The organism is Sulfitobacter sp. DSM 110093 (assembly GCF_022788715.1).
Classification (GTDB): domain Bacteria; phylum Pseudomonadota; class Alphaproteobacteria; order Rhodobacterales; family Rhodobacteraceae; genus Sulfitobacter.
In genome coordinates this window covers 230,687-273,772 of the sequence record NZ_CP085169.1, presented here as the reverse complement: position 1 = coordinate 273,772, position 43,086 = coordinate 230,687, and the positions used below count along the sequence as shown (strand labels likewise).

Below are 43,086 nucleotides of genomic sequence, written 5' to 3'. Positions count from 1 at the left end.
TCTTGTCTGCCCGTCACCTCGACCTTCAATTGATGTTTCTCGAGTGTTTAGGGGTCAAGAAACGGCTTTTGCGGTCGTTTTGTGTTTATCTTGTTACAAGCTATGGCCCGGGCAGTTCTGAATCTCAAGAAGAATTACGGTTTTTGTGCTTGAAAATCCGGAGAGATAAACAAAGAGCGCCAGCACCAGAAGTTAATGTAACGAACTAAGAACGGGCGCAAGAGCATTGAAATATATCACAAAACTACGCTGCCGTCTTATCCACAGGCATTTCATTTTTGGCTTGAGTTTGCCGACCCTTGATGTGGGCGTTCGTTTGCCTGGTTCGGCGATCTAGGCACTAATTGGCATCAAGCGGTTCTTGAAGCAGAGCTGGCATACCGTCTGAAAGTGGGATTCACGGACAGCTTGAACCTGTAAATTGGTAAAAAGCGTTACCAGGATCGATTTTTACCGAATCTATCTATCTGCCTGCATGGAGCCGTGCCGGGTGCTACGGCGACTTGTGAGCCATATTGTACATCATCACGGATAACGAACGTGCCAGATATGCAGGAAATGTACAGACATTGGGCTCTGTTGCAAAGTTTTTGCCCAATAGGCGTCATAGCCCTATTATGCTAGGTTTTTGATCCCATGGTTTGATGGTGCGATCCTTTCGCAGGAATGGAAGGAAGCATTATGGGACAAGTTCGTCACGGAAGCGCCACGACCACGCACGCTGTCAGAGCTGCAATACAGCGATCGCAATCTCCGCAACTGCTCAGCTCAGCAAGAAGCCCACAGCCATCTCCTGGCGCATGGACGAAACCTATATATATGCCAGCGCGCACCAGGAAGGCGGCCATGACGAAGCTGGATCAGCGCGACCGCTTCGCGCAGGTATTGATCCACCTGGGCTTCAATCATCTCCGTGAGCAGGATAATCCGTTGCGCAAGATGCTCGAGGAACCCGCGCGCATAGGCGCAATAGTTCCGGATGAACACCAGGCTGTATTGCTGGTTGGTCAGGAAGGCTTGGAGTTCGATGATTAATACATGATCGGGTTTTGACATTGACGGCTCCTCTGCTGGTCAAACCCCTGCACAGGTTCGGACGAAAATAATGCGGAGCAAAGTCACAGATTAACGGCAGAACTGCCGTGATTTTATGCGCCTATTCCGTGTTCCTCCGCATTATGGCCACTTGATGATTAGTGAAGTTATGTTGAGGTGCGCATTTTTTGACAAATGGCTTAACTTCGGAGGGCGGGATCAGCCGCACCTCGCGCCCCAACTTCCCAATGATGACGGAAGATGTGCGAGACTGTCCTGAATTTTGTGCTCTGGCGTGGTAACTGCTCTATAAGGAGACCCACGTATGAGCATCGACAAAGAACTATTAGACCAACTGATGGAAGGCCGGTCATCTGGCGACCTATTCGGCAAGGAGGGCATTCTTGCTGAGTTGACCAAAGCATTGGCAGAACGCGCTTTAACGGCTGAGATGGAGGAACATCTTGGGGAAGAACGCGCCGAAGGTGTCGCGGAGGGTCAGAACCATCCGCCCAATCGCTGTAATGGCAGCAGTCAGAAGACTGTGACCACCGACAGTGGGAAGGTCATCCCGGACATTCCGCGCGACCGCAACGGCACCTTTGATCCGCTGTTGATCGCCAAGTATCAGCGTCGTTTTCCCGAGTTCGACCGCAAGATTGTCAGCATGTATGCACGCGGAATGACGACCCGAGAGATCCAAGGGCACATCGAGGAGATTTACGGCTTTGAGGCATCACCCAGCTTGATATCGGCAATCACCGAGGCCGTAATGGACGAGGTAACCGCCTGGCAGAGCCGGCCATTGGAACCCTGCTATCCCGTGGTGTTCATGGACGCGATCCGCGTCAACATCCGCAGTGATGGAGCGGTCTCGAACAGGGCGGTCTTCGTGGCCTTGGCGATCCGTCCAGACGGCACCCGGGACGTTCTGGGGCTGTGGTTCCAGGCCAATGAGGGTGCCAAATTCGGGGCAAAGGTTCTGAATGATCTACGCCACAGGGGCGTTCAGGACATTCTGATTGCCGTGGTCGACGGCCTCAAAGGCTTCCCCCAGGCCATTGAGGCGGCTTTCCCGGAAGCCCAGGTCCAGACGTGCATCGTTCATTTGCTGCGCCACTCTATGAGCTTTGCCAGCTACAAGGACCGCAAGGCCGTGGCGACAGCCCTGAAGGCGGTCTACACCGCCTTGGACGTCGAAGCAGCAGAGGCTGCGCTGGCCGAGTTCGAGGAGAGTGATCTGGCCAAGCGCTATCCGGCTATTGCCCCGAGCTGGCGCCGAGCCTGGAACGAGGTGATCCCGTTTCTCGCCACCCGCCCGAAGTGCGCCGACTGATTTACACGACGAATGCCATAGAAGCCCTGAACTCGAAAATCCGGCGTGCGGTGCGAACCCGCGGCCACTTCCCGAGCGATGAGGCTGCGGCAAAGTTGATCTATTTGGCCCTCAATGCTACTTCCTTCGAGTGGAAGCGATCTGTGCGTGAATGGCACCGCGTTAAAAGCCAACTCGCCATAATGTTCGACGAACCCTTTCCCATGGCGTAACTAAAGGCGCCAGGGCACAAAATTACGCACACTCCCACCGTGGCCTTCGCGATGTCAAACTGATCATCGCGGATGAACACAAGGGCCTGAAGGCCGCAGCAGTCAAAGTGCTGGGTGCTACCATCCAGCGCTGCCGCGTCCACTTCATGCGCAATGCGCTGGCCTGCGTCGGCAAGAAAGACCGCCCCATTGTCACAGCTGCGCTCAGGACGGCCTTTGACCAAGACACGCTGGCAGATTCGAAAGAACACTGGGCCAAGCTGACAGAGGCCTTCCAGCCACGCTATTCCAAGCTCGCCGAACTGATGCTCCGTGCTGAAGACGACGTGCTGGCCTACAAGACTTTCCCGCAGGCTCACTGGCGGCAAATCCACTCTACCAATCCGCTTGAGCGCCTGAACAAAGAGATCAAGCGCCGCACCAATGTCGTCGGCATCTTTCCTAACGAGCCTGCGATCAGGCGTCTCGTTGGCGCGCTGATGCTGGAGCAAAACGATGAATGGGCGGTCACACGACGTTACATTACGCTGGAAACCGTCGCCGCCATCTGCGAGGATAACACCATGGACCCCGCGAAAATAGCCACCTTGTAAACCGGCTCAACATCCAGCCGGAGAACAAATTATACCACGTGCTGGGACACTACCGTCCGCACCCGCCATAAAACAGCCTCCAGAAACAACCGATTGTCTTTGCCCGTCGCTCCGCTGTCGCCCGGCTTGCCAGGCAAAAGCGGCTTCAACCGCACCCAGACGTCATCGGAAATCACAAACCTCTGCTCGTCCATTCAAAACTCCCTTTTGGAAGGTTGGATCAGACCTCAGGTGATTTGAAAATCCTCAATGTCCATAGGCCCTAGTCAAATTATGCTGAGGTGCGCATTATTTCACAAATGGCTGCACATAGGCTAGCGGGATCAACCGCACTTCATGGCCCAGCTTGTCGATCTCACGGCCCCAATAATGGACCCCGCCACAGGCTTCCATTGCAACCACGCAAGGCGATAACTTCCTCGAAGAACGCGAGCACTTGAGCGCGTCGCAGTTTCTTGCGCATAACCGCTCGACGTGCTCCGTCTGTTTTATGAACCTGAAACACCTTCTTCACCAGATCGATTCCAACTGTGATAATCTTTGACATGACCGGTCTCCATTGTGAGGCAATTCAGACCCACACTGGCACATCGATGCCGTCGGTGGGCGATTACAGCATCAGTCCCGATCTCCTCGACTCGCGTGCCGCGCTGAGGCCAACCTGGTCGAGATTCCCCATGCGGACGATAGCAAAATTTGGTCTCAAGGAGGAGGACGTCTATGAAGCAGGGCCGTACAAACGCCATCGGGCGATCCTGTACTTGAATTCGGTGTTACTGGGTGCTACCATTTGAGCGGAGGAGCCTTGGCATGACCGTAAAATGTTCGATTTCCTTGACAGACCCGCAATCGCGCTTTGCCCGCACCCTCGTAGAGTCGGGGCAGTATTCCAGCCTCAGTTCCGTGTTACAGCAGGGTCTTGAACTTCTACGACAGAAGAATGAGGCCGAAGAGTTAGAAGTCGCCGCGCTGCGACAACTCGTTGACCGACGTATGTCCGATTCGATGATCTCTGCCGGTGAAATGGATGCCCGCATAGAACGCATGATTGACCGCAAACAAAAGTCGGGCAATGTGGGAGCTTGAGTTTTCTGCTGAAGCAGAATGGGATTTTGAACTGATCTTCGACCATCTCGCGCGGTCATATGTCGACCTGGGCGACGACCCGGATGCGGCACTCAATCGGCCTGCCGATCGGATCCGGGGTATTCGGTCTTCAATAGATACATTGGCGAAGTCTCCCTTCATCGGAACGGAACGGCCTGACATCAGGGCGAACCTTCGTTTCGTTCGGCTGGAGAAGACGGCGATCTGGTTTCTGCCGGACGAAGACCGAGCCTGCGTTGTCGTGATCGCGCTCTTCTTCGGAGCGCAGGACCATATCCGCCATATGTTGGCGCGCTTGCTTTCGGGTCCGACAGATTAGGGCAGGGGGCCTACAGCCCCGCCGCCTTTGTCAAATCCACTCGGAACCTATCGCGGCAACGTTGTTAGCGGCCGGTCATTTCGGCTAAGGCGTGTCCCAGCTGTTTCTGCACATAGCGTTCGTCGCCTCCGTGAGCTAGCGAGACCGGCGCGCAGCGATTGACCAGAGAACAGCTCCAGACGGCTTGGTTGCAGGGATCGTGCCACGGCTGATATCGAGGCGTTCTGTTCTATTCAGGATGCTATCAATGCCGCACAAATTTAACGCCACTCGTCGTGACAAGTTCCCGAAGCAAAACTATTCGGTGACCAACTGGTCTGAGTACAACGAAGGCCTACGGCAGCGCGGTGATCTGACAATTTGGATGAGTGAGGATGTTATTGAGTGAGGATGTTATTAAAGCGTTTCTAACAAAACCTGAATCGCCGGGGATTCCCAAACTGGTCTGATTGTGATTCATCCTGTTTGGGAGGATGAACTATGTCAGCACCTTTGCCATCAGCGCTTCGGGCGCGGTTTCAGAGATTTATTGAGGAAGGGTTAAGCGGGCGAGCGGCGGCAGCGCGCTTGAAGCTGTCGCCAGCAACGGGCGCACGATGGCGGCATCAGATCCAAACGACGGGCCGGGCTGATCCGGGCGTGCAGGGGCGTCCAAAAGGGTCAGGGAAATTGGCACCCCATGTTGGTTTTTTCGAAGAGTTGATTGCTCAAGACCCTGATATCACATTGTTTGAGCTGCGTGATGCGCTTGCTGATGCAACCGGACTGCAGGTCCAGCACTCTGCTATCGGGCATCTGCTAAAGCGCCTCGGGTTCACGCACAAAAAAAGTCACTGGTCGCTACCGAACGTTACCGTGCCAAGGTGAGGCGACGACGTGAGGACTGGTTCACACACCGTTTGCCAGCCATTGCGCGGATGCCGGAACGCGTTGTCTTTATTGATGAAACAGCGGTCAAAACGAATCTCACCCGGCTGCGCGGTTGGGCTCCGCGTGGCGAACGCCTGACGATGGATGCGCCCTTCGGCAGTTGGGGAACCCAAACCCTGATTGCGGGGCTGACACATGAGGCTCTGATCGCACCTTGGGTAATCAAAGGCGCGATGGATGGCCCTGCTTTCGCGGCCTATGTGCAAAAGGTCCTGATCCCCGAGATCGCGCCAGGCACGGCAGTCGTTCTCGACAACCTCGCGACCCATCGCAACAAAGAAGCCGCTGCGGCGCTCAAGGCTCATGGGTGCTGGTTCCTCTATCTGCCGCCATATTCACCAGATCTGAACCCGATTGAGTTGGCTTTCTCCAAATTGAAGTCTCACCTCAGACGCATCAGTGCGCGATCATTCACCTCGGTGTTCGAAGCCCTTGGCGATATCTGCGCAATGTACTCCCCGCAGGAGTGTTCAAACTACTTTCAGGCTGCCGGATATGCCTCAGGTTAAATTAGAAATGCTTTAGGTCATGGGTTGCGCCGCGGCGTGTGAGCCGGGGTGGGCAGCACAAATATTCGGATCTGGCGATCGAGATGTGCCTGACCTTGGGCATGGTGTTCCGCCAGCCGCTGCGGCAAACGCAAGGTTTGATGCGTTCCATTGCGGGGCTCTTCGGCTTAGAAATCAAAGTCCCAGATTTCTCTACCTAGTCGCGGCGGTGCAGCGGCTTGAAATTGCCTACACAGCCAAGCATCAGCAGCCGAGCGCAAGTCCATTTGGCAGCGGACAGTACCGGCCTGAAGATTTTCGGCGAGGGCGAATGGCTTGAATAAAAAACACAAAACAAAGCGCAGACGGCGCTCTTGGCGGAAACTTCACCTCGGTCTTGAGCTTGCCAGTGGCGAAATCGTCTGCTAAGAACATTACCCAATGTGACGTTGGCGACCCGACGGCGCTTTCCGTTCTTTTGTATCAAGTCAACGGCACGGTCTCTTGGTTCTTCGCGCATGGAGCATATGACGGGGATCCAACGTCCGACCTGCTGGCCGCTCGGTTTGGATCGACAGTCGAATTCCACCACCGAAAGGCGTGGTCTTCAGTCCAAATGCGCTGTTATATCCAACCAGCCGGGAGCGTCATATTGCCGACATCTCAGCCCATGGGCGGATGGCTTGGCTGAAGAAATCAGACTACAATCAGCGCAGCTGAGTCGAGACTCTCATGGGTTGCTTGAATACCACCATCGGGCCGAAGTTAAAGGCTCGAAGCTTCGAAAGCCAGAAAGCTGGGGCTGAAACTGGAGTGGGCATTCTTAACAGAATGACCCGACTTGGCCACCCAAGTTTTGAACGCATCGCCTGAGACCTCTCTCGGGTTGGGCGCGTTTCGGGCTGTCGTTGATCTGTGCAACAAGGAGCCTCACTAGGAAGCTTCCTAGTGAGGCTTTGAAAAATTCAGTTTGTCCCGTTCGAGCTACCACCACCGCTGGCAGCGGCAGCGACTCCGATTACCCCCAACGCGATAAGACCTATACCGGGAGCTCCAAGCCCACCCAACGTATTTGGGGTCGTCGTGGTGGTGGAAACCCGGCGAACTCGAACGGTTACGTCTGCAGGCGGCTGCGGCATTTCAACCTGACTACAAACACCCGCACCTGATCGGATATCGGCGACGGAACATGTTACAGTTTGAACATCACCTTGAGCCATAGCGCTCAGGGGAAGGGCAAATGACACTGCGAAGGCAGCGAGCAAAGTCTTCATAACGAAATCTCCAATAGGTGCCCTTTTAGCGTGGGGCGGGGGGAAAAGCTTCTTCTATTTGAAACCCTAACAAGCAAAGAGGCTCTGCTTCAAGGGGTAAACTCAATTAGTGTAGTAACCTGAGTAATCGCTGTAGCTATTGCCATAGCCGTAGCGCTTCAACTTAGTATGATCGATCTGACTTAATACCAGCCCGCTAGGTCTAAGGTTGACATTCTCCAGTGATCTTAATCCGTCCAATACCTGACGGTGTGAGGTGCTATCCCACTTCACAGTATAGATAATGGCATCTACCAATTGGCCGAGCACACGTGCATCGGGCACTGCAAGAACCGGGGGTGTATCGATGATAATGTAGTCGTAGTGGTTTCGCAGTTCTTTGATGAAATCACTGAACGTCTTGGAGGAAAATAGATCAGCTGCATTCACAGGCGATTTTTCCCCGTACAAAATGTCTGCCTTGAGAGATTCGTCATATATAGTCGCTTCTTCGAGCGCGATCTCACCCGCCATAACAGAGAGGAAACCCTTCGGTTGATCATGCTTGAAATATTCGTCTAGAACCCGGCGTCTTAGGTCGCCTTCAATCAAGAGCACTTTTGCGCCTAGGCCCGCAAAGTTCTGTGCTAGCGATATTGAATGTGTGGTTTTGCCCTCACCGGGGAGGGATGAAGTCGACATGATCACCTTGGGCGGCGTATCCAGATTTGCTAGTAGGATGGAAGTACGTAAGTTTCTGATGGCCTCCGCTGCGGCGGAATTAGGCTTTTCGACTAAGTATTTCAGGATGTCACTCCGTCTCTTCGACGGCACTTTGGGAATTTGACCGATAACCGAGTATCCGGTTTTAGCCTCCAATGCCTCAGGCGTACGAAATGTGTTTTGAGACATTTCACGGAGCAGGACTATTCCCGCGCCGGCCATTAGGCCTAGAATGAGGCTCAGGGCGAGCACACGTGACTTGCGCGGCGCGGAGGGAGTTGAAGGCACCACTGCGCGACTGAGGATGCGGCTATCTGCTTGCTGTATGCCCTGTTGGATACTTGTTTCTTTGAGTCGGCTTAGAAATGCCTCGTAGAGAAGCCGGCTGGCTTCCACCTCTCGCTGAAGTTGTTCTAGCGTCACCAGCTCTTTTGACTGGGTGTCGATCCGTGTCGCAACTTCTGCAATGGTAGTCTCGATTGCACTGAGCTGTGAACGAGCGCGGTTGGCATCTAGCTCGGCTCGGGCAATCAAAGCATCTGCTCTAGCTTCGAAAGCACGCTGGCCTCCGGATTGTTCTTGTTGCCGTCGCTGAAAGGCCTGATCAAGCAAGGTATCATCTGCAAGTTGGGTGAATGTTTCAGGCCCTTCCGAGCGTGCGCCACGCAAAGCATCTAGCCGTTCGATAGAAGTTGATGCTTGAGCAGAAAGGGCGGTTCTACGATCGCGCAGATCTTTGACTTGGCGGTTTAGCGCAGCCAGATTTTCAGCGTTGACCAGCTCCGTATTCGTTGAAAAATCCTCCAACTCCGATTGCGCGGATTCAAGTTCTGCTTGAAGCCCAGTTACCCGTTCGCTGAGCCATACTGTGGCCGCTTCAGTTTTCTCAAATTTCACAGAAATTTGGCTCTGAATGTAAAGCTCTGCGAGACGGTTTGAGATCGCTGCAGATTTTGCAGGCTCCTGCGATGTCGCCGTAATCTCAAAAACAAAGCTTTGGCGCAAGTTTGAGACCGAAATGGACTCGAGGACAGAATTTATCGTTCGGTCCAAAACCGCACGCTCAGAAGTGGGTCTCTGAGCCGCAGGCGCACCGATTAGGTTGCGCACAGTCGTTGCCACCTGTCCTAACGAAAACCGCGCTGGCGAGCGGAGTTTGCTATTAAACTCAGGGTCTTCCAATAGACCCATATCCAATACAAGATCCTCAATCAGTCCGCGTGAACGAATGACTTCAACCTCTGTGTTGATCGTGGATTGATCGCCGCCAAGGCCAGTGACGACACTTTCGATGTCCATCACCTGCTCTTGTCTGCTTTCAAGGGCCACTGCAGTTTTCGTCGTGTAGACTGGGATGGCAATACCATAGGCGTAAAACGCTCCCATCAGCAGGGCGGTCGCACCACAGAGCACGATCCATAGTTTGCCGCGCCAGAGTGTCTGGAACAGACTGGCAAGATCAATCTCATCGCTATCTCCCTGTTCCGGAACGAAGTCTTGCGAAAGTCTTTGAGCCTGCTTCATATTATCTTCTGCCAGTGATCACGCCAATTAGGCGGCCTAGTACACCGATATTGACGTCAGCACCACAGGCGAATTGATCTGGCAATGCTGCCTGCCTAAGGAAAGTTTTATCCCAACGAGGGCCAAGTGCAGCGACCACGCTCACATTAGGGTAGCGTGGCCCGAGATCGCTTAAAGCTGGGCAGTATCGGCGGCCTGTTTCGCATTGGGCATCTCGCGCGCAAAGTCCTAAAGTCATTGGCGGGTTTTCGCCCAAATTGGAAGGGGCGCCGCTATGTCCGATCCATTTAGCCGCTTTGAGGTTCTGATACCTTGGGGCGTTAGGGCACGACCAGACTGTGAAATCTCTACTTTCTTGAACAGATTTCAGGGAGATAGCGCAGCTAACGAATTGTCTCTAAAGGGTTCCTAGTTTCTCTTGTTCTGAGGTCACCGAGCTCGGAACAGGGTCAGTACAGCGAATTTAAAGAGAGGTCGCTCGCAGGTTTTGCTCTGCGACGTCGGCCCCCAAACAACTCTAGCTTAGCAACGAAGAGCGGCCTTTTTGTCGCCACAAAAAACAGTTTGCCAAATGAAGAGGACGGGTTGTACCATGAAGCAATTGGTATCTGCGGTTCTATTTTTTTGCCTTGATTCACTTTTTTTAGGTTCCTAAGGCGGCGCGAACATGCAGCCGACTGTGAGTTTTGAAGGTAATGATGTTTGTTAAATTTGATTGGATAGCGCCCCTGGGGCGCTGCTCTTTTAAGAAGGTTGGCCTGTGATGACCGTCTTTATTGTGCTTTTTTCTGTGTTTGCGATCAGCCTTAATGGGGTCGCTGTTTATATTCCGGCCAACATTAGTCATGAGCCCTGAGCATATGTTGCGTGACGTAAACGCGCCGCAGGCGCAGCATACGCGGCCTACGCCAAGAGTCGGAGGGGTCGGCGTAATTATTGCTCTAAGTCTCGGCTGCCTCTACTATCGAGTTGAACTCGGAAGCGATCTTCTACTTGCTCTAGCTTCAGGGTCTTTTGTCTTCTGGGCAGGGCTGCACGAAGATATTTTCCGGAATGTGAGCCCTCGCAAGCGGTTTTGCCGCATTTCTTTCAGCGAGAGTTGCTATCTTCCTGACGGGGAGCGTGGTGCCGGATCTGGGCTTGTTCGAGGGTTCATTGTCGAGATGCGTTTTCCCTGCGGTTCTGGTCACGCTTCTCTGGTCGGCCGGAACATGTCATGCATTGAACCTAATTGATGGTCTGAATGGATTGTCATCTCTCTATTGTGTCTGTGCGTCTGCTGGCTTTTTAGTCATAGCCAGCTATACTGGAGACACCGATATTCAGATCTTGGCAGGTCTATTGCTGGCCGCCACCTTAGGATTTTTCGTCCTGAACTGGCCCTTTGGGTTAATATTTCTTGGCGATGCAGGGGCTTATGGTATTGGACATATCCTCGCTTGGATCAGTATCGTGCTGGTGGTACGGAACCCAACGGTGGCTGGGATAGCTGTTTTGCTTTTGCTTTTTTGGCCCGTATGCGACACGCTTTTTTCAATAATTCGCCGGCGCGTGACCAAACGTCCAACAGGGTTGCCAGACCGTTTGCATTTTCACCATCTTGTGGTTTGAATACTGCGATTGGTGCGACGGCGTCGGGGGCGTTTCGACAACCCAATTGCCAGCATAATTCTTCTGCCATTCTTCTCTATGCCGATCCTCTTTGGTGTCGTCCTATGGGATCAACCAGAAATGGAAGCCTTTGCGCTTGCTTTCTTCATACTGCTTTTCATGGCCACGTATATGTTTGCGATGAAATTCTTCGCCGCCCGGCGGATACCGAAAATGCGTCCTTTTCTCGTGCCCCCTGAGCTACTCCCCATTTGTTGGACAGGATCTGGCGTAGTTTAAGCTACTCTTTGCACTTGCTGATCGGGGTTGGTTGTTTCAATTCTCTGCCAATAGACCACAGCAGGTGGTTTGCCGCCAAGGGCAGAATGCGGGCGCTTGTGGTTGTAGAACTCGATCCATTTTCTGACGCCATCTCTGGCCTCTGACCCGGTTTCCCAGGCATACAGGTAGACGCATTCATACTTCAGTGACCGCCACAGCCGTTCAACAAAGATATTGTCGAGGAAGCGGCCCTTGCCGTCCATTGAGATGCGCACGTTTGCGCTCCGCAACCTGTTCGTCCAAGCGAAAGACGTGAACTGGCTGCCCTGGTCCGTGTTCATTATGTCTGGCGGGCCGAACTTGTGGATCGCCTCATTCAGCGCATCAACGCAGAAGCCAGCCTCCAACGTGTTCGAGATGCGCCACGCCAGAACCTTGCGCGTGTGCCAATCCATGATGGCCACCAGATAAAGGAAGCCGCGCCGCATCGGTAGATATGTGATGTCGGCGCACCAAACTTGATTTGGCCGATCCACCCGTAGCCCCCGCAGCAGGTAGGGGTAAATCTTGTGACCCTTCGCCGCCTTGCTCGTGTTGGGTTTCTGGTAGATCGGCATGAGACCCATCAACCGCATAAGACGTCGGATGCGCTTTTCGTTCACCAGATGCTGTTCATTGCGCAGGTGCCACGTCATTTGGCGCACACCGTAAAACGGGGTTTCCAAGAACTGCTTATCGATGACGCGCATCAGTTCGAGGTTCATCTCGCTCTCACCCTTGGGTTCATAGTAAAATGACGACCGCGAGATCGACAGCAGGGAACATTGCTTGCCGACGGACAGACCCGGAATGTTCGGCTGGGACTGTCCTGAATTTTGTGCTCTGGCGTGGTAACTGCTCTATAAGGAGACCCACGTATGAGCATTGACAAAGAACTATTGGACCAGCTGATGGAAGGCCGGTCGTCTGGCGACCTATTTGGCAAGGAGGGCATTCTTGCTGATTTGACCAAAGCATTGGCAGAACGCGCACTGACGGCCGAGATGGAAGAGCATCTGGGAGAGGAGCGCGCTGAAGGGATTGAGGAGGGCCAGAACCATCTGCCCAATCGCCGTAATGGCAGCAGTCAGAAGACTGTGACCACCGACAGTGGGAAGGTCACCTTGGACATTCCGCGCGACCGCAACGGCACCTTTGATCCGCTGTTGATCGCCAAGTATCAGCGTCATTTTCCCGAGTTCGACCGCAAGATCGTCAGCATGTATGCACGCGGAATGACGACCCGTGAGATCCAAGGGCACATCGAGGAGATTTACGGCTTTGAGGCATCACCCAGTTTGATATCGGCGATCACTGAGGCCGTGATGGACGAGGTTACCGCCTGGCAGAACCGCCCGCTTGAACCCTGCTATCCAGTGGTGTTCATGCCCTCTCGGCAGCATCCTGCGGATGCGCCTGCCGGGTAATAGACGCGATCCGGGTCAAAATCCGCAGTGATGGCGCGGTCTCGAACAAGGCAGTCTTCGTAGCCTTGGGGATCCTTCCAGACGGCACCCGGGACGTTCTGGGGCTGTGGTTCCAGGCCAATGAGGGTGCCAAATTCTGGGCAAAGGTTCTGAATGATCTGCGCCACAGGGGCGTTCAGGACATTCTGATTGCCGTGGTCGACGGCCTCAAAGGCTTCCCCCAGGCCATTGAGGCGGCTTTCCCGGACACCCAGGTTCAGACGTGCATCGTTCATTTGCTGCGCCACTCTATGAGCTTTGCCAGCTACAAGGACCGCAAGGCCGTGGCGACAGCCCTGAAGGCGGTCTACACCGCCTTGGACGTCGAAGCCGCAGAGGCTGCGCTGGCCGAGTTCGAGGAGAGTGATATGGCCAAGCGCTATCCGGCCATTGCACCGAGCTGGCGCCGAGCCTGGAACGAGGTGATCCCGTTTCTCGACTACCCGCCCGAAGTGCGCCGACTGATTTACACGACGAATGCCATAGAAGCCCTGAACTCGAAAATCCGGCGTGCGGTGCGAACCCGCGGCCACTTCCCGAGCGATGAGGCGGCGGCAAAGTTGATCTACTTGGCGCTCAATGCTACTTCCGTCGAGTGGAAGCGATCTGTACGTGAATGGCACCGCGTTAAAAGCCAACTCGCCATCATGTTCGAAGAACGCTTTCCCATGGCGTAACTGAAGGCGTCAGGGCACAAAATTACGCACACTCCCGTTCGGCTCAATCATCTTGCACCTCACTTGTCGGTCCAGGGTTTGAGCTTTCTGGCCAAAAAATCGTTGGCGACGGCCAACTCCCCAATCTTGGCATGCAGGTCTTTGACCTGCTCTTCATCGACTTCCGGTGCCTTCCGGCTACCTCGCTCGAACACACCAGATGCGCCCTCAAGCAATGCACGTTTCCATTGATGGATCATCGTCGGGTGAACTCCAAACCGACTGGCCAGCTCGCTGACAGTCTCTTCGCCTTTCAGCGCTTCCAACGCCACCTTGGCTTTGAATTCTGGGTGATGTTGCTTCCGTTTCGACATATCTGACCTCCTTCGTGTTGAAGATCAGCAGACTACAAATCGCAGCTTACGTCAGTGTCCGATTTTCGGGGGGTAGCTCACCCCTCACGCAGTAGAGGTAATAAACGGTTAATGTCCCCGCTCTCGGGCACATATGTGCAGAACGACACAGCGCTTGAGGTGAAAATCTTTCGCGAGCATAGTAAAACACAATGGAATTTGAATGTATTGACCGCTGGCACCGGCGACGTCGCCTATCAGGGACAATTCAAGAGTGATACTGAAGCTTTCGAGTATTTTCTCCAAGCAGCTTGAAGGTGAAGCTTGTTCTGGGCGCGTTTAACTCGGAACAGTCGTGATCTGCGAGCGGGGCAGGGTGATGCGCACTTTCCTGCCCATAAGTTCGATAAGCACCCCAATCCTTGTCGTATCCGGAAGAGAGTCGATCTTTGTAATCAAATCTGCGAACGGTCCAGACAGGATGCGAATGCGATCGCCTATCGCTAGGTCGTCGGCAGGGAGTATAAGTTCGCTAGAGTCGCACCGCGCTTTTAGCCCAACCATCAGTTTTTCCGGGAGCGGGCGGGGCGGATGACGCGGATCGGTTGTAATGAGACGAGAAATTCCCCGCGTACTGTTGATAGCTGTCCACCCACCAAGGCTCGGGTCAAAGTTGATGAAGAGATACCCAGGAAACAGCGGTTTGCGTTCTTGAATGAGCTTGCCTTGCCGCTCGTGGTTGGTAAGGCAAGCCGGAGAGAAGGTCTGAAATCCCTGTCGGTTCAGGTGTTTTCGGGCCTGCGCCAGACCATGCGGGCGCAGTTGCGCCACAAACCAGGCATTTGAAGTGGCTTTTGACATGATGTCTCCCTCCAATCAGATATCATTTAAAGGCGTTTCTGTGCCTGAAAATGGCCAGCAACCCGGGACGTTCCAATGCGGAATACGCGGTTTCGGGCGCCGAATGAAGGCGGTGTGGCGCTCTCGGCGATCTTATGCAGGTGACCGGAGTCTGCGAGGTCTCTCTGAAGATACAATCTCGTCCCGGAACGTCTCCCTGTCGCGTGATCAACTGTGTGTCTTCTCCGCGCTTTTTTACTGGACGGAGCTGGCAACGCTTGTGATCAGCGATGGCGTGATCTGAGTGATGACTCGATTCCAGCGGGTAACCGGCTGCTCTGCGATGAATATGACGTCGTTTGGACGCAGTTCCATGCGCGTAGCGAGGATAAGATCAGTTGCGTTCTTAGCATCAAGGTTCCATGCCGTAACCGCACCAGCTTCACTCGGGTTATTTGAGCCCCGCAAGACATAAATCTGCGATGGGTCTGCGGTTTTTGTATCGAAACCACCTTCAGAATAAAGCGCGTCTGCCAATGTAGCAGTGCGCCCAAAGGGAAGCGTGAAACGCCCTGGTGATCTCACCTCACCGGCGAGATAGGCATGGTCGCGGTCAACCGCGTCATTGTCGATTTGAGCTTCAAAGTTTGCTCTGCTCTCATTGAGGCTCTCGCGTCTCAGGTCCACGACAGCGGTTAATTCTGCTAAGGCCTGGGCACGTGCTTGCTGACGAAATTGGCTAATTGTAATCTGTTCCGCGAAATAGGCCTGCGCCCGGTCCAATTGATACTCAGTATCTACAAAGACGCTGTCTCCTGCGATCAGTCGGGTTTTTTGAAGATCGGCCCGGCGGAGGTATTCAGTAAGAGGTATTTGATAAAGATCGCCATCGCGATAAAGGCGGATAGATGCGTAATCCAAATCGGGTGTTTGGATGCCGCCGGCTGTCGCAACGGCTTGATCTAATGTCAGGGGCGTCAGGGTGATTGGGATAATCGTTGGATTGCCCACCGCGCCGCCGATCGAGATCCTCTTTGAGTTAAACTCAGCAATTTCTAAGCTGAATGACGGGTCGATTTGGGCTTCTAAAAGCCTCTGGAACAACGCGCCTTCAGCTTCTTCCAGAGTTAGGCCGGCCACTTTGACACGACCAACATCAGGAATGGCGATGGCGCCATCATCTTGCACGGTGTAACCTTGACGTCGGTTTTGGGCGGCGAGCAAGCCACTGAGTTCTTCAACGGTGTTGGCTCCGCTTTGGGTTGCCAGGAGAAGCACATCTCCGATCCCAATATCGTAAGTTGTCCGCGGTGGCGTGTCGGGAACGCGCAGCGCAAGCTCAGCGGGGCGATTTTGAAGGTCTGATACGGGGTCAGGCGTCGCACCTGCGCCCCGCATTCCGCCCGCACCGCCAGCGTTTTGGAAAAACACAGCTGGAAGCTCTTTGGGTATATATTGCGATCGGTTTGCGGCCAGAACGGTTTCAGATGTTAAGGGGACAATCCGGACCTTACTTCCTGCATCGGATACTTTTGGAGAAACGTATGCCACGCCGCAACCGGTAAGAAGTGTCACTGTGGCGATGGCCATAAGACGTTTGAGCATAATGCGAACCCCAATTGTGCTGGTATAGTGCTGGCGATCCCCGGTGGTCGTTGCGGCCGAACCCAGAGTATATTTGTATGCAGAACCCATTAGGGCAACTCTACCTGGATATACCCAACCTCGGGCCCGATCCACTGACGAGAAGCAATAATTTTAGAGGCTGAGACCCTGTAGCTGTTCTGGAACTGAGTATTTTTCCCCGCACAGGCTTCGACGATGGGATTTACGCCCTTATAGTCGCAGATAAAGCTCTTAATCACGATTCTATTTTCGCCGTCAAGATACCTGTGCACCCGTACAGCCTGCCCGCCATCTCTCATGGCCATCTCAGAAACATCGGTGTTCATAAGATCAAAGCCAAGCCCGCGGGTCCCAACGAGGACACCGTCTCTAAGTGAGAGCGAGATCCCGTCGGGCGTGACGTAAGTCACGACATCTCGGTTTACACCGGACTGAATGAGGACTGAAGCTTGGTCTCTATTCTCCAGCCGCGCGATCAGCAGCGCTTTGTTACCAAGGCGTTCACGCAGGTCCGGCGTCAGTTGTCGACGGATGCTCTCAACGGACTGCGAGGACTGAGCATTGCTAGGCCGGCCCGTGAGGCTCTGCATGGCAGATACGATTAGCTCTTGTTCGGGCTTTTCGGCGCCGCAACTCGCGATACCGACCACCATTAAGCACGCTAGGAGAATTTTGCTGCTCATCTCCAGAACCTTCCCCAGCTATCTTTCATTTCCGGCGCGTGGTAGCTGCGCACACTGTCATAAAGACGGTCCTGAACCTTCAGGCGGGCGCCGCCGTCGCGTGTGAGGGGCTGTACGACTGCGGTGTAAGTCTTATCCGATGCGGTACCAAGGAAGTGAGAAAGCGGCACAGTAAATCGAAGACCCTTGTCAAAAGAGCCTTCGCCGAAGTCATCGAAAGAGACATCCGTAAAGGTTGCATAGGCGCCGACACTCCAGCCGTTTGCAAATGTGCGGTCCAAGGAAAAAGTGGCACCGATGTCACCGGCCAAGTAGCGACCCGCATCGACTTGGCCTAAATAGCCGTTCCCAAAGTCGTAGTAAGCCGACAAATGACCTGTGGTCACATCATAATCACGAAATCCAAAACCCTGATCAAAGTCGCGCTGTACCGCGTAGTTAACCTCAGCGCCCAGGGCGAGACGACTGGCAACGGGCTTCCATAAAAGTTCGCTAGAAACCCCCCCGAACTCGGATTCGAGATAACCTGCCGTAACACGGGCGTAGTAATCTTTAGCGGGGCGGAAATAATGTGCTACCGTGAGATGCTTGAGCGCTGTTTCACCCGCGCGTGCATAGATATAGCCTTCTGATCTGACGCGGGGGATGACGGAATCTGACGGCCTGGTTGCATCGCCGATGTTGCCGGCCACGCGTTGCTCGATACTGCCGGAGATAATCCAGCTGGGAGTAATTTCATAGCGGCCTTCAAGGCGCAGGCCTGCATCTACGCGCACCGGTTGATCAGGGTCGAAATAACTTAAGGACGCATAGGGTCCCAAGGACCAAGTGAAGGGATTGAACTGACTGTCATTATATGTCGCACCGTCAAAGCTACCCGCGGCGTCAGAAATCTCTGCCCGCGCGTAACTTTGCCATGCGCCATCCGGCGCATGTTCGAGGTCTTCGAGATCAGAACGCTTGAGAGTTGTTGCCGAGAGGGGAATGCCATTTTCGACCGGCACAATCTTAAATGTCTCAATCGAAGCAGGCAGGACGCGGGTCAGTATCCGAGCACTCCGTCCGAGGGCTTCTGGTCTGGCCAGATAGCGATTGTTGCGAATATGGATGGTCGCGCTGCGCGCGTCGACCTCCATCGCCTCCAAAGCCATCCCATCGTTGTTCAGCAAGGCGGCTGTCTGCTCGCGCAAACGAACCTCGGCCCCTTGGGCCTGGGTCCAGCCGAGGTCTTCGGTTGCCCCTGGGGCACGCCGCTGAACCGGTAGGGGAGCGATGCCGGTGCCGCCATTGACGGCAGGGTGCCGCGGGTTGGTTCGCATATTCAAGGCAAATCCAATTTCCGAACCATATAGGTAATGGGCCTGCAAGTGGATGTTGTCTTGGATCCTATAATCTAGACCAAAGTTAAACGGGCTTTCTCGTTCAAAACCACCTTGTCCCGTCTCACGTGAATAGGCATCAGAGGAATATTCAGCTTTAAGGGTCAGCTTGTCGGTGGCCTGCCAGGCCACGCCGCCGAAAAAGGCCGCGTCTCCCCGGAACCAACCGGTAGACTCAATCTCGCCGCCGCGCCCAACGTCGCGTTCGGGTCTGGTTTCAAACCGATCATCAAGCACGCCGAGGGGGTTGGAAAAGCCATTGTAGCTCGCCAGTCGGCCCCAGCCGATACCCCCTGTAAACGTCAATCGTGGCGAGAAGGTTTTCGTCGCGACGATATATTCGCCCGAGTAGACGCCCGTACCGATAAAATCTTGCAACCCGACCGCAAGCGCAGGGCGTCTGGCCGTTTCTTTTAAAAACCGGTAGCGTAGGTCGAAGGATCGGTCAAAAAGATCACCTCCGGATGAATAGTCCTCGATCTTACTGTAACGAAAGCTGCCCGAAAGGCGCGGGGTGATCTGAAAGCTGAGTGTTGAACGCGTCGAATTTGCGAAGTTACTGACAGTTGCTGCAAGCTCGGCATCTTCAGCGCTCTGCGCTGTGGGCATGTCGATCAAACTAGGTGTGCCATATGTGGAATAGGAATAGCCCTGCGTTTCAGCCGAGACGGGCAACAGCAAAACGCTCAAGCCAAGCACCGCGCGCGGTGCTCGTTCTTTTAATCCTCGCTTTGCTATGGTTTTCATTCGAACATTCCTCATTAACTCTTAATCTGTTAAAGGCAGGCCCTTAGCTGTACAACCTGTGCGCGCGATTTTGAGCCCAATCGCCAGCCCTCAAGATTTTGATGTGGCCTAACTGTCGCAGTTGACCTACCTGAGGGCCGCAGAGATCGAAACGACGACCTGAGACCTATACTGGGGGGCCGCAGTGCTGACGCGCATCAAGTCGAAACTCAACAGCTGGCAAGGGCGCTCTGAGGCGCAAGATGCAGGAGCATCGATAAGCCTGCGCCCAGAGGTCCCGTTTTTTGCGGTCGGGGATATCCATGGTTGTGCAGCGCTACTTTCCAGGCTTTTCGACCGTCTTGACGAAGCGGCTCTGGGCCAGGAAACATGCGTTTTTCTGGGCGATTACATTGATCGGGGCGCGCAGTCGCGGCATGTCCTGTTGCAGCTCTATGAGATAAGCCAATTGATGCCTGAAAGAGTTATCTGTTTGATGGGGAACCATGAACGGATGATGCTGGATTTTATCGATGACCCCGCCGGGGCGGGGTCAATATGGCTTCAAAATGGTGGGGCGGAAACCCTGGAGAGCTTTGGGATAGGCCTGCGCCGGGGGGCGATGGACGCGGAGGTGTCGGTTCATCTGGCGGATCAATTGGAAGCTGCCTTGCCCGGGGGCATGCAGGACTGGCTGCGTGGCTTGCCGATGCAATGGTCGACCGGAAACATCTATTGTGTTCATGCGGCATTGTCGCCAAAGCGCGCGCCGGATGATCAGCGGGCGCAAGTCATGCTTTGGGGGCATCCCGACTTCCTAAAGGCCCAACGAGAGGACGGCAACATTGTTGTTCACGGTCATACGATCGTAAAGAATGCGGGCCTGGAAGGCGGGCGCATTGCAGTTGATACCGGTGCCTATCGCACAGGCCGGTTGAGCGCAGTGCATATTTTGCAAGGCGATTGCAAGGTCATCGAGACGCGGTAGGATTTGTCGCAAAAAACCGGCCGTGGGGCTGACTTCAGCCTTCCAATCGCCCGGCAGGATCTGTAAGCGTTCACAAATGAACGGTGCGCCGTTTGCATCAGAGTCGCAACGCGACCTCTGGTGCGGTAGCCGTGGATCACAGCGACGATGACCAGACAAATTGATGAAGATACCCGCTTCCGCGTGATGCGCGCGTTGGAGGCTGATCCTAAGCTTTCGCAGCGGGAGCTGGCAAAATCGTTGGGGGTCAGCCTTGGCCTTGTAAACTACTGCCTGAAGGGTCTGGTGGACAAAGGTCAGGTGAAGGTGAGCAACTTTCGCGCCTCGAACAACAAGCTGCGCTATGCCTATGTTTTGACGCCGCGCGGTGTTCTAGCCCGAGCGAAGCTGACAAGAGCGTTTCTAAAACGTCGGATGGTTGAGCATGAGGCCTTGATGGCGGAGATTGAGGCGCTGCAAGAAGAGGTTGAGACGGCCGGGCAGGCGGCTGCGGAAAATCTCCGATAGTTTGCGTTATTGGTAGTTTGAGCCAAAGAGCAACAAAATCATCCTTTTCGACCGTATGCCCAGAAAGCAATCGAGCCCTGCTAAAAAAGGCACTTATCGCCGCACGCTGCGAGAAAATTAAACTGTTGGTATTTTTATGAAGAAAGTTCTAATCATTTTCGGAACGCGACCCGAAGCAATCAAGATGGCACCGGTTGTTGGCAACCTTAAAGCGGCATCTGGCCTTGATGTGCGCGTTGCCGTGACCGCGCAGCATCGCGAAATGCTCGACCAGGTGCTGGCGCTGTTTAATATCTTGCCTGACTACGACCTGAATATTATGAAGCCCGGGCAGGGACTTACCGAGATAACTGCAGGCGTTTTGACAGGACTAAAGCCTGTTCTGGAGGAATTTGCCCCGGATCTGGTGTTAGTGCATGGCGATACCACAACCACCCTGTCGGCATCGCTGGCGGCATATTATCAACAGATTCCGGTCGGACACATTGAAGCTGGCCTGCGTACGGGCAATATCTATTCACCTTGGCCCGAAGAGGTGAACCGCAAGGTGTCCGGCGCGATTGCCGAGCTCCATTTTGCCCCGACCGAAATGGCCGCCGCTAATCTCGCCGCGGAAAACGTGCCCGCTAAGCTGATTTCCACAACGGGCAACACCGTTATTGATGCACTATTGCAGGTTGTCGCGCGGCTTGAAGCTAATCCGGCGCAGAGCTCCAAATTCGACTCCGATTTCGGTATTGATCCAACCAAACGATTGATCCTTGTAACGGGCCACCGGCGGGAAAGCTTCGGCGTCGGGTTCCAACGCATGTGTGACGCCCTGTCCACTCTGGCAGAGCGTGATGATGCGCAAATCATTTATCCCGTGCACCTCAATCCCAATGTGAAAGGTCCAGTCGAAGCCAACCTCGGTTCATTGGAAAACGTCCGCCTCATAGCGCCGCAAGACTATCTGCCCTTCGTCCATCTCATGCGCCGCGCGGACATTATCCTGACCGATTCCGGCGGCGTCCAAGAAGAGGCACCTTCGCTTGGTAAACCAGTGCTGGTGATGCGCGACACAACCGAGCGGCCCGAGGCCGTGAATGCTGGCACGGTGAAACTAGTAGGCACGGATACCGATCTGATTGTCCGCGAGGCCGGCATCCTGCTTGACGATACCGCTGCCTACGAAGCCATGGCGCGCGCACACAATCCCTATGGTGACGGGCTCGCATCGCAACGCATTCGGGACGCCATTCTGCGCTTCTTTAAAATCGATGGGACTAACTATTAATGTCGGAACAACCTTTCAACCGGATCTCTGTCATTGGGCTAGGCTATATCGGCCTTCCGACAGCGGCCATGTTCGCCTCACGAAAGATCGAGGTCGTCGGGGTCGACGTGAACCAAATGACCGTCGACACGATCAATCGCGGTGAGGTCCATATCGTCGAGCCGGATCTCGATTTAGTTGTGCGCGCTGTGGTACATGAAGGCTTCTTGCGCGCCACGACGACGCCTGAGCCGGCGGAGGCTTTCCTGGTCGCGGTGCCAACTCCCTTCAGAGGCGACAACTACGAACCCGACCTTGGCTATATTAAAGCCGCAGCCCGCGCCATTGCTCCGGTGCTGGAAGTCGGCAACCTAGTGATCCTGGAAAGCACATCCCCTGTCGGGGCGACTGAGGCCATGGTCGGCTGGCTTGCAGAAGCCCGGCCCGACTTGACCTTCCCCCACACCCACGGCGATGCCTCCGACATACGCGTGGCGCATTGCCCCGAACGGGTTCTGCCAGGCAAGGTAATGCAGGAGTTGATCACCAACGACCGAGTGATCGGTGGGATGTCCTCAAAATGCTCCACTCAAGCCGCGCGCCTCTACCAGACCTTCGTCACCGGCGACTGCGTGGTCGCCTCTGGGCCGCGGATTGCCGAAATGGCAAAGCTGACGGAAAACAGCTTTCGAGACGTCAACATCGCCTTTGCCAATGAACTGTCAATTATCTGCGACGAACTGGACATGGACGTCTGGGATCTGATTAAACTCGCCAATCGTCACCCGCGCGTGAGCATTCTCCAGCCCGGCCCAGGCGTGGGCGGCCATTGTATCGCGGTCGATCCATGGTTCATTGTTTCATCGGCTCCGGAGCAGGCGCGGCTCATAAAAACCGCACGTAAGGTCAACGATAGCAAGCCCAAGTGGGTGATCGAAAAGGTTTACGCAGCGATCGGTGCCCACCTGGCAGCAAACCCGGATAAAACTGCAGCAGACGTCTCTCTTGCGATCTACGGCCTCGCCTTCAAGCCCGATATCGACGACCTGCGCGAAAGCCCGGCTTTGAATATAGCGCGCGAGCTTGCGGGACATGTCAGAGGAAATATCCAAATTGTAGAACCAAATATCGACACACTGCCAAAGGGTCTCGGTGAGGCTAGCCTGACCGGGTTCGACGATGCGGCCGCGGCCGACATTCATGTCTTGCTGGTCGACCACACCGACTTCAAGACACGGCTGCAACCATCCGGAACGGTCGTCGATACACGAGGCGTCTGGTAGGTTTGCAACCGCGGCGGGGCGGGATCGGGTGTTGGCACACGGTCCTCATTTAATGCGCCCGGCCCTGCCATTGTCGACGGGACGAATGCAACGTTTGGCTCGGATAAAGGATTAGAAATGCTTCATTTGATAAAACGTGCTCTCTATCTCACAGTCAGAGATTTCCCGATCTTCAATTTTCCTGTGCTGCGTAAGCTCCGCAACCGCGTGTATGCTAGGATGTTCTCCGCTAAAGGCATAAACGTTGACTACCGGTGCCGTATCCAGGCCTCGCACCATGTGGTTGGTCAATTTATTCGGTTTGGTCAGAACCCCCACATCGGTTGTAATACATTGGTCGACTATACCGGTACAATCGTATCTGGAGACCGGCTGACGATTTCAGACGGGGCCTCGATCTTCACCCATAGCCACCCCCTCGATAAGGGCGTGCAAGACTGGCGGCCGGAGCCGGTACACTACTCGAAGTTGATGATTGGTGACGATGTGTGGATCGCGGCAGATGCAATCATCCTTGAATCCGTTCAGAAAATTGGGGAAGGTGCGGTTGTGGCCGCCGGTAGCGTCGTTACAAAGGACGTTCCAGCTGGCGCGATTGTGGTGGGTAACCCTGCGCGGGTTATGCGCATGCGCGCACACTTTAAGTCTAATTGATGTTCGCGCTGCTGACCTATCTGTTCGGCATGGCATCCATGCTTGTATGCGACATCTTGGTGTCGAAATTTCTGGGGGACGCTGACATTGCGCTTTGGGCGGATGTGCGCGCGCTCTTCGGCGTCCTTGCTGCCTTCGTAACGCTGGGTCTTGAGATGGTCATCATCCGCGCGCCGGGGGCCTCGCGCCTACTCCTGCGGCTGGTGCTCATGCAGGCCATGTTCCTCAGTCTCCCGCTGGGTTTTTTTGTGCACCAGCTCGGCTACCTAAGTAGCCCTTGGAGCGGTATCCTGCTCGCTTCGGGTGCCGCTTTTTCAGTAGCCCAGGGGCAGTATTTCCGCAGCCATGGCGCCTTTCTGGCTTCCCAACTTGCCCAGCAGGCATGGAAGGTCATAGCGCTCATCCTTCTAGCGGACTTCGTCTTTTTCCATCACCTAACGGCCTTGCCCATCGACCTGCTTGCAGGGGCCGCCGTCTTCGTGGTCTCGTTTCTCGGGTGGGGCCTCGTTCTTTCCAGCCAGACCGAGCGCGACGACGAAGAGCACGGCTTTCGTAAACACTACGCAATATCCTTTAGGTTCTTCGTCACTAACATCGTCTTGAACGTGGCACTCTTTGGCGAGCAGATGCTTGTCAACGGCCTCGGCACGAACGCGCAGGCCGCGATCTACTTCACCCACATGACCTATTTCTTACTACCGGTCTCAATAGTGACGACTTTTGTCGGCTTTCGTATTGGGCCATGGGTACGAGACAATCCCGCCATTTTCGAAGCGAAGTTCGTGCGCCGCCGGCTACCGATCCACGCGGTCATCCTTTTGACGGTCGCGCTGGCGCAGGCAATTGGCTGGATCGGATGGAGGATTATCGATCCTTCTGTTGGCGAGCCGAACGCTTTTTTACAGATCGCCTTCTTCATCTCGGCAACACTGCGTACATACTATGTCATCCCGAGCGCCTACAACGGAATCTTCGGAGCCCCGAAAGAGCACGACCTCCTGATTATCTCACAGCTGCTCCTGCTGCTGGTGCTAGCGGCAGGAATTTATACTGCCTTTCTTACACTTAACATTGTTGCCGTTGTCTCGATCGCAGGCGTCGTCAACTGGATGGCTCGGACCCTCATCTCCGATCGGATCATGAAACTTATCATGAAACGCCGTCAAGCCCAGGCGCAACAGAGGGTAAAAGGATGAAAGTGAAATCCTTCGCGACCTTCGCAGGAGGTTTCGCTGCACTGGCAGGCCTTTACTTGCTCATCGACCACCAAAGCACAAACGCCACCTACCGAGGGATCTGGATCCTGCCTCTCACATTCGTGATGGTCGTGCTTGGAATGTCGGGCGTGAGAAAGTTCGGCTTCACTTTCGCATTTCTGACCACGCTCTTTTTCGTTCGGTTGGTGCTCACGCCTCTCGCCATCCACTTTGCAGGGCCAGACTATACGGCACTCTCCTACCTCAGCGTCACAACGGACGAGGTCTTCAATGCGATTCTCCTGATCTCATGGGAATCCATCGCTGCAACCTTGTTTTTCGTCGTGGCAGCGGGTGCCATCGCCCGAATGAGGCCAGTGGCGGAGCCCGCAGTGCCACCAGTTTCACTACAAGGCTCCCAAATCGTCTACGGTGCAGTCGCAATGATTGGCTTGGTCCTGATCGTCACCTTTGGTCTTCCCCGCGGACTGCTTAACTTCGGCAGCATTACGATGGGCACTGTCGAAGCCGAGCGCTCCTCGATCGACATGCTGCTGATACAGATCATGATCACCGGGGCCTGGCTTATGTATCTTCTGACCATCCATCGTCAGGCCCTACGCTATCGCCGCAATCCGACCCGGATGCCCCCCCTCGTCGGAATCGCAGCTGGCGTACTGCTCCTGATGTTGATCTTCGGTGACCGGCGCAGCATCCAACTTTATACCGGGATCGCCGTTACCACGACGCTCTTCGCCTGCTTCCCTGACCGCAAGCGAGTGATCGTCTCCTCGACCGTGATCACCACCGTGGCCGTCATTGCAATCGTTTCGTTCTGGCGCATGTTCACACGCCACGACATCGAACTCACCTCCGCCACTCTGCTGGGCCAGTCTCTTATGGCGACAATTGCGACCACCCTACAGTCCTATTCTGGTGGACCTTATCAGGTTGCCGCTGCAAATGGCATCCTGCTCAGCGAAGACGTCGGACTTGGAAACGTAGTCTTCGACTTCTTGCGATCCACCTTCGTAGTCAACTTCTTCGTCAACGATAGCAGAATGCTGACCTCCCAAATCATGAACGCTAACATCTACGACGGGAACTTCCTGACCGGCTGGCTCGTGTTTACGACTAGCTATGGCGCCATCTCGCTGGGCCCCGTGTTCATGCCCCTCTTCCTTATCTTGAACATCTCACTCGCGATGATGAGCGAAAGCGTATTCCGCCGCGCGCGCGGACTAGAGGTTAGATTCCTCTTCATTTATCTCTTTGCCCGGATGTCGTTGTTCCCGTTCAACGCGACACCGTTGCTGCTCTCGTTTTTTTCGCTTCAGTTGTTCACTGTCGGTCTAATCTTCTTCGCCGCTATCTTGGTGAAAAGGATCGATCAGCCCTTCGTGAGGAAGACCTCATGGACATGATAACTTGCACGATGTACTCCCGCCCCAAGTTTTCGCAGCAGGAAGCTTCCAAAGGTCACAAGCCATGAAACAGATTACCATCCTTGCCCCGCTCCCCGCGCCGGGCCGACGGCAGCGATTGGCAAAAATGATCCCGCAATACCTTAGCGTAGGCATATCTGTGCGGTTTCGTGGCTGGGACCGCGTGCGCGGCGAGGCGGTGCAATGGAAGTGGACCGGCGCGCCGATCGACGAGGCCATCATCCTTAGCGGTGGCGGGCACAGCAATCGCTTGGCGCGTGCGATGTATCCTATTTGGATGCTAAGGGTCTTCTTCTTTGTGCTTCTCGCCTCTGAACGGCAGACATTCCACTGTCTGGGTTGGGAAACGGCTTTCCCTGCTACTCTTGCTGCTCTATTGCGCCGCCATCCCATCATATTTGACGACGCCGACCGGTTCTCGATGATCCTTGGTCTGACGGGCGCGCTGAGGTCCGTCGTCATGGCGCTTGAAGACTGGACCGCGGCGCGTTCGGCGCTGCATATCATCCCCAGTCGTTCGCGTCACACGAAGCAGCTCAACACCGATTTTGTGCTTCCGAACACGCCAACGGCCAAGGATCTAGATCTAGCCGCCGCAAAAGTGGCGGAAAAGCCTGCTGGTTTCGTTGTCTATGCCAATGGATGGCTTCCAGACACACGGGGAGCACTGTTGATCGCCGAAGCATTTAAACGATTTGCAAACGGCAAGTCCGATGTTGCGTTGCTTATCGCCGGCTTTGTGCCAGACGAAATCCGCGACACCGTGATTGACGCGGAGTACGTGAACTACAAAGGGGAAATGCCGCAGGTTGAGGCTCTGGCGCTGTACAAAGCCAGTGACGTATTGCTCACGTTTTACGATCCGGCGGTAGAGATCAATCGCTATGCTGAGCCTAACAAATGGGGCGACGCCATGTGCTTCGGTGTCCCGTTTATCGTCAATTCTGAGGTTGAGACTGCACGTGAATTTATCGATGCTGGCGTGGCTTTCGCCGTGCCCTACGGAGATCCGGACGCTCTGGCTGCGCTGCTCACCGAGCTTTATGAGAATCCTGAACGTCTTCAATCTGCAGTCAGAAATTTCGGTGCCTTGCCCGAAATCGTTTCTGCCTTCGACGCCCGGTTCCAGGAGGCGATCGACCAAGTCTTCCCCCGGGAACGAAGAAATTAGAAAGGTAAGTTAGATGACACCCACGAATGTTAAGTCGGTACTGATCACCGGAGGCACCGGCTCTTTCGGGAAAACCATGCTGCAGGATCTTCTCAACAACGGTTGCTCGGAAATCAGGATTCTGAGCCGAGACGAGGAAAAACAGGACATGCTGCGCACGACCCTGCGCAGTGCTAATGTCCGTTACTACATCGGCGACATTCGTGACCGCGATAGTGTCGACCGGGCTATGGCTGGCGTCGATTGCGTGTTTCACGCCGCGGCGCTCAAGCAGGTGCCATCTTGTGAGTTTTTCCCGATCGAAGCTGTCCGCACCAACATCCTCGGCTCGGAGAACGTGATCCGGTCGGCTGCGGACCAGAAGGTCCGGTCGGTCGTCTGCCTTTCGACCGACAAGGCGGTGTTGCCGGTGAACGCCATGGGCATGTCAAAGGCGATGATGGAAAAGCTCGCCCAGGCGCTGGCTCGTTCGCTCGGGCCGAATTCTGTGACCACGGTGTCGATGGTTCGCTACGGCAACGTAATGTATTCGCGCGGCTCTGTGATCCCGCTCTTCATCCGCCAGATCAAGACGGGTGCTCCGATCACCGTGACCGAGTCTCAAATGACGCGTTTCTTGATGCCGTTACGGGATTCGGTCGCACTAGTGCATCACGCCTTCGATCACGCGCGCCAGGGTGATCTATTTATCCGCAAGGCTGCGGCGTCGACCATCGCGGACTTGGTCACTGCGCTCCTAGAGCTGTTCGACGTTCCTGACCACCCTGTTGAGGAAATCGGCTGGCGCCATGCTGAAAAGCTTTATGAGACACTGGCCACTGCGCAAGAGCTTACACAATCCGAGGATATGGGTGATTATTATCGGATCCGGATGGATGACCGAGATCTCAACTACAACGCCTATTTTAGCGAGGGTGAACACGAAACCATCCATCAAGAGGATTATCATTCGCACAACACGGAAAGACTCGATGTAGACGGTGTGAAAGCCCTCTTGCTATCGTTACCCGAAATACAAGCCGAATTGGTCGACTGGAAGGCCAGAGCATGAAGATTGTCATCACGGGTGCCGGGGGCCTAATCGGATGCCATGCTTCAGTCAGGGCACATGCTGCCAACTGTGCGGCCCGGTTCAAAGGTACGGAGCTACCATATGACCTTGTGATGTTGGATCACGCCGGGTTCGAGGATGAAGCACAACTCCACGCCGCGGTCTCCGGGGCTGACGCTGTGCTGCACTTCGCCGGCGTGAACCGAGCGCCCGACGACGTGATCGAGGCCGCAAACCCGGCCATCGCGCGCCGCCTTTCCGAGGCTTGCAGGGTCACCGAAAGCCGTCCGCACATTGTCTACGCCAACTCAACCCATGCATACAGTGACTCGCCGTACGGGCGGTCAAAGCGGCTCGCAGGCGAGATACTGTCGGGGATCGGTGGTCGCTATTCCGATTTGGTGCTGCCACACATTTTCGGAGAAGGAGCCCGCCCGCGCTACAACAACGTGACGGCGACCTTCAGCGAGGCTGTTATCGCGGGGGAAACCCCCGAGATCAACCCCGAGGGGCGGGTCTCGCTCCTACACGCGGGCGTCGCGGCGCAAGCGGCGCTGGATGCGATCTCCGAGGGCCAGACGGGCACGATCCGGCCTGCCTCGCGCGACATCGCGGTGGCGGATCTGTTCGATCTTCTTCGGAATTTTCACGCGGACTACCAGGCCGATATCTATCCCAATCTTCAGGACCCTTTCACCGTCGCGCTGTTCAACAGCTATCGAGCGGAGCTGTATCCGGAGGGGTTCCCGCGACCTATAAAGCTCAACACCGATGGGCGCGGCACCTTATTCGAAGCCGTGAAGGGTGGCGGCGGCGGGCAGACCTTCCTTTCGACGACAATGCCGGGAGTAACCCGCGGCGACCATTTTCACCTAAACAAGGTCGAACGTTTCCTGGTCGTTCAGGGCGAGGCGGTGATCCGCATCCGCAAGGTACTAAGTGACGAGGTCTGGGAGTATCGTGTGTCGGGCGCCGCCCCGGCGCCCGTCGACATGCCCACATTGCACACCCATTCAATCGAGAACGTCGGTGACACCGAACTGTTGACACTGTTTTGGACGCACGATCTTTTCGACGCCGCCAATCCTGATACTTTTGCCGACAAGGTTTTGAAATGAAACGCCTCAAAGTCATGACCATTCTCGGCACCCGGCCCGAGATCATCCGCCTATCCCGCGTTATGGCACGCCTCGACGACTACACCGAACACGTGATCGTCCACACCGGTCAGAACTGGGACTATGAGTTAAACGAGGTGTTTTTCGAAGATCTTGGGGTGCGCAAACCAGACCATTTCCTTGGCACCGGCGGGGGCACGCTAGGCGAAACACTTGGCAAGATCCTGGCCGAAAGTGAAAAGGTGTTGGCTTCGGAAAAACCGGATGCGGTCATCGTTCTGGGTGATACCAACTCGGCTATTTCGGCGATCATAGCGCGTCGCATGAAGGTTCCTGTCTATCACATGGAGGCTGGTAACCGCTCTTATGACCGCAACGTGCCGGAGGAAACTAATCGCAAACTGGTCGATCATATCTCGGATTTCAACCTAGTCTATACTGAGCACGCACGCAGGCACCTGTTGTCCGAAGGAGTGCATCACCGTCGTATTTACCTGACTGGCTCGCCGATGCGCGAGGTTCTCGATCACTATCGCAACCGGATCAAAACCTCGGACGTGCTGGACCGCCTTAGGCTGAAGGAACATGAATACATCATCGCTTCTCTGCACCGCGAAGAGAATGTCGACAGCTCGACCCGACTTGCGCAATTGGTGGGCGCACTCAATCTGCTAGCCGAGCGCCATGACATGCCGGTCATTGTGTCGACCCACCCGCGCACCCGGAAGCGGCTCGATGCGCTACAAGGCCAGACGCTCGATGACCGCGTGCAGTGGATGAAGCCGTTCGGGTTCCACGATTACAACCATCTGCAGATGAAGGCGTTCTGTGCTATTTCGGATAGCGGCACTATCGCCGAAGAAAGTTCGATGTTAGGGTTTCCGGCGATCACGCCGCGCGACGCCATCGAACGCCCGGAGAGCCTTGACGTTGGCTGCATCATTGCGACGGGGCTAGATCAAAATACCATCGTGAACAGTGTCGATGCAGTGACGCGGATGTTTGCCGAACGGCGAGAGACTGGTGCCTCGCATCCGATCCCTGCAGAGTATTGCGTTATGAACACTTCCGAACGCGTGGTCTCCCTGGTTCTGGGAACGGCGAAGCTCTCGAATGTTTGGGATGGCATCCGGACAAACGATCTGACATGACCAAGCCCACCGCATCGTACGCTGCTACGAAAAAGCCAAAGGTCGTCCACCTCAGCCAGTTGTTCGACCCAGAGCCCACCTTCAAAGGACACGATTTCGTCCAGGGACTCGAGTGCCGTGGCTTCGAGGTCGAGGTGGTCACCGGGTTTCCCAACTACCCTGGTGGGAAGATCTATGACGGCTACAGAATCCGGCCTATAGTACGTGAAAAGATGGGAGAAACCGAGATCACGCGCTTGGCTGTATTTCCGTCTCACGACAGATCGGCCTTGAAACGGATCGTGACCTACACAAGTTTCATGATCACGTCGTTCCTATACCTGACCTTCAGAGCACGGCGATCCGACCTGATCTATGTGTACTATCCAGCCCTGACCGCCGGGCTCGCCGCCATCGCAGTCCAGCTTTTCCGCAGGACACCGGTGCTTCTTGACGTGCAAGACATGTGGCCGGATTCCCTTGGGTCGTCGGGCATGATGCGAAACCGGTTCTTCCTAGGCATCGCCAACGCGGCCTGCAACCTTCTGTATCGGCGCTGCGATCACATCCTAGTCCTGTCGCCCGGGTTTAAGACGTTGCTTGTCGAGCGCGGTGTTCCGGCCGACAAGATCACCATCGTCTACAACTGGGCCGACGAGCAACCCGCGGTCGAGGATCGCAGCCTGCCCGAAGGATTCGATCCGGACGATGGGTTTCGGGTGCTGTTTGCCGGCAACATGGGCGCGGCTCAACAGCTCGACGCGGTCATCGACGCTGCCGCACGCCTACAGAGCGAACATCCGGACTGCGTGTTCTATTTCATGGGTGGCGGCATCGACAGAGACCGCCTTGCCGAGCGCGCCCGGAACCTAAGCCTCTCTAATGTGCGTTTTCTTCCGCGCGTGCCGTTGCAGGAAGTGCAGCGCTTCCTTGTTGCCGCAGATGCCCTATTGGTGCATCTGACAGATGAGCCGCTCTACCGGATCACAATTCCTTCCAAGACCCAAGCCTACCTATACGCCGGTCGGCCGATCCTGATGGGGGTCGCCGGGGACGCTGCTGATCTGGTGCGCGAAGCGGATGCCGGTTATGTGTTCGCACCGGGAGATTCCGAGGCGCTGGCCGAAAACGTGCGCCAGCTCATAGCCGACGGACCGGCCCGTCGAGATGAAATTGGGAGCAATGCGCACCGGTTCTACATTGAAACATTGCGCCGGTCGAAGGGGATCGATTCCACGGTGGAATTGATCAATCGTTTTCGAAAAGGATCGCGCAGCACCGATCTGGCAAAAAAGGAGTGTCGACTTGAGCACTGAATCCGTTCCGTTCTTCCGTCCGTCGATTGGCGAGGACGAGATCGCCGCTGTGACGGAGTGTTTGCGCTCCGGCTGGTTGACAACGGGCCCGAAAACCGCCGCCTTTGAAAAGGCATTCACCGACTTCCTAGGTGGGGATGTCGAAGCCGTAGCGGTCAACTCGGCCACGGCCGCGCTGCATCTTGGGCTCGAGGCGCTTGGGGTCGGTCCCGGAGATGAGGTCATCGTGCCGACGTTGACCTTCACCGCTACAGCCGAAGTTGTACGCTATCTTGGCGCACAGCCCGTTCTGGTCGATATCGACCCCGCGACCCTGTGCATCGACCCCGACCGCGTCGAAGCCGCGATCACGCCGAGAACTAAAGTCCTAATACCGGTGCATTTCGCGGGCCGGATGAGCGACATGACCACGCTTCGGGCCATCGCCGACAAGCACGGGTTGCAAATCCTCGACGATGCGGCGCACGCGTTGCCTGCTCATCACCAGGGGGTCACAGTCGGCAAGGCCGGTGCGGATGTCACCGCGTTTAGTTTCTACGCAAATAAAACCATAACTACGGGAGAAGGCGGCATGTTGGTCACTGCTGACCCATCCACCGCCGCCAGGGTTCGCACCATGCGCCTGCACGGGATTGACCGCGACGTGTTCAACCGGTTTACCGATCCGCGCGCGAGCTGGGTCTACGACGTCGTTGCACCCGGCTTCAAATATAACTTAACCGATATCGCTTCCGCGCTTGGCCTGGTGCAGCTGCAACGCGCCAACGACTTCGGCCGGATTCGCGCTGAGCGCGTTGCGCGGTACGACGCAGCTTTCTCTGATTTGCCCTTAATTTTGCCTCCGGGCCCGGCCGATGGAGATGGCCACTCCTGGCACCTCTACATTATTCAACTGACCGAGGACGCCCCTCTCAACCGCGACGATTTTATTCTCGCCCTGAAAGAAGAGGGCATTAGCACCTCAGTGCACTACCGGCCCTTGCATCTGATGACGGTCTGGAAGCCCTTCTGTGAAGGGGCCTGCTTCGAGCATGCAGACTTAGTTTTCAGCCGCTGTGTGTCGCTGCCCTTGTTCATGGCCATGACCGACGCTGAACAGAATAGGGTAATCGAAGCTGTGCGCAGTGTCCTCAAAGGAGTCACAAATTGACGCAAAAACCGCGCGCCCTACGGATCGGCTGGATGAGCCACCATGTCGAGGGGATCAAACCACTGAAGGCCGTTCTGGCGGCTGCGTTCCCAGTCAATGCGATCATAACCCTGCATGATGATTTGATGGCCAATAAATCGGGGGCCGCGGATTTTACCAGCATCGCGGCAGAGCACGATGTTCCGTTGCATCGCGTTCGCAACGCAAACGACCCCGCATCCGTCGAGTTGCTGAACGGCCTGAACCTGGACGTTCTTTTTGTTATCGGCTGGTCACAGATCCTTCATCTTCCCGCGCTGCGGTCCGCAAGACTAGGCTGCTTCGGCGCCCATGCTTCGATGCTGCCCGCCAACCGGGGCAGCGCTCCAATTAACTGGGCCCTGATCAAAGGTGAAAAACAGACGGGAAACACGCTTATGCGGTTGTCCGAAGGAGTCGATGCTGGAGACATCGTGGCCCAAAAACCGATTCAGATCTCTTCGTTCGACAACGTTGCGACTCTTTATGATCGTGTGGCCGAGACGAACTGCGAGATGGTTCTAACGCTGCTGAAGGATCTAGCTGAAGGGAAGCCCCTCCAAGCGCAGCCCCAGCGGCACGACGGATCGCCATTGCTCCCACGACGACATCCAGAACACGGTCAGGTCGATTGGGCGCAGCCCGCTCGTAAGGTGTATGATTTCATTCGCGCACTGACCCGACCCTATCCCGGCGCGTTCTCCAGCGCAGACGGTACGCGTACAACGATCTGGAGAAGCGCCTTGCTACCCGTCGCCGGACGCTTGAGTGAGCCTGGCATGGTTCTCGGTCAAATAGTTTCGGACAGCGCGCGCGCCTGTGGTCTGGTCGTGTCTTGCTCCGAGGGTGCTGTCGTTCTGCTAGAAATCGAAGATGCCAAAGGCAAGATTTTGTCGGGACGAGAACTTGCGCTCAGCGGTATATCCAATTTTTTCAACCCACAGGATCGTCACTGATGACAAAAAAAAATGTTTTGGTGATTGCGGCTCACCCAGACGATGAATTACTCGGCGTAGGCGGGACGATCGCGCTTCATTCTGCCGCCGGTGATCATGTGACCTGCGTAGTGGCCGCTTCAGGCAAACTTAAGCACGACAGCGACGGCAAAAAAGGAGTCCATGCACAGGCACATCGCGCTGCCAATGTGCTTGGCGTTCAGGAACTGAAGCTACTGGATTTTCCCGATCAAGGCCTTGACAAGTTTTCGCTGGTCGAAATCATTTCGCCTCTCGAGGCTATCGTGGAAACGGTCCGTCCTGACATCGTCTATCTACAGTATGGCTATGACATCAACCGGGATCACCAGATCCTTTTCCAAGCCGCTCTGGTGGCAACCCGCCCGATGGAACAATTTATTCAGGCTATTTTCGCATTCGATACCGTGAGTTCAACCGAGTGGGCTTATCCGCGCAATTTTGTGCCGGATACCTGGGTCGATATTTCCGCCACGCTTGAACGCAAGATCGAGGCAATGGCATGCTACGAGACGGAATTGCGGGACTGGCCACACCCACGCTCGCTGCATTCCCTACGGGTAAAGGCAGAAAGCGCCGGGTCGCAGGTGGTATCGGAGGCCGCCGAGTGTTTCATGACCATTAGGCGGGTGTTGCGCAATGACCAAACGCCTGTTTGACATCGCGGTAGCCGCAATCGCGCTGCTCGTCGCCGCGCCGTTCATTATGGCGGCAGCGATCGGCATCAAGCTTACTTCACCCGGGCCCATTTTTTATCTCGCCCAAAGAGCAGGTCGCAATGGTGCCCCGTTCACGATGTACAAACTTCGGACCATGCACGTTGTGCAAACCGAGGCACAGTCGATTACCTCACCCGGTGACAATCGCATTTTTCCTTTCGGTAACCTCATCCGCCGGCTGAAGGTCGATGAGCTACCGCAGTTTTGGAATATCCTGAACGGAAACATGTCGTTGGTAGGGCCGCGCCCCGAGGCACCCGATATCGTCGAAAAGCACTACACCGACTGGATGTACGAAACCTTGAGGATCAGGCCCGGTGTGACCAGCCCTGGCGCCATCTACAACTACCTCATGGCCGACACCTTGCTCGACGACACCGATCCCGAAGGCAGCTATGCGCGCAACGTTCTGCCGCCAAAGCTCGCCCTCGAACTTGCTTATTTGGACCGTGCGAATTTCTCTAGTGATCTGAGCTATATGGCTTTGACCGCTTGGGCGATCATGGCGCATGTGATTGGCCGCAATGTGCAATTGCCTGAGTCCGACATCATCAATGCCTCTGAGTGGGCACCGCAGGGACCCTATCCTAGAAATCGTGCATAGCGGCACATTCGTCTTTTGCCTCGGTATTCATACCCATCCAAAATGAATCCGCGCGTCTCGTAAAACCTGCGTACGAGGTCATTTTCCTCCGCGTCGGTAGTTAGGATGAGCCGGTGCGCACCCTCCGAACGGGCCTTGTACGCGAAAGCCTCCAACAGGGCGCCACCGCCGCCCGACCCAGGCGTACTTACTGCGATCGAAGATAGTTCGACAGCATCGACCGGTTGATGGGCTTGTGCCTCGACACGACGCATATTGTGGAATATTTTCAATATCAGCCCGGGATCGCGCAAAACAGCCAGCATAATAGCCGGTAGCATCTGACTGCGTTGCCGCTTGAACATTGCATAAAATCCCTGCGGGTCACGGAATCCGACGGCGAATCCTAAGATTGAGTCTGTTTCGTGTGCCACCAGGGCAACGGAAGCTTCGAAGTCCAGAACTGCTTGATAATAAGCACGTAAAAACTTTGATCCCATGCGGGATAGAAAGAAGCCGGAGAAAGCCTTCTTATGGATCACAACTACAGCATCAAGATCCGTATATTCCATCTCTCTGATCATCATTATTACAACCTTTCTATTTCGAAGCGGCCTGCAAGTTTGGAGATCCCATACTAATTATACCTACCGAACGGCACCTTGTTATTATATTTATTTAATATGGTAATGATATGATGGTATGCTCTTACCCTTATCAAACCGCTAATATTATGGCGAACATCGATGGAGAAAGAAGCATCTAGGAGACATCCAGGTTTTGCAAATTAATCTGCCCGAGACCACTTACAGACAAATACTTTTCCTTCAATGTCTCTAAACGTTTTTTTGCAAAGGTAGTGAACAGTCCTGTTGAATGCCTTGCCTCGGTTGACCGCGTCGCACTTCTGTAAAAATGAGGTCTGAAATATTACAGTCGAGCGGTGTATAATCGAGCGGTAGTTCATGCAAAATGGCGATCACTTCCGGTAAATTGAAGGCTGTACAAGCGAGAATGAGGCGATCCAGCACCGACATTAACTCATCCGAAGGAAGAGACTCTTCTGAGGCTGTCAAGATCCTTGGGTGGTTCGTCGGAGCGGGATTGCTACCAATAAGTAGTTCCTCGTAGAGCTTTTCGCCCTTGCGCAGCCCAGTGATACAAATTGGGATATCACCCTTCTCAATGGAACTCTGATCAGCATGCTCGACCATGTAGGGCTTTAACCCATGTAGCTTTACCATGCTGAACGCTAAATCTAGGATTCTGACCGGCTCACCCATATCGAGGACAAAAACGTCACCACCGCGGCCCATGGCCCCTGCTTGAATTACCAATTGCGCCGCTTCGGGGATCGTCATGAAATAGCGGGTAATGTCTTTATGGGTGACTGTTACCGGCCCCCCATACTCGATTTGTGCCTGGAACCGTGGTATCACCGATCCAGATGAGCCTAGGACGTTTCCGAAACGGACCATTGAGAAAACTGTGCTTACGCCGTCGGCTGCCTGAGCCTGACAAATCAATTCTGCGATGCGCTTAGTCGCACCCATGATATTTGTCGGGCGGACAGCTTTATCAGTGGAAATCAGGATAAAATTCTCGACATGGTGTTTTTTCGCCGCAAGGACTATCGTGAGGGTACCGAACACGTTGTTCCGAACGCCTTCAATAATGTTTTCTTCAACCAGCGGTACATGCTTGTACGCGGCCGCATGGTAGATCGTCTGTACGCCAAAGGCTTTTATAGCCGCCTCCAAACGGCGGTTGTTCTGGACTGACCCGAGGATCGGGATTACCTTGGTATAAAGCTTAAGGCGCTTAGCCGTCGCTGATATTTCAGCTTCAATGGTGTACAAAGAAAATTCGGATGCCTCAAAGAGGACTAAGGCCGATGGTGCCTGGTTCAGGATTTGACGGCAAAGTTCGCTCCCAATCGATCCACCTGCGCCGGAAACCATCACCACCTTTCCGGTGATGTTCTTTCGGAATAGGTTAGGATCTGGGACAACTGGATCACGCCCAAGTAGGTCTTCAGCCGAAACAGTGCGTAGTTCAGATATTTTGGCTTTGCCGCTAATGATATCTGGTATTCCTGGGATTGTTTTGATTTCGGCCTGCTGGTCTTCAAGATTCCTTACAATTGCGCGGCGCCGCGCGCGGGTTATGCTTGGTATTGCCAACAAGATAACATTAGCGCCAGTTCTTTCGATGAGTTGTGGAACGCGATCGGGTGCGTAGACTTTAAGCCCGGCGATCGTCATGTCTTGTAACGTTGGATCATCGTCAACTAGAGCGACCGGCGCATATTCTTGGCCATGGATGAGAGAATTCATCAGTTGTAGCCCTGCATCGCCTGCACCGTAGATAATTACTGGCTTCTTACGTAGCTGTTTGGGCTTGCGGAAAACTGCCCGGGTGAAGACCCTGAGCCCACCAATGAACAAGAAAGCAAGTACGGCAAAAATGATGGGCACAGATCGCGGTACTAAGGCACCGAAAACAATGCTCGCTCCATAAAGGACGGCTGCGGAAATCACGGCTCCTTTGCCAATCTTCAGAAGGGTTTCTTCAGTGATGAATCGGACAAGGGCACGGTAGAGGCCAAAGTACCGAAATGCGATCAAGGCCACTACCGTGGCTGCAGTGAGCGACCACCACAACTCAGTTTGCAAAAGGAAAGTTGTGCTTTCGAGACGGAATACCATCGCGCAAATAAACGATAGGACAATCAAACAAGCATCAACTGCTAGCTGCAAGGCGATTTTTGCCTGCCTACTCAAGTTTGAAAGGTACGATATGTAATTTTGCACTAGAAAATTTCCGAGTTTTGAACTTTTGCCGATCAATACGGCATTCGGTAAAAAGATTGGTAGTAATATTGAGGAGGTCGATGATTACTGATGCGAAGTTTGTCCTTAGGGTCGTTCGACAGCCTGACAAGTGAGCTTAAAACCTTCCCTATCGACTTGTAGCAGCGCAAATCTACACTAAAACAGAGAAGAGCTACAGTTTTTTCAAACTTGGGCCGATTTTGCTTGAGCATCTAGGGCAATCTTAACCTGAGGCCGCAGTCCCCAATGAGTTGGATTCGATCCGGGCCCGGTGTTAGCGCAAGAGAAACGCTACCCTTTCGTTAAGGCTGACCTGCGAAACGCTCTTGCTTCTTTCTTCGTTTCGTTGATCTCGGTGATGGCGAGTTTAACGTCCGCGCGATTAGGGGCGTTCCAGCTTCCGAAGAAATTAGGCTGCAGGACCCGCGGCGAAAGAATGGGCTGCCGGGGTCATTTCACGCGAACTTTGCGGATTGACCGGCTTGCCGAGAAATTCACGGTTACCTGTGCAAACAATAATATCACCACTGTCCAGAGCACGCACAAACGTCCCTTGTGCTTGTATGTAATCGCTCACAATAACGGTGCGAAGCTTAGCTGTCGTCCCCTAAAAAGTCTCTCGGTTCTTTAAACCTAACCCATGATAGACTGCAAGCGCAGCGATCTGATTTGGCGCAAGACCTCTGCGCTTTGTTTGAAAACGGGCTTTCCTTATTTGGGTTGCAAGCTGGGTTGGCATCACAGGCATCGACTTGCTTCTTCAACATCAGCCCCCGGCAAATTCTTGATACCAATAATATGTTTGCTGACCTGACAAACGGGGGTACGCCATGTGAACCTGCTTGGCATTGCGATTGGGGCCAGCATTGGTCTGGTGATCCATCGGTGAAGCAGGGACTGGTTCATGAGCCATGGCCGACAGAATTAGTCCCGAGGCTTCAAGGACGAAATCTCATCCTCGATCAAAGCATCTTTCGTAAACGCTGGATGACGAGGGGGCGAAAGACCGGGAAGATTGAAGGTTCGGCCTATTTTAAAAAAGTTCGATATGAGCAGCGTCGCTGATTGCACCGGAACGGCTATCGCGGACCAAACCTCATGTTTTCCCGGTCGCTCAGACAATCTCTAAAGCGCGGCCCAACCTGGGACCAGCCGTCACTTGTCTGCAGATCACACACGATGTAGCCTGGCTGCTGATCGCGAGCGCATGATGTGCTTCGGTCGCCTGTAAACTGGGCGCCGACACATCCATGGGTGCCCCTATGCTGTGGAGCGCCATAATGATCGATTCTCTGGATTTCTCATTCGATGCAGAACCGGCGTCGGACCTCCCCTTCAATATTACAGCGTACCTGAACGGTCTATCGAACTGCGCCAATAGGCCTGCCAAGAGGTTCGGCACGAAGGCCCAGGGATTTGAGGTCACGCTTTGCGATGGAGCGATCGGAGGGCCTCCGGCATGAGCATGTAGGCAAGTGACCTTGTGGTCGCCGATGTTGCGATGTTGGCGATGCGGTACCGGCTGACATACCAACAAGCGATCTTCGTCGAAGCCTACCGACAGGACTTTGACCCGGTAAAGGCGCTTCGCATTGCCGGCTTTGCGGGACGCAATGAAAAAGCACTCGCCATGAAGCTGCTGAACCAGCGCAACATTCAAGCCGCTCTCAAAGCCCGCAACGAAGAGCTCCATTGCTGCGCTGAGGAAATGCGAGAGTCAGTTTTGAAATGGACCCGAGACATTCTCGAGGCAGATCTTGACGATATCTATGATGAAAGCAATCAACTTAAACCTGTTACGGAATGGCCGGATGTCTGGCGCAAAGGTGTCGTAAGATCGCTCAAAGTCGACGCAGGGGCCAGCATCAAAGGGCGCAACGTAGTTAAACTTACTCTGAAAGATCGCCTTAACTTCTTGGAGCTTTTGATGCGCCATCTTGGCATGTTGGGGCCGCGGGTAAAGCGCAATGAGGACAGAAAGATTCTTGCCCGGGCACGTAAGGCGCAAAAGAGAGCTGATCGGATGGCGCTGCGAAAGCCTTAAGGTTGAACCCCCGGATATCCGAAGCATGGTCAAATGGGCTTCAGGCCTCCCAAACATTTTGCTCAGCATATTCCAAATAGCGGGCGAGTACGTTGACGGATTTCCAGCCCCCGGCGCGCATGATGGCGGCGGTATCAAAGCCTTTGCGCAAAAGGTCTTGCGCGGCGCCGACCCGCATAGAGTGGCCGCTGAATGCGCGCACATCCTCCGCGGGATAGCCGGCTTGCTTTGCGGCAGTTTTTACCACCGTTTTGACGGCGGTATCGCTGAGACTGCGATCAATGGGGCGCTCTTGGTAAATCGGGCAGAAGAGCCACTCAGTGCTCGGGCCGCGCCAAGCCTGCCAATCTAGGACGCGCTGCGCCGTATCAACCGAGGTACAGGCGACGCGGCCTTGTCCTTCTTGGTCTGCTTTGCTCCGCCGGATCAACACCCGCAGAGTACCATCGCCGCGCAGTGTAATATCCTCGTCGCGCAATGCGACCAGCTCTGATCTGCGGGTCATGAGTTCATAGCCGAAAGAAAGCATCGCCGTGTTGCGCATTCCCCATGGGGTCTTGGGCTGAACGGCGAGAAAACGTTTGAGGTGGGAAGCTGTCAATCCGCGGGCCTGCTGCGGACGTACCGGTTTCGCGCGTCGTACCCGCCGGTAGGCGAGATTGATTGCTTCATCATATGTCGGGTCGGGAAGACTTAGCAGCCGGTGAATTTTGCGGATCGCATATAGGCGGCGCCTTACCGTCGAGGGTGCCATGCGCTTGCCTTCGGCTTCTAGGAAGGCGCAGACCTGTGCTGCGCTCGCAGGAAAGGGTTCAAATCGCGCGTCGGCACACCAAGTAACATAGGCTTGCACATCGCAATGATATGCGCGCATCGTTGCATCAGAATATGCCCCATCGAGAGTCTCTAATGCTTTTCTCCAATCTAACATGCCCAATCTCCAATGCGGCTCTCTTAGTTATGATAAAAAATAAATCATAAATAGCGCTATGTCAATTACAGGTCAACAAATACGGACAGCGCGCGCCGCGCTAAACTGGTCAGTTAAAGATCTTGCAGATGCCACCGGTGTCGGTACTGCGACGATCGTGCGCTATGAAATGGCAGAAGCCGCCGTACCGAAATCGCGCAAGAACAACCTCGATATATTGCGTACTTGTTTCGAGGCCGCCGGAATCGAGTTTATCGGCGCTTTAAACGAAGCGCCCGGCTTGCGGTTCCATACCTAAAACTTGGGTCCGCCGGTAATCCCCCCATTTTTAATGGGGTCCAGCCGTAGAATTCAGGCGGCTGTTTTCAGTTTCATTGCGGGTGTTATGCCGCCGATGCCCATGTTGGGTCGTTCATTGTTGTAAGTCCAGAGCCATACCGTGGCCTGATCCTGTGCCTCCTCGATGGTGTCAAAGATGAACTGGCTGAGCCATTCGCCGCGAACCGTGCGGTTGTAGCGTTCGATATAGGCGTTCTGTTGGGGCTTTCCGGGTTGGATGTATTCCAGCCTAACGCCTTGCTTTTCAGCCCACTCCATGAGCTTCCCACTGACATATTCGGGGCCATAACACCTTTGGAATGAAGCTGATTGAGAGGCTATGGCCGCCTGCGCAGCCCCAGGTAGCGCAGCAGGTGGTCATAGCCGGGTCTCGGGTCCCTACAGTGGTTTTGCACAAACCACACCGCAAAGGAGACCAGCTATGACCAAGATTATTGTTGCACAAGATGCCCCTGTTTTGGTGGCTATCGACATCGCCAAGGCCCGGCATGAAGTTTTGATCGCTATTCCAGATAAGAAACGGCGACGTCGCTTAACCGTTTTAAACGAACTTGCCGCCTTCAACCGCCTCGCCACCGCACTTAAGGAATACGGACGCCCTGTTCGTGTAGCTTTTGAGGCGACTGGCAATTATCACCGTGCCTTAGCGTACCATCTGGCAACTGCTGGCTTTGAGGTAAAGCTGGTGTCCTCAGTGGCTTTGGCGCGGACGCGCGAAGCCCTCAACAACAGCTGGGATAAGAATGACCCAAAGGACGCGCAAGTGATCCTGCATATGATGGAGATCGGAAACGAGCAATATTACCACGACCCTCTGGTATGCGGCACGAATGACATTCAAGAGCTGTCCAAAACCCACGATATCGTCTCCAAGTCGAAGACTGAACTTTGGCACCGGGTGTTGACCCATTATCTGCCGCTGTACTTCCCTGAAGCGGATCGGTTTCACCGCAGCTCACGCAGTGATTGGTTCTTTGCATTCCTTGAGCGTTATCCATCACCACATTTGATCACAGCAATGGACAAAGCCGCTTTTACCGCTGATGCTTGGGACGTCATTGGGCGCAAGGTCGCGAAAGAGCGTTTGCTTGCAGATATTTACGAGACAGCTAAGTCTTCCGTGGGATTGCCGGTTGCCCCAGATTCTGATGCGATCAGAATGTTCCGCTTGGTCCTTGGAGAAGGCCGCAGTCTCATTGCGCAACGTAATCAAATTGAAG

The 43,086-nt window shown here is 54.7% G+C and carries 34 protein-coding genes and 10 pseudogenes (1 of these 44 running past the window's edge); 29 read left to right on the top strand and 15 right to left on the bottom strand.

Features of this window, described 5'->3' with window-relative positions:
* Positions 1-768: 768 nt before the first annotated feature.
* The gene (locus DSM110093_RS19495) at positions 769-1,056 is read right to left on the bottom strand and encodes a hypothetical protein (protein WP_243268117.1); all 288 of its coding nucleotides are present in this window, start codon (positions 1,054-1,056) and stop codon (positions 769-771) included.
* Positions 1,057-1,360: 304 nt separating this feature from the next.
* On the opposite strand from DSM110093_RS19495, the pseudogene DSM110093_RS19490 reads away from it, so the two are divergent.
* Both DSM110093_RS19490 and DSM110093_RS19485 read left to right on the top strand, forming a co-directional pair.
* A pseudogene (locus DSM110093_RS19490) lies at positions 1,361-2,583 on the top strand (IS256 family transposase).
* Between the two features lie 32 nt (positions 2,584-2,615).
* A pseudogene (locus DSM110093_RS19485) lies at positions 2,616-3,176 on the top strand (transposase); the annotation flags it as partial.
* 56 nt (positions 3,177-3,232) lie between these two features.
* Here the strand turns inward: DSM110093_RS19485 and DSM110093_RS19480 are convergent.
* A pseudogene (locus DSM110093_RS19480) lies at positions 3,233-3,370 on the bottom strand (IS5/IS1182 family transposase); the annotation flags it as partial.
* A gap of 97 nt (positions 3,371-3,467) precedes the next feature.
* Positions 3,468-3,723, bottom strand: a pseudogene (locus DSM110093_RS19475) (IS110 family transposase); the annotation flags it as partial.
* Positions 3,724-3,986: 263 nt separating this feature from the next.
* On the opposite strand from DSM110093_RS19475, the gene DSM110093_RS19470 reads away from it, so the two are divergent.
* Positions 3,987-4,262, top strand: a complete 276-nt coding sequence (locus tag DSM110093_RS19470) for a type II toxin-antitoxin system ParD family antitoxin (protein ID WP_243268064.1) — start codon at positions 3,987-3,989, stop codon at positions 4,260-4,262.
* Positions 4,249-4,602 carry a type II toxin-antitoxin system RelE/ParE family toxin gene (locus DSM110093_RS19465; protein WP_243268063.1) on the top strand — a complete coding sequence of 118 codons (354 nt, stop codon included), beginning with the start codon at positions 4,249-4,251 and terminating at the stop codon, positions 4,600-4,602. Before DSM110093_RS19470 ends, DSM110093_RS19465 begins: the two co-directional genes overlap by 14 nt.
* A 64-nt stretch (positions 4,603-4,666) precedes the next feature.
* On the opposite strand, the pseudogene DSM110093_RS19460 reads toward DSM110093_RS19465, so the two are convergent.
* Positions 4,667-4,784 (bottom strand): annotated as a pseudogene (locus tag DSM110093_RS19460) (integrase); the annotation flags it as partial.
* 65 nt (positions 4,785-4,849) lie between these two features.
* On the opposite strand from DSM110093_RS19460, the pseudogene DSM110093_RS19455 reads away from it, so the two are divergent.
* From DSM110093_RS19455 to DSM110093_RS19440, 4 genes and pseudogenes are all read left to right on the top strand, one after another.
* Positions 4,850-4,987 (top strand): annotated as a pseudogene (locus DSM110093_RS19455) (IS5/IS1182 family transposase); the annotation flags it as partial.
* 95 nt (positions 4,988-5,082) lie between these two features.
* Complete coding sequence (locus DSM110093_RS19450) at positions 5,083-5,469, top strand: helix-turn-helix domain-containing protein (RefSeq protein WP_243265679.1); 387 nt, start codon at positions 5,083-5,085, stop codon at positions 5,467-5,469.
* Positions 5,470-5,519: 50 nt separating this feature from the next.
* The gene (locus DSM110093_RS19445) at positions 5,520-6,041 is read left to right on the top strand and encodes an IS630 family transposase (RefSeq protein WP_243265680.1); all 522 of its coding nucleotides are present in this window, start codon (positions 5,520-5,522) and stop codon (positions 6,039-6,041) included.
* A 38-nt stretch (positions 6,042-6,079) separates the two neighbouring features.
* Positions 6,080-6,241, top strand: a complete 162-nt coding sequence (locus DSM110093_RS19440) for a transposase (protein ID WP_243268062.1) — start codon at positions 6,080-6,082, stop codon at positions 6,239-6,241.
* 1,155 nt (positions 6,242-7,396) lie between these two features.
* Here DSM110093_RS19440 and DSM110093_RS19435 read toward each other — a convergent pair.
* Positions 7,397-9,520 carry a polysaccharide biosynthesis tyrosine autokinase gene (locus DSM110093_RS19435; RefSeq protein WP_243268061.1) on the bottom strand — a complete coding sequence of 708 codons (2,124 nt, stop codon included), beginning with the start codon at positions 9,518-9,520 and terminating at the stop codon, positions 7,397-7,399.
* Positions 9,521-10,612: 1,092 nt separating this feature from the next.
* Between DSM110093_RS19435 and DSM110093_RS19430 the strand changes: the two are divergent.
* A pseudogene (locus DSM110093_RS19430) lies at positions 10,613-11,131 on the top strand (MraY family glycosyltransferase); the annotation flags it as partial.
* A gap of 275 nt (positions 11,132-11,406) precedes the next feature.
* On the opposite strand, the pseudogene DSM110093_RS19425 reads toward DSM110093_RS19430, so the two are convergent.
* Positions 11,407-12,234: pseudogene (locus tag DSM110093_RS19425) on the bottom strand (IS3 family transposase); the annotation flags it as partial.
* Between the two features lie 75 nt (positions 12,235-12,309).
* On the opposite strand from DSM110093_RS19425, the pseudogene DSM110093_RS19420 reads away from it, so the two are divergent.
* Positions 12,310-13,574, top strand: a pseudogene (locus DSM110093_RS19420) (IS256 family transposase).
* Positions 13,575-13,633: 59 nt separating this feature from the next.
* Here DSM110093_RS19420 and DSM110093_RS19415 read toward each other — a convergent pair.
* From DSM110093_RS19415 to DSM110093_RS19395, 5 genes are all read right to left on the bottom strand, one after another.
* On the bottom strand, positions 13,634-13,927 hold the full coding sequence (locus tag DSM110093_RS19415) for a transposase (RefSeq protein ID WP_243268059.1): 294 nt from the start codon (positions 13,925-13,927) through the stop codon (positions 13,634-13,636).
* Between the two features lie 318 nt (positions 13,928-14,245).
* Positions 14,246-14,767 carry a transcription termination/antitermination NusG family protein gene (locus DSM110093_RS19410; protein ID WP_243268058.1) on the bottom strand — a complete coding sequence of 174 codons (522 nt, stop codon included), beginning with the start codon at positions 14,765-14,767 and terminating at the stop codon, positions 14,246-14,248.
* Between the two features lie 234 nt (positions 14,768-15,001).
* Positions 15,002-16,351, bottom strand: coding sequence for a polysaccharide biosynthesis/export family protein (locus DSM110093_RS19405; protein ID WP_243268057.1), 1,350 nt, complete (start codon positions 16,349-16,351; stop codon positions 15,002-15,004).
* Positions 16,352-16,440: 89 nt separating this feature from the next.
* Positions 16,441-17,055 carry a YjbF family lipoprotein gene (locus tag DSM110093_RS19400; RefSeq protein WP_243268056.1) on the bottom strand — a complete coding sequence of 205 codons (615 nt, stop codon included), beginning with the start codon at positions 17,053-17,055 and terminating at the stop codon, positions 16,441-16,443.
* The gene (locus DSM110093_RS19395; RefSeq protein WP_243268055.1) at positions 17,052-19,181 is read right to left on the bottom strand and encodes a YjbH domain-containing protein; all 2,130 of its coding nucleotides are present in this window, start codon (positions 19,179-19,181) and stop codon (positions 17,052-17,054) included. The genes DSM110093_RS19400 and DSM110093_RS19395 overlap by 4 nt, the downstream gene beginning before the upstream one ends.
* 184 nt (positions 19,182-19,365) lie before the next feature.
* On the opposite strand from DSM110093_RS19395, the gene DSM110093_RS19390 reads away from it, so the two are divergent.
* From DSM110093_RS19390 to DSM110093_RS19315, 16 genes are all read left to right on the top strand, one after another.
* Positions 19,366-20,148 carry a metallophosphoesterase family protein gene (locus DSM110093_RS19390; RefSeq protein WP_243268054.1) on the top strand — a complete coding sequence of 261 codons (783 nt, stop codon included), beginning with the start codon at positions 19,366-19,368 and terminating at the stop codon, positions 20,146-20,148.
* 147 nt (positions 20,149-20,295) lie between these two features.
* Positions 20,296-20,655: a MarR family EPS-associated transcriptional regulator gene (locus DSM110093_RS19385; protein ID WP_243268053.1), complete on the top strand. Its 360-nt coding sequence runs from the start codon at positions 20,296-20,298 to the stop codon at positions 20,653-20,655.
* A gap of 136 nt (positions 20,656-20,791) precedes the next feature.
* Positions 20,792-21,931 (top strand): UDP-N-acetylglucosamine 2-epimerase (non-hydrolyzing), encoded by a 1,140-nt coding sequence (wecB, locus tag DSM110093_RS19380; RefSeq protein WP_243268051.1) that lies wholly within the window; start codon positions 20,792-20,794, stop codon positions 21,929-21,931.
* Positions 21,931-23,193 carry a UDP-N-acetyl-D-mannosamine dehydrogenase gene (gene wecC, locus DSM110093_RS19375; protein WP_243268050.1) on the top strand — a complete coding sequence of 421 codons (1,263 nt, stop codon included), beginning with the start codon at positions 21,931-21,933 and terminating at the stop codon, positions 23,191-23,193. Before wecB (DSM110093_RS19380) ends, wecC begins: the two co-directional genes overlap by 1 nt.
* A gap of 117 nt (positions 23,194-23,310) precedes the next feature.
* Positions 23,311-23,847 carry an acyltransferase gene (locus DSM110093_RS20910; RefSeq protein ID WP_279290865.1) on the top strand — a complete coding sequence of 179 codons (537 nt, stop codon included), beginning with the start codon at positions 23,311-23,313 and terminating at the stop codon, positions 23,845-23,847.
* Positions 23,847-25,043: a hypothetical protein gene (locus DSM110093_RS19365; RefSeq protein WP_243268048.1), complete on the top strand. Its 1,197-nt coding sequence runs from the start codon at positions 23,847-23,849 to the stop codon at positions 25,041-25,043. The genes DSM110093_RS20910 and DSM110093_RS19365 overlap by 1 nt, the downstream gene beginning before the upstream one ends.
* Positions 25,040-26,467 carry a hypothetical protein gene (locus DSM110093_RS19360; protein ID WP_243268047.1) on the top strand — a complete coding sequence of 476 codons (1,428 nt, stop codon included), beginning with the start codon at positions 25,040-25,042 and terminating at the stop codon, positions 26,465-26,467. The genes DSM110093_RS19365 and DSM110093_RS19360 overlap by 4 nt, the downstream gene beginning before the upstream one ends.
* 127 nt (positions 26,468-26,594) lie before the next feature.
* Complete coding sequence (locus DSM110093_RS19355) at positions 26,595-27,659, top strand: glycosyltransferase (protein ID WP_243268115.1); 1,065 nt, start codon at positions 26,595-26,597, stop codon at positions 27,657-27,659.
* Between the two features lie 13 nt (positions 27,660-27,672).
* Positions 27,673-28,710, top strand: a complete 1,038-nt coding sequence (locus tag DSM110093_RS19350; RefSeq protein WP_243268046.1) for an SDR family NAD(P)-dependent oxidoreductase — start codon at positions 27,673-27,675, stop codon at positions 28,708-28,710.
* Positions 28,707-29,828: an NAD-dependent epimerase/dehydratase family protein gene (locus tag DSM110093_RS19345; protein WP_243268045.1), complete on the top strand. Its 1,122-nt coding sequence runs from the start codon at positions 28,707-28,709 to the stop codon at positions 29,826-29,828. Before DSM110093_RS19350 ends, DSM110093_RS19345 begins: the two co-directional genes overlap by 4 nt.
* Positions 29,825-30,979: a UDP-N-acetylglucosamine 2-epimerase (non-hydrolyzing) gene (gene wecB, locus DSM110093_RS19340; protein WP_243268044.1), complete on the top strand. Its 1,155-nt coding sequence runs from the start codon at positions 29,825-29,827 to the stop codon at positions 30,977-30,979. Before DSM110093_RS19345 ends, wecB (DSM110093_RS19340) begins: the two co-directional genes overlap by 4 nt.
* Entirely contained in the window at positions 30,976-32,274 is a 1,299-nt protein-coding gene (locus DSM110093_RS19335) for a glycosyltransferase family 4 protein (RefSeq protein ID WP_243268043.1), read from the top strand. Before wecB (DSM110093_RS19340) ends, DSM110093_RS19335 begins: the two co-directional genes overlap by 4 nt.
* A complete protein-coding gene (locus DSM110093_RS19330) occupies positions 32,264-33,424 on the top strand; it encodes a DegT/DnrJ/EryC1/StrS family aminotransferase (RefSeq protein WP_243268042.1) in 1,161 nt (386 codons plus the stop codon). Before DSM110093_RS19335 ends, DSM110093_RS19330 begins: the two co-directional genes overlap by 11 nt.
* The gene (locus tag DSM110093_RS19325; protein ID WP_243268041.1) at positions 33,421-34,398 is read left to right on the top strand and encodes a methionyl-tRNA formyltransferase; all 978 of its coding nucleotides are present in this window, start codon (positions 33,421-33,423) and stop codon (positions 34,396-34,398) included. The genes DSM110093_RS19330 and DSM110093_RS19325 overlap by 4 nt, the downstream gene beginning before the upstream one ends.
* On the top strand, positions 34,398-35,075 hold the full coding sequence (locus DSM110093_RS19320; RefSeq protein ID WP_243268040.1) for a PIG-L family deacetylase: 678 nt from the start codon (positions 34,398-34,400) through the stop codon (positions 35,073-35,075). The genes DSM110093_RS19325 and DSM110093_RS19320 overlap by 1 nt, the downstream gene beginning before the upstream one ends.
* On the top strand, positions 35,056-35,739 hold the full coding sequence (locus DSM110093_RS19315; RefSeq protein ID WP_243268039.1) for a sugar transferase: 684 nt from the start codon (positions 35,056-35,058) through the stop codon (positions 35,737-35,739). Before DSM110093_RS19320 ends, DSM110093_RS19315 begins: the two co-directional genes overlap by 20 nt.
* Here DSM110093_RS19315 and DSM110093_RS19310 read toward each other — a convergent pair.
* On the bottom strand, positions 35,718-36,305 hold the full coding sequence (locus DSM110093_RS19310) for a GNAT family N-acetyltransferase (RefSeq protein WP_243268038.1): 588 nt from the start codon (positions 36,303-36,305) through the stop codon (positions 35,718-35,720). The two genes, DSM110093_RS19315 and DSM110093_RS19310, sit on opposite strands and share 22 nt — an antisense overlap.
* Positions 36,306-36,554: 249 nt before the next feature.
* On the bottom strand, positions 36,555-38,567 hold the full coding sequence (locus tag DSM110093_RS19305; protein WP_243268037.1) for a nucleoside-diphosphate sugar epimerase/dehydratase: 2,013 nt from the start codon (positions 38,565-38,567) through the stop codon (positions 36,555-36,557).
* A gap of 1,486 nt (positions 38,568-40,053) precedes the next feature.
* Here DSM110093_RS19305 and DSM110093_RS19300 point away from each other — a divergent pair.
* Positions 40,054-40,596: a terminase small subunit gene (locus tag DSM110093_RS19300; RefSeq protein WP_347568656.1), complete on the top strand. Its 543-nt coding sequence runs from the start codon at positions 40,054-40,056 to the stop codon at positions 40,594-40,596.
* Positions 40,597-40,636: 40 nt separating this feature from the next.
* Here the strand turns inward: DSM110093_RS19300 and DSM110093_RS19295 are convergent, their stop codons facing one another.
* Positions 40,637-41,527: a tyrosine-type recombinase/integrase gene (locus tag DSM110093_RS19295; RefSeq protein ID WP_243268036.1), complete on the bottom strand. Its 891-nt coding sequence runs from the start codon at positions 41,525-41,527 to the stop codon at positions 40,637-40,639.
* Between the two features lie 58 nt (positions 41,528-41,585).
* Here DSM110093_RS19295 and DSM110093_RS19290 point away from each other — a divergent pair, with 58 nt between their 5' ends.
* Complete coding sequence (locus DSM110093_RS19290) at positions 41,586-41,825, top strand: helix-turn-helix domain-containing protein (protein ID WP_243268035.1); 240 nt, start codon at positions 41,586-41,588, stop codon at positions 41,823-41,825.
* Positions 41,826-41,878: 53 nt separating this feature from the next.
* Here the strand turns inward: DSM110093_RS19290 and DSM110093_RS19285 are convergent.
* Positions 41,879-42,151 (bottom strand): annotated as a pseudogene (locus tag DSM110093_RS19285) (integrase core domain-containing protein); the annotation flags it as partial.
* Between the two features lie 136 nt (positions 42,152-42,287).
* On the opposite strand from DSM110093_RS19285, the gene DSM110093_RS19280 reads away from it, so the two are divergent.
* Positions 42,288-43,086, top strand: the 5' portion of a protein-coding gene (locus DSM110093_RS19280; RefSeq protein WP_243268033.1) for an IS110 family transposase. 434 nt of this gene lie beyond the right edge of the window; only the first 799 of its 1,233 coding nucleotides appear in the window; it begins with the start codon at positions 42,288-42,290; its stop codon lies beyond the right edge, outside the window.

Coding starts and splice junctions, on each gene's coding strand:
- DSM110093_RS19495 (WP_243268117.1), bottom strand. CDS start 1,056: ATGTCAAAACCCGATCATGTATTAATCATCGAACTCCAAGCCTTCCTG.
- DSM110093_RS19470 (WP_243268064.1), top strand. CDS start 3,987: ATGACCGTAAAATGTTCGATTTCCTTGACAGACCCGCAATCGCGCTTT.
- DSM110093_RS19465 (WP_243268063.1), top strand. CDS start 4,249: ATGTGGGAGCTTGAGTTTTCTGCTGAAGCAGAATGGGATTTTGAACTG.
- DSM110093_RS19450 (WP_243265679.1), top strand. CDS start 5,083: ATGTCAGCACCTTTGCCATCAGCGCTTCGGGCGCGGTTTCAGAGATTT.
- DSM110093_RS19445 (WP_243265680.1), top strand. CDS start 5,520: ATGCCGGAACGCGTTGTCTTTATTGATGAAACAGCGGTCAAAACGAAT.
- DSM110093_RS19435 (WP_243268061.1), bottom strand. CDS start 9,520: ATGAAGCAGGCTCAAAGACTTTCGCAAGACTTCGTTCCGGAACAGGGA.
- DSM110093_RS19415 (WP_243268059.1), bottom strand. CDS start 13,927: ATGTCGAAACGGAAGCAACATCACCCAGAATTCAAAGCCAAGGTGGCG.
- DSM110093_RS19410 (WP_243268058.1), bottom strand. CDS start 14,767: ATGTCAAAAGCCACTTCAAATGCCTGGTTTGTGGCGCAACTGCGCCCG.
- DSM110093_RS19405 (WP_243268057.1), bottom strand. CDS start 16,351: ATGCTCAAACGTCTTATGGCCATCGCCACAGTGACACTTCTTACCGGT.
- DSM110093_RS19400 (WP_243268056.1), bottom strand. CDS start 17,055: ATGAGCAGCAAAATTCTCCTAGCGTGCTTAATGGTGGTCGGTATCGCG.
- DSM110093_RS19395 (WP_243268055.1), bottom strand. CDS start 19,181: ATGAAAACCATAGCAAAGCGAGGATTAAAAGAACGAGCACCGCGCGCG.
- DSM110093_RS19385 (WP_243268053.1), top strand. CDS start 20,296: ATGACCAGACAAATTGATGAAGATACCCGCTTCCGCGTGATGCGCGCG.
- wecB (WP_243268051.1), top strand. CDS start 20,792: ATGAAGAAAGTTCTAATCATTTTCGGAACGCGACCCGAAGCAATCAAG.
- wecC (WP_243268050.1), top strand. CDS start 21,931: ATGTCGGAACAACCTTTCAACCGGATCTCTGTCATTGGGCTAGGCTAT.
- DSM110093_RS20910 (WP_279290865.1), top strand. CDS start 23,311: ATGCTTCATTTGATAAAACGTGCTCTCTATCTCACAGTCAGAGATTTC.
- DSM110093_RS19365 (WP_243268048.1), top strand. CDS start 23,847: ATGTTCGCGCTGCTGACCTATCTGTTCGGCATGGCATCCATGCTTGTA.
- DSM110093_RS19360 (WP_243268047.1), top strand. CDS start 25,040: ATGAAAGTGAAATCCTTCGCGACCTTCGCAGGAGGTTTCGCTGCACTG.
- DSM110093_RS19355 (WP_243268115.1), top strand. CDS start 26,595: ATGATCCCGCAATACCTTAGCGTAGGCATATCTGTGCGGTTTCGTGGC.
- DSM110093_RS19350 (WP_243268046.1), top strand. CDS start 27,673: ATGACACCCACGAATGTTAAGTCGGTACTGATCACCGGAGGCACCGGC.
- DSM110093_RS19345 (WP_243268045.1), top strand. CDS start 28,707: ATGAAGATTGTCATCACGGGTGCCGGGGGCCTAATCGGATGCCATGCT.
- wecB (WP_243268044.1), top strand. CDS start 29,825: ATGAAACGCCTCAAAGTCATGACCATTCTCGGCACCCGGCCCGAGATC.
- DSM110093_RS19335 (WP_243268043.1), top strand. CDS start 30,976: ATGACCAAGCCCACCGCATCGTACGCTGCTACGAAAAAGCCAAAGGTC.
- DSM110093_RS19320 (WP_243268040.1), top strand. CDS start 34,398: ATGACAAAAAAAAATGTTTTGGTGATTGCGGCTCACCCAGACGATGAA.
- DSM110093_RS19315 (WP_243268039.1), top strand. CDS start 35,056: ATGACCAAACGCCTGTTTGACATCGCGGTAGCCGCAATCGCGCTGCTC.
- DSM110093_RS19310 (WP_243268038.1), bottom strand. CDS start 36,305: ATGATGATCAGAGAGATGGAATATACGGATCTTGATGCTGTAGTTGTG.
- DSM110093_RS19300 (WP_347568656.1), top strand. CDS start 40,054: ATGTTGGCGATGCGGTACCGGCTGACATACCAACAAGCGATCTTCGTC.
- DSM110093_RS19295 (WP_243268036.1), bottom strand. CDS start 41,527: ATGTTAGATTGGAGAAAAGCATTAGAGACTCTCGATGGGGCATATTCT.
- DSM110093_RS19290 (WP_243268035.1), top strand. CDS start 41,586: ATGTCAATTACAGGTCAACAAATACGGACAGCGCGCGCCGCGCTAAAC.